Annotated in this window: 50 protein-coding genes and 1 riboswitch (2 of these 51 only partly in view); of the genes, 31 read left to right on the top strand and 19 right to left on the bottom strand. The window is 66.7% G+C overall.

The window, feature by feature from the left end; all coding sequences use genetic code 11:
- Together J2X67_RS20105 and J2X67_RS20100 are read right to left on the bottom strand one after the other, a co-directional pair.
- Positions 1-1644: the 5' portion of a hypothetical protein gene (locus tag J2X67_RS20105; protein ID WP_309955779.1), read on the bottom strand. Its footprint begins 54 nt before the window's first position; only the first 1644 of its 1698 coding nucleotides appear in the window; the start codon lies at positions 1642-1644; the stop codon falls past the left edge of the window.
- A gap of 56 nt (positions 1645-1700) precedes the next feature.
- A complete protein-coding gene (locus J2X67_RS20100) occupies positions 1701-1895 on the bottom strand; it encodes a DUF1127 domain-containing protein (protein ID WP_309955777.1) in 195 nt (64 codons plus the stop codon).
- Positions 1896-1985: 90 nt separating this feature from the next.
- Between J2X67_RS20100 and J2X67_RS20095 the strand changes: the two genes are divergently transcribed.
- Positions 1986-2876: a LysR family transcriptional regulator gene (locus J2X67_RS20095; RefSeq protein ID WP_309955775.1), complete on the top strand. Its 891-nt coding sequence runs from the start codon at positions 1986-1988 to the stop codon at positions 2874-2876.
- Positions 2877-2878: 2 nt separating this feature from the next.
- Here the strand turns inward: J2X67_RS20095 and J2X67_RS20090 are convergent, their stop codons facing one another.
- The 6 genes from J2X67_RS20090 to J2X67_RS20065 all read right to left on the bottom strand — a co-directional run bounded on the left by J2X67_RS20090 (position 2879) and on the right by J2X67_RS20065 (position 7485).
- Complete coding sequence (locus J2X67_RS20090) at positions 2879-3913, bottom strand: aliphatic amidase (RefSeq protein ID WP_309955773.1); 1035 nt, start codon at positions 3911-3913, stop codon at positions 2879-2881.
- A gap of 177 nt (positions 3914-4090) precedes the next feature.
- A complete protein-coding gene (locus J2X67_RS20085; RefSeq protein WP_309955771.1) occupies positions 4091-4594 on the bottom strand; it encodes a hypothetical protein in 504 nt (167 codons plus the stop codon).
- A 65-nt stretch (positions 4595-4659) separates the two neighbouring features.
- Positions 4660-5598 (bottom strand): glutaminase, encoded by a 939-nt coding sequence (locus tag J2X67_RS20080; RefSeq protein WP_309955769.1) that lies wholly within the window; start codon positions 5596-5598, stop codon positions 4660-4662.
- Positions 5595-6494, bottom strand: a complete 900-nt coding sequence (locus J2X67_RS20075; protein ID WP_309955767.1) for a DMT family transporter — start codon at positions 6492-6494, stop codon at positions 5595-5597. The genes J2X67_RS20080 and J2X67_RS20075 overlap by 4 nt, the downstream gene beginning before the upstream one ends.
- A gap of 50 nt (positions 6495-6544) precedes the next feature.
- On the bottom strand, positions 6545-7045 hold the full coding sequence (locus J2X67_RS20070; RefSeq protein ID WP_309955764.1) for a BON domain-containing protein: 501 nt from the start codon (positions 7043-7045) through the stop codon (positions 6545-6547).
- Positions 7042-7485, bottom strand: coding sequence for a flavin reductase family protein (locus tag J2X67_RS20065; RefSeq protein ID WP_409050527.1), 444 nt, complete (start codon positions 7483-7485; stop codon positions 7042-7044). Before J2X67_RS20065 ends, J2X67_RS20070 begins: the two co-directional genes overlap by 4 nt.
- Before the next feature lie 309 nt (positions 7486-7794).
- On the opposite strand from J2X67_RS20065, the gene J2X67_RS20060 reads away from it, so the two are divergent.
- Genes J2X67_RS20060 through J2X67_RS20045 form a run of 4 tightly spaced genes read left to right on the top strand, consistent with a single transcriptional unit; the run spans position 7795 to position 13856 of the window.
- Complete coding sequence (locus J2X67_RS20060; protein ID WP_309955760.1) at positions 7795-8787, top strand: tripartite tricarboxylate transporter substrate binding protein; 993 nt, start codon at positions 7795-7797, stop codon at positions 8785-8787.
- A gap of 20 nt (positions 8788-8807) precedes the next feature.
- Complete coding sequence (locus J2X67_RS20055) at positions 8808-9728, top strand: SDR family oxidoreductase (RefSeq protein WP_309955758.1); 921 nt, start codon at positions 8808-8810, stop codon at positions 9726-9728.
- Entirely contained in the window at positions 9725-12682 is a 2958-nt protein-coding gene (locus tag J2X67_RS20050) for an AMP-binding protein (RefSeq protein WP_309955756.1), read from the top strand. Before J2X67_RS20055 ends, J2X67_RS20050 begins: the two co-directional genes overlap by 4 nt.
- Positions 12675-13856, top strand: coding sequence for an acetyl-CoA C-acyltransferase (locus tag J2X67_RS20045; RefSeq protein WP_309955754.1), 1182 nt, complete (start codon positions 12675-12677; stop codon positions 13854-13856). Before J2X67_RS20050 ends, J2X67_RS20045 begins: the two co-directional genes overlap by 8 nt.
- On the opposite strand, the gene J2X67_RS20040 is transcribed toward J2X67_RS20045, so the two are convergent.
- On the bottom strand, positions 13853-14560 hold the full coding sequence (locus tag J2X67_RS20040; protein ID WP_309955753.1) for a TetR/AcrR family transcriptional regulator: 708 nt from the start codon (positions 14558-14560) through the stop codon (positions 13853-13855). The genes J2X67_RS20045 and J2X67_RS20040 overlap by 4 nt on opposite strands.
- 40 nt (positions 14561-14600) lie before the next feature.
- Positions 14601-15830, bottom strand: a complete 1230-nt coding sequence (locus J2X67_RS20035) for a nucleoside recognition domain-containing protein (RefSeq protein WP_309955752.1) — start codon at positions 15828-15830, stop codon at positions 14601-14603.
- A 91-nt stretch (positions 15831-15921) separates the two neighbouring features.
- Between J2X67_RS20035 and J2X67_RS20030 the strand changes: the two genes are divergently transcribed.
- A complete protein-coding gene (locus J2X67_RS20030) occupies positions 15922-17505 on the top strand; it encodes a phospholipase D family protein (protein ID WP_309955750.1) in 1584 nt (527 codons plus the stop codon).
- A 13-nt stretch (positions 17506-17518) separates the two neighbouring features.
- Here J2X67_RS20030 and J2X67_RS20025 read toward each other — a convergent pair whose 3' ends face one another.
- Positions 17519-18325 (bottom strand): metallophosphoesterase, encoded by an 807-nt coding sequence (locus J2X67_RS20025; RefSeq protein ID WP_309955748.1) that lies wholly within the window; start codon positions 18323-18325, stop codon positions 17519-17521.
- Positions 18326-18459: 134 nt separating this feature from the next.
- On the opposite strand from J2X67_RS20025, the gene J2X67_RS20020 reads away from it, so the two are divergent.
- Positions 18460-18633 (top strand): hypothetical protein, encoded by a 174-nt coding sequence (locus tag J2X67_RS20020; protein WP_281149057.1) that lies wholly within the window; start codon positions 18460-18462, stop codon positions 18631-18633.
- Positions 18634-18649: 16 nt separating this feature from the next.
- Here the strand turns inward: J2X67_RS20020 and J2X67_RS20015 are convergent, their stop codons facing one another.
- The gene (locus tag J2X67_RS20015; protein WP_309955746.1) at positions 18650-19630 is read right to left on the bottom strand and encodes a LysR family transcriptional regulator; all 981 of its coding nucleotides are present in this window, start codon (positions 19628-19630) and stop codon (positions 18650-18652) included.
- Between the two features lie 109 nt (positions 19631-19739).
- Here J2X67_RS20015 and J2X67_RS20010 point away from each other — a divergent pair, with 109 nt between their 5' ends.
- Complete coding sequence (locus J2X67_RS20010; protein WP_309955744.1) at positions 19740-20288, top strand: hypothetical protein; 549 nt, start codon at positions 19740-19742, stop codon at positions 20286-20288.
- Positions 20289-20384: 96 nt separating this feature from the next.
- Here J2X67_RS20010 and J2X67_RS20005 read toward each other — a convergent pair whose 3' ends face one another.
- From J2X67_RS20005 to J2X67_RS19995, 3 genes are all read right to left on the bottom strand, one after another.
- Positions 20385-22253, bottom strand: coding sequence for a phosphoenolpyruvate carboxykinase (GTP) (locus J2X67_RS20005; protein WP_281149060.1), 1869 nt, complete (start codon positions 22251-22253; stop codon positions 20385-20387).
- A 145-nt stretch (positions 22254-22398) separates the two neighbouring features.
- Entirely contained in the window at positions 22399-22551 is a 153-nt protein-coding gene (locus J2X67_RS20000) for a hypothetical protein (protein ID WP_165442056.1), read from the bottom strand.
- Between the two features lie 89 nt (positions 22552-22640).
- Complete coding sequence (locus J2X67_RS19995; protein WP_309955740.1) at positions 22641-23864, bottom strand: threonine ammonia-lyase; 1224 nt, start codon at positions 23862-23864, stop codon at positions 22641-22643.
- Between the two features lie 116 nt (positions 23865-23980).
- On the opposite strand from J2X67_RS19995, the gene J2X67_RS19990 reads away from it, so the two are divergent.
- The 3 genes from J2X67_RS19990 (at position 23981) to J2X67_RS19980 (ending at position 29317) form a co-directional block, all read left to right on the top strand.
- Positions 23981-26305: an AAA family ATPase gene (locus J2X67_RS19990; protein WP_309955739.1), complete on the top strand. Its 2325-nt coding sequence runs from the start codon at positions 23981-23983 to the stop codon at positions 26303-26305.
- Positions 26306-26381: 76 nt separating this feature from the next.
- Positions 26382-27977 (top strand): S41 family peptidase, encoded by a 1596-nt coding sequence (locus tag J2X67_RS19985; protein WP_309955737.1) that lies wholly within the window; start codon positions 26382-26384, stop codon positions 27975-27977.
- Between the two features lie 146 nt (positions 27978-28123).
- Complete coding sequence (locus J2X67_RS19980) at positions 28124-29317, top strand: nucleoside hydrolase (protein ID WP_309955735.1); 1194 nt, start codon at positions 28124-28126, stop codon at positions 29315-29317.
- 32 nt (positions 29318-29349) lie between these two features.
- On the opposite strand, the gene recQ is transcribed toward J2X67_RS19980, so the two are convergent.
- Positions 29350-31245, bottom strand: a complete 1896-nt coding sequence (recQ, locus tag J2X67_RS19975) for a DNA helicase RecQ (RefSeq protein WP_281149065.1) — start codon at positions 31243-31245, stop codon at positions 29350-29352.
- Between the two features lie 297 nt (positions 31246-31542).
- On the opposite strand from recQ, the gene J2X67_RS19970 reads away from it, so the two are divergent.
- The 15 genes from J2X67_RS19970 (at position 31543) to J2X67_RS19900 (ending at position 47052) form a co-directional block, all read left to right on the top strand.
- Entirely contained in the window at positions 31543-32511 is a 969-nt protein-coding gene (locus J2X67_RS19970) for an ABC transporter substrate-binding protein (RefSeq protein WP_309955733.1), read from the top strand.
- Entirely contained in the window at positions 32492-33388 is an 897-nt protein-coding gene (locus tag J2X67_RS19965; protein WP_309955732.1) for an ABC transporter permease, read from the top strand. Before J2X67_RS19970 ends, J2X67_RS19965 begins: the two co-directional genes overlap by 20 nt.
- Before the next feature lie 2 nt (positions 33389-33390).
- Complete coding sequence (locus J2X67_RS19960) at positions 33391-34182, top strand: ABC transporter ATP-binding protein (RefSeq protein ID WP_309955730.1); 792 nt, start codon at positions 33391-33393, stop codon at positions 34180-34182.
- 234 nt (positions 34183-34416) lie between these two features.
- The gene (gene hutC, locus J2X67_RS19955; RefSeq protein ID WP_309955728.1) at positions 34417-35154 is read left to right on the top strand and encodes a histidine utilization repressor; all 738 of its coding nucleotides are present in this window, start codon (positions 34417-34419) and stop codon (positions 35152-35154) included.
- Positions 35155-35215: 61 nt separating this feature from the next.
- The gene (gene hutH / locus J2X67_RS19950) at positions 35216-36769 is read left to right on the top strand and encodes a histidine ammonia-lyase (protein WP_309955726.1); all 1554 of its coding nucleotides are present in this window, start codon (positions 35216-35218) and stop codon (positions 36767-36769) included.
- 24 nt (positions 36770-36793) lie between these two features.
- Complete coding sequence (gene hutU / locus J2X67_RS19945; protein WP_309955724.1) at positions 36794-38512, top strand: urocanate hydratase; 1719 nt, start codon at positions 36794-36796, stop codon at positions 38510-38512.
- Between the two features lie 139 nt (positions 38513-38651).
- Positions 38652-39383, top strand: a complete 732-nt coding sequence (locus J2X67_RS19940) for an IclR family transcriptional regulator (RefSeq protein WP_309955722.1) — start codon at positions 38652-38654, stop codon at positions 39381-39383.
- 47 nt (positions 39384-39430) lie between these two features.
- On the top strand, positions 39431-40183 hold the full coding sequence (locus J2X67_RS19935) for a transporter substrate-binding domain-containing protein (RefSeq protein ID WP_309955720.1): 753 nt from the start codon (positions 39431-39433) through the stop codon (positions 40181-40183).
- A 12-nt stretch (positions 40184-40195) separates the two neighbouring features.
- Positions 40196-40864 (top strand): amino acid ABC transporter permease, encoded by a 669-nt coding sequence (locus tag J2X67_RS19930; protein WP_309955718.1) that lies wholly within the window; start codon positions 40196-40198, stop codon positions 40862-40864.
- 142 nt (positions 40865-41006) lie between these two features.
- Positions 41007-41579: a HutD family protein gene (locus J2X67_RS19925; RefSeq protein WP_309955716.1), complete on the top strand. Its 573-nt coding sequence runs from the start codon at positions 41007-41009 to the stop codon at positions 41577-41579.
- 24 nt (positions 41580-41603) lie between these two features.
- The gene (hutI, locus tag J2X67_RS19920) at positions 41604-42854 is read left to right on the top strand and encodes an imidazolonepropionase (protein ID WP_309955714.1); all 1251 of its coding nucleotides are present in this window, start codon (positions 41604-41606) and stop codon (positions 42852-42854) included.
- Positions 42851-44236 (top strand): formimidoylglutamate deiminase, encoded by a 1386-nt coding sequence (locus tag J2X67_RS19915; protein ID WP_309955712.1) that lies wholly within the window; start codon positions 42851-42853, stop codon positions 44234-44236. The genes hutI and J2X67_RS19915 overlap by 4 nt, the downstream gene beginning before the upstream one ends.
- A gap of 5 nt (positions 44237-44241) precedes the next feature.
- Positions 44242-45057 carry an N-formylglutamate deformylase gene (gene hutG, locus J2X67_RS19910; protein WP_309955710.1) on the top strand — a complete coding sequence of 272 codons (816 nt, stop codon included), beginning with the start codon at positions 44242-44244 and terminating at the stop codon, positions 45055-45057.
- A gap of 48 nt (positions 45058-45105) precedes the next feature.
- On the top strand, positions 45106-46155 hold the full coding sequence (locus J2X67_RS19905; protein ID WP_309955708.1) for a homocysteine S-methyltransferase family protein: 1050 nt from the start codon (positions 45106-45108) through the stop codon (positions 46153-46155).
- 75 nt (positions 46156-46230) lie between these two features.
- Complete coding sequence (locus J2X67_RS19900; protein WP_309955706.1) at positions 46231-47052, top strand: SH3 domain-containing protein; 822 nt, start codon at positions 46231-46233, stop codon at positions 47050-47052.
- Here J2X67_RS19900 and J2X67_RS19895 read toward each other — a convergent pair whose 3' ends face one another.
- Positions 47053-47970, bottom strand: coding sequence for a LysR family transcriptional regulator (locus J2X67_RS19895; RefSeq protein ID WP_309955704.1), 918 nt, complete (start codon positions 47968-47970; stop codon positions 47053-47055).
- Positions 47971-48076: 106 nt separating this feature from the next.
- Between J2X67_RS19895 and J2X67_RS19890 the strand changes: the two genes are divergently transcribed.
- From J2X67_RS19890 to J2X67_RS19870, 5 genes are all read left to right on the top strand, one after another.
- Positions 48077-48532 (top strand): PACE efflux transporter, encoded by a 456-nt coding sequence (locus J2X67_RS19890; RefSeq protein ID WP_309955702.1) that lies wholly within the window; start codon positions 48077-48079, stop codon positions 48530-48532.
- Positions 48533-48580: 48 nt separating this feature from the next.
- Positions 48581-48686: riboswitch (S-adenosyl-L-homocysteine riboswitch) on the top strand.
- Between the two features lie 61 nt (positions 48687-48747).
- The gene (metH, locus tag J2X67_RS19885; protein ID WP_409050526.1) at positions 48748-51462 is read left to right on the top strand and encodes a methionine synthase; all 2715 of its coding nucleotides are present in this window, start codon (positions 48748-48750) and stop codon (positions 51460-51462) included.
- Between the two features lie 52 nt (positions 51463-51514).
- Complete coding sequence (locus tag J2X67_RS19880; protein WP_409050525.1) at positions 51515-53344, top strand: ArnT family glycosyltransferase; 1830 nt, start codon at positions 51515-51517, stop codon at positions 53342-53344.
- Complete coding sequence (locus J2X67_RS19875) at positions 53341-54315, top strand: glycosyltransferase family 2 protein (RefSeq protein WP_309955697.1); 975 nt, start codon at positions 53341-53343, stop codon at positions 54313-54315. The genes J2X67_RS19880 and J2X67_RS19875 overlap by 4 nt, the downstream gene beginning before the upstream one ends.
- Entirely contained in the window at positions 54312-54701 is a 390-nt protein-coding gene (locus J2X67_RS19870) for a GtrA family protein (RefSeq protein ID WP_309955695.1), read from the top strand. Before J2X67_RS19875 ends, J2X67_RS19870 begins: the two co-directional genes overlap by 4 nt.
- A gap of 51 nt (positions 54702-54752) precedes the next feature.
- On the opposite strand, the gene J2X67_RS19865 is transcribed toward J2X67_RS19870, so the two are convergent.
- A complete protein-coding gene (locus J2X67_RS19865; RefSeq protein WP_309955693.1) occupies positions 54753-55952 on the bottom strand; it encodes an amidohydrolase family protein in 1200 nt (399 codons plus the stop codon).
- Positions 55907-56614: the 3' portion of a TetR family transcriptional regulator gene (locus tag J2X67_RS19860; protein ID WP_309955691.1), read on the bottom strand. 54 nt of this gene lie beyond the right edge of the window; 708 of the gene's 762 nt are visible here — the last part of the coding sequence; its start codon lies off the right edge, out of view — the gene reads right to left on this strand; the stop codon is at positions 55907-55909. The genes J2X67_RS19865 and J2X67_RS19860 overlap by 46 nt, the downstream gene beginning before the upstream one ends.

Here is a 56614-nt window from a genome sequence, read left to right as displayed (position 1 = left end):
CGGCGGCCTTGTCTCCAGCACCAACTCGGCTGGCAACGTGTCGTTCCATGACTCGGTGAAGTAGGCTCGATCGCTTGGCACAAGCTGGGGCAGTGCTTCGCGCAGCAGGCCCAGCGACTGCTCGGCTGCCCGCAGGTCGCCCGCATGCGCCGCATACCAGGCGTGCTCGAAGAGCAGGCTGCAATGCTGCAAGCCCGGATAACGGCGTCGTCCCGCAAGGTGATCGGCCAGCCGTGCCTGTGCCACGTCGACCCAGCGAGGCGGCCAGTGCGCCGCATCGAAAGCATCGGCAAGCGGGCCGGCAAGCCTGGATATGTCGGCCGGCTCCAGCGGCTTTTGCGCGCGAAATTGCGCGAGTGTGGGCTGCGGCTGGGGGCGGCAATGGCCGCGCGCAATGCGCATCAGGTAGATCGCATTCCACGCCGAGCGGCCTTGGCCGTCGGTGTGGCCGCAGAGCCATTCGCTGAACCCGATCCACTGCACGGCGCGGCGCGTGGTGTCGGCATTGCCGTCGTGCGCAAGGGCGGGCAGGTCGGAGAGGCCGACTCGGTCGAACAGCCATGCGGCCATGCCCATGTTGGCGGCCACGTGCTGCGCCGCGTCGAAGGAGTGCGATTCGAAGGCCGCGGCCAGCGCTTCGCCGAAGCGGCGCAATGCCTCTTCGGCAAGTGCCGCGGCGGCGGGCTTGTCGTCGGCGGCAAGCCCCAGCGCGCGCGAGCGGCACACCAGCGCCCACAGGTTGCACCATTCAAAGCGCACGTCGGGATGGTGGCGCAGCACCAGCCCGCGCGCGGCGTCACCCGCCATGCCGCGCAGCAGCGATTCGGCCAGCGGCAGGTCGCGCGCGGTGTAAGCGCACCACGCCGAGACGATGCATTCCATTGCACCCAGGTAGTCGTTGCCCGCCACATGATGGGCAAGGCGCTGCTTCTTGAGCGCCTGCAGCCGGCGGCGCGCCTGTTCGTTGTCGCCGAGCCGGCGCCACAGCATGGCCTCGTTGAGCGTGACCAGCGCGCGCTGAAAATCGGTGGCGGCCAGTGTGCCGGCAAGGCGAATCGATTCCAGCGCGCTGGCCGGCTGGGCGCCCGCGCCGCCGCCGCCCGCCACAGGCGCCATGAGCCTTCCTTGCCGTGCCGCCTGTTGCGAAGCGACCAGCTGCTTCCAGAAGGCGGCGTCTTGCAGGTGCACGGCGTCGGGTGGCGTCGGCGGCGAGCCCGGCTCGGCCGAAGTCTTCCTGCGCGAATGCAGTCCGAGGAAAGATGCCACTTCGGCCGGGGTGGCCGCGCGGCCGCCCACCAGCAACCGCACGCGCTTCGCTTCGGCCGCGGGCAACCAGAAGGGCCCTTGGCTGCGCCGCTCGTCGTTCAGGAAGCGCGGCTCACGCTGCGTGTCTTCGCCCCAGCCGACTTCCACATTCCATGCCCTGAAGTCGCGAAAGGCACGGCTCACGACCATGCGCAGCGTGCTCGCGTCCGTGACTTCGCCGCGAAGGTCCGACAACCGCACGAGGCCGCCTTCCGCGTCGTGCGCATGCTTCATGCGCGCAATCAGCCAGAGCGACTGGAAGGCCGCGCGCCGGCCGTCGACCGATTGCGGCGAAGTGAGTTCGATGGAAAGCGGGGCGGGTGTAGCGGGTTTGGGCACGCCCCGGATTGAACCTCAAATTTGCGGAGCCGACTGATAACGGCCCTTCGCTTTTTTCAGTACTTGTGCTGGTCCAGCAGCGCGTTGACCTGGCTGCGCCCGATGCCCAGGTCTCGCAGCTCGTGGTCGCTCATGCCGGCCAGGTGCTGCGAGGCGGCGCGGCTGCGGCGGTGCTCCGCGGCGCGGCGGCGCCAGCTGCGCAAGGCATGCATCAGGCGTTGATGAAAAGGCGAGTGCGTTGGCGCTGTCACGATGGGCTCCTTGTTGGGGAGCACTGATCTTGCGGCGATGCATGCTATTGTGGAAGTTGAGATTCCTGACACTTCCAATCAGCATTCCTGATGCGACACCTCAACCTCGACCAGCTTCGAACGCTCATTGCCATTGCCGATCTCGGCACCTTCTCGGCTGCGGCCAGCGCACTGCACCTCGCGCAGCCCACCGTAAGCCTGCACATCAGCGAACTCGAATCGCGGCTGGGCACCTCGCTGGTGGTGCGCGGCAACCGCCGCGTGACGCCCACCGCGGCGGGAGCGGCGCTGGTGGAGCGCGGGCGCAAGCTGTTGCGCGACACCGATGACGCCATCGAAGCCGTCAAGCGCCAGGCCGAAGGCCGGACCGGGCGCGTGCGGCTCGGCACCTCCACTGGCGTCGTGGTCGACCTGCTCCCGCAGGTGCTCGAGGCGCTGGGCGTGGGGCATTCGGGCATCGATGTCGAGGTGAGCATCCTCGGCTCTAACGATGCGATGTCCCGGCTGGCTGCGGGCACGCTCGACATTGGCCTGGTCGCTGTGCCGCAGCCGCCGCTGCGCGACCTGGTGGTGACGCCATGGCGCGACCAGCCCATGATGGCCTTTGTGCCGCAACGCTGGAAGGCGCCCAGGCGCGTGACGCCGGCCTGGCTGGCGGCGCAGCCGCTCATCTTCAACGAGGCCACCACGCACATGTACCGGCTCACGATGGAGTGGTTTGCGGCGGCGGGTTTCGCGCCCCGCGCACGCATCGAGCTCAACTACGACGCCGCGATCCGCAGCCTGGTGGCGGCCGGCTACGGCGCCGCGCTGCTGCCGCTGCAGCAATCGACCGACGCGGCGCTGAACGAGCGCATGCAGATCTTGCCGGTCACGCCCAGGCTTACGCGCCGCCTCGGCATTGCGCACCGCCAGCGCGCCACGCTCGACGGCGCCACGCTGAGCGTGTTGAAGGTACTGACGGAGTTTCGCCAGCTCTGATTTCAGCTGCGCGTGGCCTCGTTCGGCAGGCCTTCGATCGGGCACTCGGCAGTGCCGATGGTGCTGCGCGTGAACGACTCCACCTGCTTGCGCGCGGCTTCAGGGTTGTCGATCCACTGTTTGTAGAAGTCGAACGGGCATTCGGCCACGCCCTTGTCGCCATCGCCCGAATTGATGACGCCGGTGTAGCCGCGGTGCATGAGCTTGAAGAGGTGGTTCTGCGACTGGCCGTTCTTGCGCGCATCGCGGATCAGCCCCATCGAAAGCTCGGCGTAGTTGATGCCCATTTCTTCCTCGCCGCATTCGCCGAGCGTGCGGCCGTCGAAGCCGATGATGGCCGAGTGCCCGAAGTACGAGTACACGCCGTCGAAGCCCGCAGCGTTGGCCACCGCCACGTAGGTGTTGTTCATGAAGGCCATGGCCTTGGACACCAGGATCTGCTGCTCCTTGGCCGGATACATGTAGCCCTGGCAGCGAACGACGAGCTCGGCGCCGCGCATGGTGCAGTCGCGCCAGATCTCGGGGTAGTTGCCGTCGTCGCACACGATGAGGCTGATCTTCATGCCCTTGGGGCCGTCGCTCACGTAGGTGCGGTCGCCCGGGTACCAGCCCTCAATGGGCGCCCACGGCATGATCTTGCGGTACTTCTGGACGATCTCGCCCTGGTTGTTCATGAGGATGAGCGTGTTGTAGGGCGCCTTGTCCGGATGCTGCTCGTGCCGCTCGCCGGTCAGCGAGAACACGCCCCACACGTTCGCGCGGCGGCATGCGTCTGCAAAGATGGCCGTCTCATCGCCTGGCACGGTGGCGGCGGTGTCGTACATCTCTTTCTCGTCGTACATGATCCCGTGCGTGGAGTATTCGGGAAAGATCACCAGGTCCATGCCCGGCAGGCCCTTCTTCATGCCGACCAGCATCTCGCCGATCTTGCGGGCGTTTTCCAGCACCTCGGCCCTGGTGTGCAGGCGGGGCATCTTGTAGTTGACGACTGCGACGCCCACGCAATCGCTGCTGCTCGAGATATCACCATGTCGCATGACGCTGCTCCTGAAGGATGGTTGGAAAACAAGAAGAAAACAAAAAAGCCCGGACCGGCATTCATCCGGTTCGGGCTTGTCTGCGGTGCGGCGAGTGGGTGTCGTCGAAGCCGATTGTTCTCAACTCAATAGGGGCTGCCCATACGTCATTTCGCTGATTGCGGCGCTTCGCGGCCTTCAGCGAGGGCGTTCGTACCCGGATTCGATCCAGGCCGTGGCACTGGAGGCGGTGAGCCTGAAGGCGGGCGAGACGTTGACGCTGGCAAGTTCGGTGTCGTCCGCGTCGTCGTGCGCGGTGAGCGTGGCGGAGGGGCTGTCTTCGTCGGGCACGATGGCAAGCGACACGCGCACGCGCTGGTCGTTGCGCGCGGTGACGGTCACGCTCTTGTTGAGCGTGGCGTGCAGCTGCTGCTCATGGCGGCGAATGACTTCGGCGGCGGTTTTCACCAGCGTCGAAAACGCCGGTCCGTCGAGCGGCTTGGGGTTTTTCTTGTCGCGGCCCATGGTCCACGGGCCGACCAGCGCAGGCTCCGGATCGCCGTGGCGGGTCATCTCGACAGCCCAGCCGTCGTCTTCTTCGTTCTTGATGACGCGGGCGGTCCATTGGCCGTCGCGCCAGAGGCGGGGTTCCTGAAGGGGGAGGGTGTCGTCGGAGTCGGTGCAATCTGTGGCTTCGGTCATTCGGATGCTTGTGAGGGCGTGGGTTCGTGCGCAGCCCATTTTCGCCCGCGGCAGCGAAGGGGCGATCAGAAGACCGACAACCCGGTGCGCGCAACGAAGAGTTCCAGCGCCTTCATGCCAAGCAGCGAGTTGCCCGTGGCGTCCAGCGCGGGCGACCACACGCACAGCGTGAGTTGGTCGGGCACCACGGCCACGATGCCGCCGCCCACGCCGCTCTTGCACGGGAGGCCAATCGAAAACGCGACGTCGCCCGCGGCGTCGTAGGTTCCGCAGGTGAGCATCAGCGAGTTGATGCGCCGCGTTTGCCGCTCGCCGGTGACCTCGGCCTCGCCGTCGATCGGGTGCGCGCCATCGCGGCACAAAAAGGCGGCCGCCCGTGCAAGCTGGCGGCAGTTCATTCGCAGCGCGCACTGGTGAAAGTAGGTGTCGAGCACGTCGACCACGTCGTTGTCGATCTTGCCGAAGCTCTTCATGAAGTTGGCGAGCGCGATGTTGCGAAAGCCCGTGGCGGCTTCGGACCGTGCCACCTCGTCGTCGAACGAAATCGGCTCGCCGCACAGGCTGCCCATCAACGCAAGAATGTCGGCCTTGGCGCTGCCGCCCGCGGCAAGCGCCTGGCTCACGAGGCGGTCGGCCACGGCAATGGCGCCTGCATTGATGAAGGGGTTGCGCGGCTTGCCGTGCTCGTTTTCCAGCTGCACCAAAGAGTTGAACGGGTTGCCCGAAGGCTCGCGGCCGATGCGCTCCCACAGCGCGTCGCCCATGCGCTGCATGGCGAGCGTGAGCGTGAAGAGCTTGGACACGCTCTGGATCGAGAACGGCGTTTCGGCATCGCCGGCAAAAGCCTCGGCGCCCTGGCAGGTGCGCAGTGCAATGCCGAGTTGGCGCGGATCGATGCATGCCAGCGCCGGTATGTAGCTGGCCACCGTGCCGGCCGTGCCCAGCAATGGGCGCAGGGTGGCGACGATCTCGTCGAGCACCGGCTGAAAACCTGCGTCTTTCATGGGCGGCCCCTCCGCCGGTTGACCATCACGATGCCGAGGCCGACACCCACCAGCGCCACCATGAGCTGCAGCGTGAGCGGTTCGCTGAGCAGCACCACGCCAAACACCAGCGCAAACAGCGGCGTCAAGAAACTGAACGACGACATCTGCGTGGCGGGATAGTGCCGCAGCAGCCACATCCAGGTGAGATAGCTCGCAAAGGCACCGATCACGGTCTGCAGGCCGATCGATGTCCACGCCCATGCCGAATACGAGAAGCCCCACTTTTCGCCCAGCACCAGCGAGATCACCGGGCACACCGCCGCCGTTACTCCCACCTGATAGAACAAGGCCTTCTCGGCGCTCGCGGTGGCCAGCCGCGTGGTGCGCAGTGCCAGCGTGGTCAGGCCCCAGAGCATGCCGCCCAAGAGCCCCATGGCATCGCCGAGCAACTGGTTGGAACTCGAATGCCCGAAGCCCTCGCTGAACGCGAACACCACGGCAGCGAATGCGATGACCAGACCGACCCATTGCAGGCCCCGCAGGCGTTCGGCCGGCACCCAGCGCGGCAGCAGCAGCGACACCCAGAACGGCGCGGTGTACAGGAACACCGTGAGCCGGGAGGCCGAGGTGTGCTGCAGGCCCAGGTAGATGCACGCGAACTCCCCCGCGAACAGCAGCCCCACCAGCAGGCCGCCCGGCAATGTGCCGTCCCGCTCGAAAAGCGGTACGCGGCGCGATACGCACCACAGCCACAGCAGCACGACGGCGCCCGCCATGCGGATGGAAGCCTGCCAGAGCGGCGGCACCTCGGTGACTGTGGTCTTGATGAGAATCTGCTGCAGCCCCCAGAACGCGCAGCATGCGATGAGAAGGCCGATGGCGAGGGAGTCGAGGTGGGTCTTGCGCTGGATCATTCGTCTCGTTGCTGTCTTTGTTGTCGCTTGTATTGCCGCCAATGGTCTGCTCACTGGCCGGACGTCGGGTAGGGCGGTTTGCCCCGGGTGCCGATCATCAGGTCTGGCACCACGGTTTCAACATCGGCCACCGCGCGTGCGGCGTGTTCGAGCTTGCGGGCCAATGCATTCGAGGGCACGCAGCCCTGCAGGTAGACCCAGCGGCGCTGGATGACCACCCAAACGCTGCTCTTCTGCACGCCCGGCACGGCCAGCAGCGCGGCGCGCACCTTGGGCGCGAGCGGCTTGTCATAGCGGTAGGCGTTGCTGTCGGTGCACTTGCCGGCCAGCCAGCAGCTGGTGCCGCGCTCCAGCCGCGAATGGGTCTGGGCACGCCGTTCCTCCGCGGTATAGAAGGGGCCTTGTGGCATGGCGCAGGCGGCGAGGCCGGCGGAAACACGAAAGAACGGGTCGTCGAACCAGTTCTGCTTGAGCGGTGCCCCCGTATCCTGCGCTGCCGCGGCCTGGGTGGCCAGCAGCAGCACGGGCATGAGGGCGGCAGCACGGCTCACAAGGGATGTTCCGTGTAGAACCGCCCGCCGTGAAACAGCAGCGGCGAGGCGCCGGCGTTGTGCGTGCATCGCTCCACTTCGCCGACGAAGATCACATGGTCGCCTTCGTCGTAGCGGCTACGGTTGAAGCACTCGAAGCTCGCCGCCGCGCCCGCCAGCACCGGCGCACCGCCAAGGCCTTCGGTAAACGCAACATCGGCCCAGCGGTCGATGTTCTTGGTGGCAAAGCGCTCGGCCAATTGCTTCTGGTTGGCCGCCAGGATGTTGATGGCGTAGTGCGAGCCGGCGCTGAGCGCCGGCATCGAGCCAGCGGCGCGCGCCAGGCTCCACAGCACCAGCGGAGGCGCAAGCGATACCGAGTTGAACGAATTCGCCGTGAGGCCGACCAGCACGCCGTCGGCCGAACGCGCGGTGACGATGGTCACGCCCGTGGCGAACATGCCGAGCGCGCTGCGGAATTCGTCGGTCGAGAAGGAAGGCGGTTGCGCCTGGGCGGGAGCGTTCACGGAAAAGCCAGAGAGTGCGCAGGATGACGCCGCTCTATTCTGGCCGAAGGCCGCGAGGGCCGCCGACCGGCGCCTTTCGGATGCGCTTGATCTTATTGATGATCAGATTCGTCTTTTGATCACCAAGAGCCTTACTCTCTGAAACGCATAGGGAAAGCTCTTATGTTTTCTTGTTAACTTAACACTGATAAGATTAATTCGCGCCCCACCGCGGCCCGGGGCGAGCCAGAAAAAGGAGACGACATGCTCGGACGACAACTCTCTCGGTTCCTGCGGCAGTGGGCGCCGTTCGCCATGCTCGCGCTCTTCAGCGCCGCCGCTTCGGCAGCCGGCGCCTACCCGGACCGGCCGATCCGGCTGGTTGTGCCCTACACCCCGGGGGGCATCAGCGACGTGCTGGCGCGGGCGCTGGCCGAGCGCATGCGCAAGGACCTGGGCCAGCCCGTGATCGTGGACAACAAGCCGGGCGCCAACACCGCGCTGGGTGCGCGCCTGGTGGCTTCCGCCGAGCCCGACGGCTACACGGTGCTGTTTGCCACCGGAGCGACTGCGGTGCTCAATCCGCTGCTCTACCCCAAGCTGTCTTACAACCCCGAGAAGGAACTGCAGCCCGTAGCGCGCGTCGCGGTCACGCCGATGGTGATGCTGGTCGGCAACAGCTCGCCGCACCGCACGCTGCGCGACCTGGTTGCCGAAGCGAAGGCGAATCCGGGCAAGCTCAATTACGCATCCACCGGCACCGGCAGTTCGTTGCACCTGGCCGTCGAACTGCTGCAAAGCGCCACCGGTGTTTCGCTGGTGCATGTGCCCTACAACGGCAGCGCACCCGCCCAGGCCGCACTGATGGCCGGCGACATCCAGTTCTTTGCCGACTCCACGGGCAGCGCGATGGGCCTGGTGCGCGGCGGCAAGCTGCGCCCGCTGGCGGTTACCAGCCGCGAGCGGCTGCCGGCCTTGCCCGAGGTGCCGACGGTCGCGGAGAGCGGCTACCCCGACTACGAGGTCACGACGTGGTTCGGCCTCATGCTGCCCCGCAACGCGCCGCCCGACGTGGTGAGCCGGCTGAACGCCTCTGTGGGGCACGCGGTGGTGGACCGCAGCTTCCGCGACCAGTTCGAGGCGCTCGGGCTGGTGGTGCCGCCGGCGCTGACGGCGGCCGAGTTCAACACCTACATCGGCCGCGAGCGCGAGCGCTGGGCGCCGCTGATCCGTGCCAAGCACATCGTTCTCGAGTAAGTCTCACTGAAAGTCATTGCATGTTCGAAGCCAATCTTTTGCGCGGCAAGCGCATCCTCGTGACCGGCGGCGGCTCGGGCCTCGGCCGCGAGATTGCCGAGCGTTACCTGCAACTGGGTGCCGAGGTCCACATCTGCGGCCGCCGCCAGCAGATGCTCGACGCCACCGCCGCCGAGCTGACCGAGCGCCACGGCGGCGTGGTGCGCGCGCATGCGGTGGACATCCGCCATGCCGACGCGGTGGATGCGATGGTCGAGCGCATCTGGGCCGAGCACGGTCCGCTCGACGGGCTGGTCAACAACGCGGCCGGCAACTTCGTCAGCCGCACGCAGGACGTATCTCCGCGCGGCTTCGACGCAGTGGCCAACATCGTGCTGCACGGCACCTACTACGTCACCCACCATGTCGGGCGGCGCTGGATCGCCACCGGCCACAAGGGCTCGGTGATCTCCATCGTCGTGACCTGGGTGCGCACCGGCGCGCCTTTCGTGGTGCCCTCGGCCATGAGCAAGGCCGGCGTGGACGTGATGACCAAGTCGCTCGCCATCGAGTGGGGCCGCTACGGCATCCGGCTGAACGCCATCGCGCCGGGCATCTTTCCGACCGAAGGCGCGAACAGCCGGCTCAGCCCCAAGGCGGCCTGGGAAGACGGCGCGGTACGCAACCCGATGAACCGCCTGGGCCGCATGCCCGAGCTGCAGAACCTGGCGGTGTTCCTGATGGCGGACGGCGTCGAGTGGATCACCGGCGAGACCATTGCCATCGACGGCGCAGGGCATCGGCAGAACGGCGCCTCGTTCACCGAACTGGCCGATCTGGACGACGAGGCCTGGCGCGGCATGCGCGAGGCGATACGGGGGCAGGACGCACGCGACCGGGCGCTGCGCGAAGTGGTTTCGGAACCCGGCGGGCCGGTTGCCGCACCGCGAGACGATTCATGAGGATCGACCGGATCGTCGACGAAGTGGCCGCAGCAGGCCGCGGTGGCCACGCCGCGCTGGTGCTGGAGGAAGGGCGCGCGCTGTCGTATGGGCAACTGGCTGCGCGCATCGAAGAAGCGGCGGCCGTGCTTGCCGAGGCCGGCCTCGCGCCGGGCCAGCGCATGGTGCTGGTGGGCGAGAACAGCGAGGACATGGTGGTGCTGCTGCTCGGCGCCATCCGCGCCGGCGGCTGGGCGGTGCCGCTCAATGCCCGCATGTCGGGCGGCGAGATCGATGCGATCTGCGCGCACTGCGAACCCCGGCTCGTGTACTTCGCGGCCGGCGCCTCGGGCGAGGCGCTGGCCCACGCCGAACGCCGTAGTGCCGGCGGCGTGCTCGCCTGCACGCCGGGCGGGCGCCTGCAGCGCTGCGAAGGACCGGGCACGGAGCCCGAAGATGAGTCCGGCGAGGTCGCGCTGATGATCTACACATCGGGCAGCACCGGCCTGCCCAAGGGCGTGATGCTGACCCACGCCAATCTCGACTTCGTCACCCGCGCCTCGATGGTGCAGCAGGTGCTGCTGCCGGAGGACGTGATCTTTCACGCGCTGCCGATCTCGCATTCGTTCGGGCTGATCTCCGCGCTGCTCTGCGGGCTGCGCGCCGGCGCCACGCTGCACCTGGTGGGCCGTTTTTCGGCGGGGCTGCTGGCCGAGGCCATCACCAGCGGACAGGTGACGGTGTTCCAGGGCGTGCCCGCGATGTACGCGCGGCTCCATGAATGGTCGCAGCAGCAGGGCCGCCCGCTGACCCCCAACCGGCTGCGCATGGCCTACATCGGCGGTTCGCTGGTCGACGCCACGCGCAAGGCGCAGACCGAGGCATTGCTCGGCCTGCCGCTGCACCACGGCTACGGCCTGACCGAGTCGGCGCCCGCGGCAACCCGCACCTTCGGCCATCCGCCGCCTGCGGACGTGACCGCAGGCTGGCCGATTCCGGGCCTGGAGGTGATGCTCGCAGATGCAGACGGACGGCCGGTTGCGCGCGGCGAGCGGGGCGAGGTCCTGATCCGCGGACCCAACGTGATGAAGGGCTACTTTCGCGACCCGGTGCAAACGCGCGCGGCCGTCGATGACGAGGGATGGCTGCACACGGGCGACATCGGCATCTTCGGCCCGGCGGGCGATCTTTCCATCGTCGGCCGCAGCAAGGAGATGATCATCCGCGGCGGCTTCAACGTGTACCCGGCAGAGGTGGAGAAGGCGATTGCCGCCTTCGCGGAAGTGGCGCAATGTGCGGTAGTCGGGCGCAGCGTGTCGGACGACGAGGAGATCGTCGCCTTCGTCGAGCCGCTGCAGGGCCGCAGCATCGACACCGCGCGGCTCAGCGACTTTCTGCGCGAACGCCTGGCGCCGTACAAGGTGCCGGCTGAGGTGCATGTAATGGCCCAACTGCCCGCCAGCCCCACCGGCAAGCTGCTCAAGGCGCAGCTGAAGGCGATGGCGCAAGCCGCGCCGGCACGGGTGCGGCCGTCGCTCGACCGGCTGCTCGCGCCGCGCTCGGTGGCGGTGGTCGGCGCGTCCGACAACCCGCACAAGGTCGGCGGCCGGCCGATCCGCTATCTGCTGGAGCAGGGTTTCGGCGGCCGCATCTATCCGGTTCATCCGCGCGCCGGCGAGGTGCAGGGCCTGCAGGCCTATGCGGCGCTCGACCAGTTGCCCGAGGTGCCCGATGCGGTGGTGCTGTGCATCGGCGCCGATCAGGCGGAGCAACAGCTTGCGGAGTGCGCGCGGCTGGGTGTGGGGCATGCGCTGCTGTTCGCATCGGGCTATGCGGAGGTCGGTGCCGAGGGCCGTGCCCGGCAGGAAGCCCTGGCCGGCATCGCCCGGGCCGGCGGTGTGCGCCTGGTGGGGCCCAACAGCATCGGTGTCGCCAGCTTCGACGGCGGCGCGGTGCTCTCCTTCGCCTCGATCTACAGCGACCATGCGCCGCTCGACGGGCCGGTGGCCATCGTCTCGCAAAGCGGCGCCTTCGGTGTCTCCGCCTACGCGCTGCTGCGCGAAGCGGGCTGGGGCGTGCGCTGCGTGGCCGCCACCGGCAACGAGGCCGATGTGGACACGGCGGACCTGGTCGATGCACTGGCGCGGCGCCCGGGTGTTCGGCTGGTGCTGCTCTATGTCGAGCACGTGCCCGATCCGGCGCGCATGGCCGCGGCGCTCGAAACGGCGCGCCAGCGCGGCGTGGCGGTGCTGGCGGTGCGCTCCGGGCGTTCGGCGCACGGCAGGCGTTCGGCCGATCTGCATACAGGCTCGGCGGGGGCGGCAGGCGACGGGCTCGACGACCTCTTCGAGTCGCACGGCTGCCGTACCGTGGGCGGGCTGGTCGAGCTTGTCGGCGCCGTGCCGCTGTACCTAGGGCCGGCGGCCGATGCCGGCGGCGCGGGCGGGGTGCCGCGGCTCGCGGTTGTCAGCAACTCCGGTGCGTCGTGCGTGCTGGCGGCCGACGAGGCGCAGGCGCGCGGGCTGCCGCTGGCGCGGCTGTCGGCGGACGCGGAGCAGCGCCTGGCCGAACTGCTGCCCAATTTTTCGCTCAACCGCAATCCGGTCGACCTGACGGCGATGCTCTTGGCCGAACCGGCATTGCTCGGCGCGGTGATGCAGGTGGTGCTGCAGGACGCGGCCGTGGACGCCGCTGTGCTGGGCTTGCTGGCGGTGGGCGGACCAAGCTACGACCTCGCGCGCTTCGTGCGCGAAAGCCGGGCGGTGGTGGACAGCGCGGGCAAGCCGCTCGCCGTCTACAGCCCCCATGCGCACGTACGGGCGGCCTTCGCCCAGGCCGGCTTCGCAGTGTTTGCGGGCGAGGCCGAGGCCATGCAGGCGTTGCAGGCCTTTGCGCTGCACCGCGGCGCTTCGGCCACGAGCCCAACGGCGCCCGCTGTTTTCCCCTTCGATCTTCCGGAACCCCAGCATGCGTGATGCCGCCATCGTTTCCTACGCCCGCACGCCGATCGGCAAAGCCTTTCGAGGCACGCTCAACCTGACGCATGGCGCCACGCTCGGCGCGCACGTGGTGCGGCATGCAGTGGCGCGTGCCGGCATTCCCGCCGACGAGGTGGAAGACGTGATCCTCGGCTGCGCCTTTCCCGAAGGCGCCAACGGCTTCAACGTCGGGCGCATCTCGGCCCTTGCGGCGGGACTGCCCGAGAGCGTGCCGGGCATGACGGTCAACCGCTACTGCTCGTCGGGCCTGCAGAGCATCGCGATCGCAGCGCACGCGGTGCGGGCGGGCAGCCTGCAGGTGGCGGTGGCCGGCGGCACCGAATCGGTCAGCTGCGTGCGCGAGCACACCAACCAGTTCATGCGAGAGGAGCCCTGGCTGGCCGCGCACGCGCCGCAGGTCTACATGCCGATGCTAGAGACCGCCGAGGTGGTGCAGCGGCGCTACGGCATCTCGCGCGAGCGGCAGGATGCGTATGCGGCGCTGAGCCAGCAGCGCCAGGCAGAGGCAGAAGCGGCGGGCCGCTTCGACGCCGAGATCGTGCCGATCCACACTACTGTGCGCCGCCACGAGCGCGATGGCACCACGCGCGACGAGGCCGCCACGCTGGCGCGCGACGAAGGCCCGCGCGCCGGCACCAGCGCCGCAACGCTGGCGGGGTTGAAGTCGGTGCTTGAAAACGGCACCGTGACGGCGGGCAACGCCAGCCAGCTGTCGGACGGCGCAGCCGCCTGCGTGGTGATGGACGCGGACCTGGCAGCGCGGCGCGGGCTTGCGGTGCTGGGCTGGTTCCGCGGCTTTGCGGTGGCCGGCTGCGCACCCGACGAAATGGGCATCGGTCCGGTCTTTGCGGTGCCCAGGCTGCTGCGGCAGGCGGGTCTCTCGGTGGACGACATCGGCCTCTGGGAGCTCAACGAAGCCTTCGCGGTGCAGGTGCTCCATTGCGCCGACCGGCTCGGCATTCCGATGGAACGCATGAATGTGAACGGTGGCGCCATCGCCATCGGCCATCCCTTCGGCATGTCGGGTGCCCGCATGGCCGGCCATGCGCTGCACGAGGGGCGCCGTCGCGGCGTGAAGTACGTGGTGGCGACGATGTGCGTCGGGGGCGGCATGGGTGCCGCCGGCCTGTTCGAGGTGGCTCCGGCCTAGGCTGCCGCTGGCTGGTAGTCCAGCCCCGCGATGAAGATCGAGAACACGTCGTGGCCGATCTTCATCGGGTCCTTGCCGACGATGTCCCAGGCGTTCTGGCGGTCGACCATCACAGTGGCCAGGCCATGGCAGGCGGTCCAGGCCGCAAGCGCCGCCGGCCGCACGCGGGCGAGCGGCACGTTGCGGTGGCTCAGGTAGTCGCCCACGCAGGTTTCCAGGATGCCGTAGGAGCGCGTGGCGGCCTGCTCCAGGTCTGGGAACTGCAGCTTCTGCGGAATGGCCGGGCCGTACATCACCTGGAACAGCGCAGGCCGCTCGAGCGAGAACTGCAGGTGCGCGAGCATCACGCTGAGCAGCCGTTCACGCGGATCGTGCAGGCTGCGCAGGGCGCGGATGCGCTGGTCGAACATCATGCGAAAACCCTGCGCTGCAATGGCCGCGAGGTAGCCCGACTTGCCCTCGAAGTGGTGCAGCGGCGCGGTCTGCGACACGCCGACGTCGCGCGCCGCCTGGCGCAGGCTCAGCGCGGCAAGGCCCTGCGCATCGAGGATCTCGATGCCGCGCATCACCAGTGCATCGCGCAGGTTGCCGTGGTGATAGGTCGAACGCTTGGCCTCGGTGCCCTCTACCGGCGCACCTGCGCCGGATGCCGCCGGGTCGGCGGACGATTCGGCGGGCGACCTTGACGCGGAGGTTTTCTTCATAGGCCTGCGAGCTTAAACCGGCAGCATCGCGCGCCGCCGCTCAGCCGAAGAACCAGTAGCAGACCGAGACGGCCGCCACCACGCCCGCGAGCTCGGCCAGAAGCGCACAGGCCACGGCATGGCGCGCCCGCTGGATGCCCACGGCGCCGAAGTACACGGCCAATACGTAGAAGGTGGTCTCGGTGCTGCCCTGGATGGTGGCGGCCACGAGCGCGGGAAAGCTGTCCACGCCTTGTGTCTTCATGGTTTCGATGAGCATTGCGCGCGCCGCGCTGCCGGAGAATGGCTTGACCAGCGCAGTGGGCATGGCGTCGACAAAGCGCGAATCCCAGCCGCCCATATCGACCAGCCAGCGCAGCCCGCCAAGCACGAAGTCGAGTGCGCCCGAGGCGCGCAGCACACCCACCGCGCACAGCATGGCCACCAGGTAGGGCAGCAGGTTCTTCGCAATGTCGAAGCCTTCCTTTGCGCCTTCCACAAAGCATTCGTATACCTTGATGCGGCGGATGGCCCCGGCCAGCAAGAAGAAGATGATCACGCTGAACAGCGCAAGGTTGCCCATGAGCGACGAGAGCGACGCAATGGCCGCCGCCGACAGGGTGCCCAAGAGCGCCATGAAGCCGCCGAGCAGCAGCGCGCCCGGCACCAGGTAGGCCAGCACCACAGGGTCCCACAGCCGCAGGCGCTGCGCCACGGCCACCGAGAGCAGGCCCACCAGCGTCGATGCGCTGGTGGCCAGCAGGATGGGCAGGAACACCATCGTCGGATCGCTCGCGCCCTGCTGCGCGCGGTACATGAAGATGGTCACCGGCAACAGCGTGAGCGACGACGCGTTGAGCACCAGGAAAAGGATCTGTGCGTTGGTGGCCGTGACCGGGTCGGGGTTCAGGCGCTGCAGTTCGCGCATGGCCTTGAGGCCGATGGGCGTGGCTGCGTTGTCCAGGCCGAGCGCGTTGGCCGCAAAGTTCATCGTGATGAGCCCCAGTGCCGGATGGCCCGCGGGCACGCCCGGCATCAGCCGCCGGAACAGCGGCCCCAGCAGGCGCGCGAGCCAGCCCACCAGCCCCGCCGCCTCGGCAATGCGCAAGAAGCCGAGCCACAGCGTGAGCGTGCCGAACAGCAGCACCATCACCTCGACTGCGAGCCGCGCCATGGCGAACAGGCTTTCGACGATGGCCGCAAAGACGGCCGGGTCGCCGCCCACGAGCCAGCGCCCGAGCGCCGCCAGCATCGCCAATCCGAAGAAACCCAGCCACAAGCCGTTGAGCACGCGTGTTCTTTCCCTTTTTTGTGGCGCCGATCATAGGCCTCGCCTGCGTGCGGTCGGGGCCACACGGGCCACACGGGCTACAGTGCGGGCCATGACGGCCACTTCGCTGATCCGCAAGCTCGCGGCCCTGGTGTGGGTTGCCATGGCCTCGGCATGGCTGGCGGGCTGTGCGGGCTTGCCGCCGCCGCAGCCGCGCACGCCGAGTGCGGCGGTTACCGACGTGGCCGGCACCGCACTCGGCCAGCTGGTGCCGCCGGCCCCGCCCGGTGGGGCGGCATCGGTGTCGGGCTTTCGGCTGCTGCCGGAAGCGGCCTTTGCCTTCGACGCCCGCATTTCGCTCGCGCGGCACGCCGAGAAGTCGCTCGACGTGCAGTACTACCTGATCCAGAACGACGACGTTGGCCTTCTGCTGCTGCGCGAACTGCGCGATGCGGCGTCGCGCGGCGTTCGGGTGCGGCTTTTGATGGACGACCTCTACACGACCGGCGAGGACGAGGTGTTCGCTACGCTCTCGGCGTTTCCGAATGTCGAGGTGCGGCTTTTCAACCCGCTGCCTTCGCGGGCCGGCTCGCTTGCGCTGCGGCTCCTGTTCTCGGCCTCGGATTTCGGCCGCATCAACCACCGCATGCACAACAAGCTGCTGGTGGCCGACAACAGCTTTGCCGTTTCGGGCGGGCGCAACATTGCCAACGAATACTTCATGCGCGGCACGGCGGCAAACTTCATCGACATGGACGTGCTCTCCAGCGGGCCGGTGGTGCGCCAGATGTCCGAAGGCTTCGACCGCTACTGGAACAGCGACCATGCGTGGCCCATCGAACGCATCGCGCCGCTGCGCATGACGGTGGACGAGGCGCAGAAGCGCTTCGATGCCATTGCCAGCAAGGCGCAGCCCGATGTGCCGATTCGCCAGCGCGACGTGATGGACAGGTCGCCGGTGGGCGAGCAGCTCACCACCGGCAAGATCGACCTGCGCTGGGCGCCGTTCACGCTCTTTGTGGACGACCCCGCCAAGATCACGCGCGCGGCCGTGGCGGCCTACGCGGGCAGCGTGAACGAGGGTGCGCTGGGCGTCATCAATTCGGCCACGCATGAGGTCAAGATTGCATCGCCGTACTTCATTCCAGGGCCGCGCGGCATGGCCATGATGAAGGCGGCCATCGCGCGGGGAGGGCAGATCACCGTGGTGACCAACTCGCTGGGCGCTACCGACGAGCCGCTGGCCTACGCCGGCTACGAACGCTATCGCGCCGACATGCTGAAGATCGGCGTCAACATCTACGAGATTGCGCCGATGCTCACCGCGCGTTCGACGCACTTCGGCAATTTTGGCCAGTCGATCAGCCGCCTGCACGCCAAGATCGCGGTGATCGACGACCAGCGTTTTTTCATCGGTTCGATGAACCTCGATCACCGCTCCGCAGCGGTCAATACCGAGATGGGGCTCGTGATCGACAGCCCGGAACTGGTGGCCGACTACGAAAAGCTCTTGAGTGGCGGGCGCGTGAGCCTGGGCTACCGGCTGCGGATCGGGCCCAATGGCCGCCGCGTGCAATGGCTGGAATACGACGACGCCGGCGGCGACATCGTCCACGAGGACGAGCCCGGCGAGTTTCTCTGGCTGCGTTTCAAGAACTGGCTGCTGCTGCCGGTCGTCGGTGAAGAGCTGCTGTAGCCCTGGGCCCGGTTCAGGCGACTTCGATCAGCAGGTTTGGCCGAAAGCCTTCCTGTTCGCCCTTGCCCTTGTAGCCGAGCGGATTGGCGACCACGCGGCAGCCGTCCTTCGCGTAGTCGAACGGGCAGTGAAGGTGGCCGTGCAGCCACAGCTGGGCGCGGGGAAGCAGCGCATCGAGTGAATTGCAGAAACCGGCGGTGCCCGGCGTAAGGCCGTAGCGCGGATCGGCGCTCGCAAGGCTGGGAGCGAAATGCGTGATGGCGACCGTGGTGCCGTCGAAGGGCTCGGCCAGCGCCTGCTCGAGCCAGGCTTGGCACAGCAGCGCCTGTTCCCGCATGGCGCCAGCCATGAACGGCTGGCCGCGACGCACCGTGGCGGCCTTCTCCAGGTAGAAGTCGGCCGCCCGCATTGCCTTGCCGCGCTTCTTGAGTGCGTCCGCAAGGCCGTCGGTGGGCTCCACCAGCGCGTCGAAGTCGGCCCAGAGGGTGGTGCCGACAAAGCGGATGCCGCCGAGGACGGCCGTCTCGCGCTCGAGCCACAGGATGTCGAGCTCCTTGCACAGCGCGCGCAGGCGCTCGTGGGTTGCGTCGAAATCGGTGTTGTCGTACTCGTGGTTGCCCGGCACGTAGATCACCGGCACCGGCCAGCCGTTGCGGGGGGAAAAGCGGCCAAGGCCGAAGTCGGGGTCCGTCAGGCGGGAGCCTTCCTGGTAGGAGCCGATGTCGCCCGCCAGCACCAGCATGTCTGCGCCAGGCACCGGCTCGGCGTGAAAGCGGGGGTGGGACTCCAGGTGCAGGTCGGAGAGCAGTTGCAGCTTCATCCTGCCCAGTCTAGGGCAGGCCCTCGGGAATCAACCCATGCATAAAGCGCATGAAGTGGGGCTTTCAATATTAGGGATAACCCCTATTCTTGGAACATCAACCACTCCAGCGCAGCCAAGAGCAGCGCACTGTCATGTTCAGCCTCATTGCCCAAGTGGCCCGTTTCTTCAGTTCTTCCAATGCCAACGCTTCGGTCAGCCACGCCGCTGCGCTGATGGAAAGCGCCGACGCCCGTGCCGGCCTCGACGCCCACCAGGCACAAGAGCTGCGTGTTGCAGCCAGCGCCTGGCTCTCCGTCGTTCGCTAAGAAGATCCGCGGAGGGTCACCCGGGCACTTTCTGCCCGAGGACCGAATCCGCAAAAGCCGCCGCCGCGGAGCGCAACAGCGCGGTACGCAGCCATTCGTGCGAATGCAGGTGCTGTGCGCGCCGATGCCAGATGGCGTCGACGTGCACCATCGGCTGGTCGAAGGGCAGGTCGCGCAGCACCAGCTGGTCGTCGATGCCGGTCACGGTCACAAAATGCCGCGGCAGCACCGTGAGCAGGTCTGAATTGGCGACCACGCGCCCTGCCGTGAAAAACTGGTTCACGGTCACCACGATGCGCCGCTCGCGGCCCATGGCGCCCAGCGTCTGGTCGATAAAGCCGTACGGGCGGCCTGAAAAGCTCACCAGCAGATGCCGCGCGGCGCAGTAGTCGTCCAGCGTGAGCGGTGCATTCGCCAGCGGATGGCCGCGCCGCATCACGCAAACGTACTGGCCCAGGTAGAGCCGCTGGGTCTCGAACGCCACCCCCACGCCCGATTGTCCGCGTGCCGCCAGGCTGGCGATCACGGCCGGAAAGTAGCCGATCGCCATGTCGACTTCTTCCTGCTCGAGCATGCGCCGCGGATCGCGGGTTGTAAGTGGCAGAACGCGTAGCGAGATAGCGGGCGCTTCCTTCTCCACGATCTGCACCAGCCCTGGAATGAGCTCGGCGGCCGTGGCGTCGGCCATGGCCAGCAGAAAAGTGGTGTCCGCAATCCCGGCGTCGAACTCGCCCGGCGCCAGGGTGTGCTGCAGCTGCCGCAGCGCCTCCCGCACGGTGGGCCAAAGCGCCAGCGCGCGCGGCGTGGGCTCCACGCCCGCGCCGGCCCGCATGACCAGCTCGTCGCCCAGCACATCGCGCAGGCGGCGCAGCGCGTTGCTCACCGCCGGCTGTGTGATCGAGAGGTTGCGCGCCGCCCGGGTCAGGTTGCGCTCCGCCATGACCTCGTCGAAAACGCGCAGGAGGTTGAGGTCGAGTGTGCGAAAGTTGACGTCCATCAGTGTTGTGAATGATAAGCATCAGAAAGATAAAGTGGCGTAACACTAGGGCAAACCCTAATATCTACCCCATCGGCACTCAGCCACTTATCCCTGGAGGGATTCCATCATGACCAGCTTTGTCCACGTTGACCAACCCACTTCCCATCCCGGCGTTGAACGCGCCGAGATTCTCTTCGGCCAGATCAAGGCCGCCCGCGCCGGCGCAAACGGTTCGCGCCCGCTGATCGCCCTGCTCGTCGTCGCCGTGATCGCGGCGGTGCTGGTGGTGGGCGACAAGCTCGTTTCCACCTGGGACGAAGGCGCTCTGCTCGCCGCCTGGGCCGTGCTCTGCGGCGCTGTTTTTGCCGGCATCGCTCTCTTTGCCAGCTCGCTGCGCGCACCGGCCAGCAAGGTTGCAGGCCTTTGGAACGCAGCCGCCCAGCGCCGTGCGGCCAATCGCGCCGACGCCCGCTTTCTTGCCACCGCGCACAGCGACCCGCGCGTGATGCAAGAACTGCAAGCCGCCGTGTGGCGCCAGCAGTCGGAAGGCAAGGCTTCCACCGCCGCCGTTGCCAAGGTAGACGCAGCGGCCCGCAAGGCTGCACGTACCAACGACGCCCGCATGCCGACGCTCTATGAAGCAATGCGCCGCATGAACAGCTCGCGCTACTACTGATCCTTCGATCGCTTCGCTGGCCGAGTCATGAAAAAGCCGCCCTTGGGCGGCTTTTTTTCGTTGGTGCGGCTTGTTCGCGCCGCACGGTGGCAAGCGTCAGGCCGCGAGGCGCTGCTCGATGGCTGCCTTGGTTTCAGGCAGTTCCTTCGGCAGGTGGTGCGCCAGCTGCTCGAACAGCTCGGCGTGCAGCTTCAGCTCGGCCTGCCAGGCAGCCTTGTCGATGTTGGTAACGGTGGCGTACTGCTCGGCGCTGAAATCAAGGCCGGTCCAGTTGAGGTCTTCGTAGCGCGGGCTCACGCCGAAGACATGGTCCACGCCCTCGGCCTTGCCTTCGATGCGGTCGATGATCCACTTGAGCACGCGCATGTTCTCGCCGTAGCCCGGCCACACGAACTTGCCGTCCGGGCCCTTGCGGAACCAGTTGGTCGTGTAGATCTTCGGCTGCTTGGCGCCCGATGCTTCCAGCTTCTTGCCCAGGTCGAGCCAGTGCTGGAAGTAGTCGCTCATGTTGTAGCCCATGAAGGCCAGCATTGCGAACGGATCGCGGCGCACCACGCCCACCTGGCCGACGATGGCGGCGGTGGTTTCCGAACCCATGGTGGCGGCCATGTAGACGCCTTCGGTCCAGTTGCGGCCCTCGGTCACCAGCGGCACCGTGGTCGAGCGGCGGCCGCCGAAGATGAAAGCGTCGATCGGTACGCCGGCGGGGTCGTCCCAGGCCGGGTCGAGCGCCGGGTTGTTGGTGGCGGCCACGGTAAAGCGGGAGTTCGGGTGCGCGGCCTTGGCGCCGGTTTCCTTGGCGATCTGCGGCGTCCAGTCCTTGCCCTGCCAGTCGATCAGGTGCTCTGGCAGCTTCTTGCCGGGCACGTCGTCTTCCAGGCCTTCCCACCACACATCGCCGTCATCGGTGAGGGCCACGTTGGTGAAGATCACGTCGCGGTCCAGGCTCTTCAGGCAGTTGGGGTTGGTCTTGAGGTTGGTGCCGGGGGCCACGCCAAAGTAGCCGGCTTCGGGGTTGATGGCGTACATGCGGCCATCCTTGCCAGGCTTGATCCAGGCAATGTCGTCGCCGATGGTCGTCACTTGCCAGCCGTCGAAGCCGGCCGGGGGCACCAGCATCGAGAAGTTGGTCTTGCCGCAGGCCGAGGGGAAAGCGGCCGCCACGTGGTACTTCTTGCCCTGGGGCGAGGTCACGCCGAGGATGAGCATGTGCTCGGCGAGCCAGCCCTCGTCGCGGCCCATGGTGGACGCGATGCGCAGCGCAAAGCACTTCTTGCCCAGCAGCGCGTTGCCGCCGTAGCCCGAGCCGTAGCTCCAGATCTCGCGGGTTTCGGGGTAATGAACGATGTACTTCGTCTTGTTGCAGGGCCAGGTCACGTCCTTCTGGCCCGGCTCGAGCGGTGCGCCCACGGTATGCACGCAGGGCACGAACTCGCCATCGGCGCCGAGCACTTCGTACACGGCCTTGCCCATGCGCGTCATGATCTTCATGTTGACCGCCACGTAAGGCGAGTCGGAAAGCTCGATGCCGATGTGCGCAATGGGCGAGCCGAGCGGGCCCATGCTGAACGGCACCACATACATCGTGCGGCCCTTCATGCAGCCGTCGAACAGCGGCTGCAGCGTGGCGCGCATCTCGGCCGGGGCCATCCAGTTGTTGGTGGGGCCGGCGTCTTCCTTCTTTTCGGAGCAGATGAAGGTGCGGTCTTCAACGCGCGCCACGTCGCTCGGGTCGGAAGCCGCGAGGAAGGAGTTGGGGCGCTTGGCCGGGTTGAGCTTCTTGAAGGTACCCGCGTCGACCAGTTTCTGGCACAGGCGGTCGTACTCTTCCTTGCTGCCGTCGCACCAGTAGATGGCCTCGGGTTTGCAGAGCGCGGCCATATCGGCCACCCAGGCAATCAGTTTTGCGTTCTTGACGTATGAGGGTGCCTGAATGGCGAGGCCCTGCATCGTGGGTGCGTTCATCGGAAATCTCCTAAGTTGAAAAATCGTCTTTCCGAACGGGACGCCGCGCCATGGAGGCACGGAGGTCCGTTTGAGAAAACGTTTCGCGTTGGGAGACTGCGTCAACGCGGGCCGCAAAGCCCGCGGACGGAGACGCTAATGCCTGTCAGGCCAAATAGACAGCAATGGATGCAAGCAAAAGCATCAACACGCCGCCGGCCAGCGGCAGGACGAGCGGCATCAGGTGAACGACCGATTCGACGGCGTCTTTTTCAACGGCGGCCGCGTGGTGCGGCTCGACGGGCGTAGGGTTGGACATTGAAAGTACCTCGAATACACAAATACAAAACTGCGGGCATTTTACCGATGGGCCCCGGCCCGGCGGTCTAGGGGGTTGCCAGGGGCCCCTCAGTGCTGCTCTTCGGCCTCGAAGCCTGCGTCGTGAAGCGCACCCAGCACACTGGCCAGGTGGGCCCGTCCGCGGGTCTGCAGCACCAGCTCGATATCGACATTCTGCGCTGCCAGCATGGTAAAGGCGCGTTGATGATGAACCTCATCGACGTTAGCGCCCGCTTCCGCCACAGTGGCCGTAATCTGGGCCAATGAGCCCGGCACATCGCGTGCGCTCACCCGCACGCGCGCCAGCCGGCCGGCCCGCACCATGCCGCGCTCGATGATGGCTGCGAGCAGCAGCGGATCGATGTTTCCGCCCGAAAGCACCAGCCCCACGCGCTTGCCCCTGAAGCGCTCCGGATGGCGGATCAGCGCCGCAAGGCCCGCGGCGCCGGCGCCCTCGACCAGCGTTTTCTCGATTTCGAGCAGCATCAGCACGCCCTGCTCGATGTCGCCCTCGTCGACCAGCAGCAGGTCGTCCACATGTTTGGCGATGATCTCGCGCGTGAGTACGCCCGGCGTGCCAACCGCGATGCCCTCGGCGATGGTGCTCTTGCCCTGCAGGTGCTGCGTGCCCTTGACGGCATTGACCATGCCCGGAAAGCGCGTGGTCTGCACGCCGACAATTTCGATGCCTGGCTTGCGGTCGCGTGCCGCAATGGCCATGCCGGCAATCAGCCCGCCGCCGCCAACCGACACCACCAGCGCGTCGAGATCGGGCACCACGTCGAGCATTTCGAGCGCCACGGTGCCCTGGCCCGCGATGATGGCCTCGTCGTCATAGGGATGGACGAAGGTCAGCCCTTCGCGCTCGGCCAGTTCCAGCGCATGCGCGCGGGCCGCGTCCAGCGTGTCGCCGTGCAGCACCACCTCGGCGCCAAAGCCGCGCGTGCGCTCTATCTTTACGCCGGGCGTGAAGCGCGGCATCACGATCAGCGCGCGAAGGCCGAGCCGCTGCGCGTGATAGGCCACACCCTGGGCATGGTTGCCGGCCGACATGGCGATCACGCCGCGCGCGGTTTCCTTGCCGTCGCCTGCGGGGCCGTTCTCCGAAAGATCGACCAGCTTGTTGCACGCACCGCGTTCCTTGAACGAGGATGTGAACTGCAGGTTCTCGAACTTCAGGTAGACCTGCGCACCCACGATCTCCGAGAGCGTGCGCGACTCGACGCAAGGCGTATTGAGCACCTGACCCTGCAGACGCGCCGCGGCGCGCCGGATTTCTTCGATTCCGACCATGGCGGGCATTGTGGCTGGAATCGCACCATCAGGGTTTTTACCGTTCCTGCGTCTTCCCCAAGCTAAAAGTCTGCGTTATGGTCGCTCCAGGAAATTCCTCGTCTGGAGGTTGTTTGATGGTCAAGCGTGCGGGTGTCGATGTGGTGGCTGCTGCGGTACGCGGGCAGGCCTTGCCGTCGCCCGGGCTCAAGGGGGCGCCGGTGCTCGAGCTCATGTGCTCGCACTTCGTGCTCACGCTCGCCGCCAAGCAGGGGCCTCGCTTCAACGTGCGCCGCGACATCAACGGCCTGCTGTCGCTCACCGGCCGCCACCTGGTGTGGCCCGTTGCGGTGCTGCAGCGGCTGCGCGAATTTCTCGGCCGCCGCTGCGCCGGCAACGAGGCCTGGAAGGGTGTCGAGAACTTCGACGGCCGCACCCTGCTCGAGCGGCACGGCGTATGGCGCGGCCCCTATGAAGAAGGCACGCTTTTTTTCTACCTGGACGAATACGCCAAGGACTACCCCAAGGACCTGCTCTCGGTGCTGGCCGTTACGCGCGACTGGCTCACGCATGCGCTGCGAAAGCAATCGACGCTCGTCGAAAAGAACATCGATGCGCTCGCAGGCCTGCTGCAGCTGAACAAGGCCGAGCGTGCGCTGCTGCTCTACGGCACGCTCGCGCGCTACCAGCGCGACCTGCGTTCGCTGCTGGTGGAGTTCAAGGTCAACAACGCGCCCGAAGCCTATGCGGCCATTGCCGACATTGCGGGCGTCAATGCGAGCGAGGTGGGCGAGGCATTGCGCGCGGGCTCGCGGCTCGAGCGCATCGGCCTGGTCGAAAACCTGATTTCCGAGCACAACATCACCGACCTGGCCGACCTCATGAAAGTGAGCGAAAAGCTGCCGCCGGTGCTGATGCGCGAATACCGCGACCACAACGAACTCATGGCCGTGTTCACGCGGCCCTCCGCCAAGAGCACGCTCACCACGCACGACTTTTCCTTCGTGCAGGAAGACGCGCAAATGCTCGTCACGCTGCTGCGCGCCGCGGTGGCACGCAAGGAGCCCGGCGTCAACGTGCTGCTCTACGGACCGCCCGGCACCGGCAAGACCGAACTTGCCAAGGTGGTGGCGCAGGCCGCGGGGCTTGAGCTCTTCGAAGTTGAATACGCCGACCGCGACGGCAACTCGCTGAGTGGCCGCGACCGCTACCGTTCGCTGCAGATTGCGCAGGTGTTCCTCAAGGGCAGCGCCCAGGCCGCGCTGCTGTTCGACGAGGTGGAAGACGTGTTTCCGCCCATCAGCACCGAAGCCGCGCAGTTCATGGCGCGTGCCGAGCAGATTCCGGCGCCCACCAGCGGCAGCGTGAGCGGCAAGGCCTGGGTCAACCAGATCCTCGAAGCCAACCCCGTGCCCACGCTGTGGGTCACCAACCGCATCGAGCAGATCGACCCCGCGTTCCGGCGCCGCTTTGCGTATCACCTCGAACTCAAGTCGCCCCCGCCCGGTGCGCGCGAGCAGCTGATCAAGAAAACGCTTGAAGGCATCGTGGTGTCGGAGGCCTTTACCGCCAAGCTCGCCGAACGCAAGGGCCTCACGCCCGCGCAGATCCGCACCGCGGTGCGCTTTGCGGGGCTCGCGCAAACCGAAGGCGCATCGATGGAAGCGCTGATCGAGCGGCAGCTCAAGAACGCCGACCTCGCGTTGGGTACGCTCGATACGGGCCTGGGTGAACGGCGCAGCGTGACCACCTACGACTTGGACATGCTCAATGTCGAGACCCGCTTCGAAATTCCGCGCATCGTGGCGGCCATCAAGGCGCGCGGGCACGGCACGCTGTGCTTCTACGGCGCGCCCGGCACCGGCAAGACGGCGTTGGCCGAGCACATTGCCAAGGCCATCGGCCGGCCGCTCATCATCAAGCAGGCCAGCGACCTCATGAGCAAGTACGTCGGCGAAACCGAGCAGAACATGGCCGCCATGTTCAAAGAGGCGGAGGCCGAAAAAGCCGTGCTGCTGCTCGACGAGGCCGACAGCTTTCTGCAGGACCGTCGCGGCGCGCAGCGCACGTACGAAGTGACGGAGGTCAACGAGATGCTGCAGGGCATGGAGCGCTTCAACGGCGTCTTCATCTGCACCACCAACCTGCTCGACCGGCTCGACCAGGCCGCGCTCAGGCGCTTCACGTTCAAGATCAAGTTCATGCCGCTCACTGCGGCCCAGCGCGAGCGCATGTTCATCACCGAGGCGCTGGCCGGCGATGCCGCATTGCTCACAGGCGAAGCCAAGGCACGCCTGGCGCAAATGCGGCAGCTGTGCCCGGGCGATTTTGCGGCCGTGAAACGGCAGACGGACATTCTTGCGGTCGATTTCTCGGCTGCCGAGTTTCTTGACCAGCTCGAGGCCGAGCACCGCATCAAACCCGAAGTGCGCGAATCCCGCGGCATGGGTTTCGTGCAGTAGACGGCGCAGTGCACGGCCGCGGGAAAGCGGCAAAAAGAAAATATCGTCCGCCGCAGCGGACACGAGGAGGGGCTCGATGAATCCACTCGAAGTGAACGCGCTAAAGAAGCCGCGCTCCATTGCCCGCATGCAAGCGGCATTTGCCATTGCCTGTGCATCGGTCGTACTGGCCGGTTGTGGCGGTGGTGGTGGAGGAGGGGGCGGCGCCGCGCTGCCAATCATCCTGCCACCCACCGCCGCGCCTCCCGCGAGCGGCAGCAATGACGACACCATCGTCGCCTCGGCCACCGTGGCCGGCCTTTGCGCTGCGCCGCGCACGGGCACCAACCCCGAGACCGGCACCGCGTACCCCGACAAGGCCGGCTCGCTGACCGACGAGAAGCGCTGGGTGCGCGGCTGGATCAACGAAACCTATCTTTGGTACGGCGAAGTGCCGACCACTCTCAAGGCCGCCGACTACGCCACGCCGGTGGCCTATTTCAGCGTGCTCAAGAGCCCGGCCATTGCCGCATCGGGCCGTGCGAAGGACCGCTTTCACTACGTGTACGACACCGAACGGTACCGGCAGCTTTCGCAGAACGGCGTGGCGCCGGGCTACGGCATGGAGTTCGCGTTCGTTCGCAACTCGCGGCCGCGCGATCTGCGCATTGCCTTCACTGAACCTGGCTCGCCCGCGGCATCGGCCGGCATTGCACGCGGCGCAAAGGTGCTCGAAGTCGATGGCGTCGATGTAATAGAGGGCACCAACACCACTGTCATCAACCGCGGCATTTCGCCCACCACCATCGGCGAATCGCACACCTTCAAGCTGCAGGAAGGCAGTGCGACCCGCACGGTGACGCTGGCAGCCGCGAGCATCACGCGCACACCGGTGCAGAACGTGAAGACCATCGACACCGGCAGCGGCCGCGTGGGCTACCTGCTCTTCAACGACCACATCACCACCTCCGAAGCGCAGCTCATCAATGCGGTCAACCAGCTGAAGGCCGGCAGCGGCATCCAGGACCTGGTGCTCGACATGCGCTACAACGGCGGCGGCCAACTCAACATTGCAAGCCGGCTGGCCACCATGGTGGCTTCGCCCGCCGCAACGTCGGGCAAGACCTTCGAGCGCCTTGTCTTCAACGACAAGAACCCGTTCAACCTCACGCCGGCGCAGGCGGTCATACCGTTCTACGGCACCAGCCGCAGCGGCACGCCCCTGCCAACGCTCGGCCTCTCGCGGGTCACGGTGCTGGTTGGCCCCGACACCTGCTCGGCGAGCGAGTCGGTCATCAACAGCCTGCGCGGCGTCGACGTGCAGGTCAACCTTGTGGGCGGCGCCACCTGCGGCAAGCCCTACGGTTTTTCTCCGCAGGACAACTGCGGCACCAGCTACTTCGCCATTCAGTTCCAGGGCGTCAATGCCAAGGACTTTGGCGACTATGGCGACGGCTTCGCACCCAGCTGCACCGTGGCCGATGATTTCGACCATGCGCTCGGCGACCCGGCCGAGGCCCGCCTGGCGGCCGCGCTGGCAATACGCAATGGCGGTGCATGCCCCGCATCCGCTTCGGCCAAGACGCTTCCGGGGCTTGAAAAGCCCGACGCTGCCGCAGAGCAGCCCTACCTGCTTCATCGCACGCCGCTGCGCGAGATCCGCCTGCTCGAAGCCACGCCTTCGCCAAGCTGATTTGCGTCCGCGCAGTGTCGCGGTTACCGCTTGAAACCTTGCCCTTCGCCACTCCTGTGGCCTGCCCATTAGAGTTGTAGCAAACGTTTGCGCAATCGTTTGGCATTTAGTTCTACATGGCAGAACCACTCAAAAAGGAGCCCGGAATGAAGATTCGGATTCAGCGCCGCAAATGGATGGCCGCAGCCTTGCTGGCCACGGTGCTCTCGGCCTGCGGCGGAGGCGGCGGCAGCAACAACGGTGGCATCGGGGTCACGCCTGGGTACGGCTCGGCCCCGCCTCCGGCGCAAAAGATCATCATCGACAGCGACTACAACACCATGAGCGACGACGGCCAGCTTGGCGTCATGGCCGCGCAGCTGCAGGCTTCGGGCAAGGTGCAGGTCATGGGCATCAGCGTGGTCTCGGGCAACCAGTGGCTCAAGCAGGGCGTGGCCGATGCGCTGAAGTCGGTCGAGCGGCTTGGCGTGGGCGACCGCATCGGCATTTATGCCGGCGCCAACTACGCCTTCAACCACAACTACGCCACCATCGAGGCCGAGATGGCCGCCGGCTCCGGAGGCGACGGCTACCTCGGTGCCTGGAGCTCGCCCGAGCCCAAGACCGACGCCGACCTGAAGCCCTCGCCCGACGGTTTTGCCACCCACACGGTGCTGCAGCGCAAGAGCGCGGTCGACTTCATCGTCGACACCGTGAAAGCAAACCCCAACGAGATCACCATTCTTGCCATTGGCCCGCTTACCAACATTGCGCTTGCGGTCAGGCAGAACCCCGAGATCGTGCCGCTCATCAAGAAGATCATCTACATGGGCGGCGCCATCGACGTGGCGGGCAACACCACCAAGTTTGCCGAGTTCAACTGGTGGTTCGACCCCGAGGCGGCGCAGTTCGTCGTGCGCCTGCCAATCCCGCAAGTGGTGGTGCCGCTCGACGTGACGGACACCGTGTTCCTGACCAAGCCCATCTACGACCGTATTGCGCACCCGGCCAAGCCGACCGCCGTGACCGAGGTGTTCAGGCAGCTCAACGGCTACGGCTTCAGCGGCACCAACGGCTTCGAGAACAACCCGGCGTACACGCAGAACATCTGGGACACGCTAACGCTCGCCTACCTCATCGATCCGAGCTATGCCACGCAAACAGTCGAGCGCTATGTCGATGTGGTCGCGCAGCCCGGCGCCGCCGAAAACGGCCGTTCCATTGGCTACAGCGCGCAGCCCGCGGGGCCCACGCTGCAGAAGATGACGGTGGTGAAGAAGTTCGACAACGCGCGCTTCTTCGAACTCTACGTCGACCTGCTCACGCGGCCGGTGCCCATTACGCTGCCGCCGGCGAGCTGAACAGAACGAAACAAGCGCGAAGGCGCAGGGCCCTAGAAAGCCGAGGCGACCCGCAGCACCTCGGCGCCGTAGGCCTCGAGCTTCTTGGTGCCGATGCCGCTGATGCCCTGCAGGTCTTCGAGCGTGGCTGGCGCGCGCTCGGCAATGGCTGCCAGCGTTGCGTCATGAAAGATCACGTAGGCCGGCAGGTTGTGCTCGCGCGCCACTTCCGCGCGCCAGGCCTTCAGGGCCTCGAAGCGCTTCTTGCCTGAATCGTCGAGCTTGGCGGCGGCCGGTGAAGGCGCGCCCTTGGCCACCTTTTCGCGCCGGGGCTTGCGCTCTGCCGGCGACGAAATCGATTCGCGCAATGTGACGTTCGCTTCGCCCTTGAGCACCGGGCGCGATCCTTCGGTGAGCTTCAGCGTGTTGAAGGCCTCGGCATCCACCGCCAGCGCGCCTGTGGCAATGAGCTGCCGCAGCACGCCGCGCAGCTGCACTTCGCTGAACTCCGCGCCCAGCCCGAAGGTGCTGATGCGCTCATGCCCGAACTGCTTGACCTTCTCGGTCTCCTTGCCGCGCAGGATGTCCATGATGTGGCCCGCGCCAAAACTGATGCCGCTCAGTTGCTGCACGCGATAGATGGTGGAGAGCAGCTTGCGCGCGGCGTCGGTGCCGTCCCAAACCTGCGGCGGGTTGAGGCAGTTGTCGCAATTTCCGCAGGGCGTGCTCTTTTCGCCGAAGTAGCCCAGGAGCCGCACGCGCCGGCAGTCGCTCGCCTCGGCCAGCGAGAGCAGCGCATCGAGTTTGCCGCGCATCACCTGCTTGAACTCTTCGCCCGCGGGGCTCTCGTCGATCATGCGGCGCTGGTTCACCACATCTTGCAGGCCGTAGGCCATCCATGCGTCGGCGGGTGCGCCGTCGCGGCCCGCGCGGCCGGTTTCCTGGTAGTAGCCTTCGATGTTCTTGGGCATGTCGAGGTGGCCGACAAAGCGCACGTCGGGCTTGTCGATGCCCATGCCGAAGGCGATGGTTGCCACCATCACGATGCCTTCCTCGCGCAGGAACCGGTCCTGGTGCTTCTGCCGCACCGCGGCGTCCAGCCCCGCGTGGTAGGGCAGGGCGTTGATGCCCGCGCCCTGCAGCGTCACGGCCACGTCTTCCACGCGCTTGCGCGACTGGCAATAGACCACGCCCGCATCGCCTTCGTGTTCGCGCTCGATAAAGCGCAGCAGCTGCGTGGTCGCGTCTTTCTTCTCGACGATGGTGTAGCGGATGTTCGGCCGGTCGAAGCTGGAGACGAACTGCCGCGCTTCTTCGAGCTGCAGCCGCTCGACGATGTCGGCGCGCGTGAGCGCATCGGCCGTGGCGGTGAGTGCAATACGCGGCACGCCCGGATAGCGCTCGTGCAGCACCGTGAGTGCGCGGTATTCGGGCCGGAAGTCGTGGCCCCACTGGCTCACGCAATGCGCCTCGTCGATTGCGAACAGCGAGAGCTTGCCGCGCTCTTTCAGCGAATCGAGCTGCGACAGAAAACGCGGCGTGTTCACGCGCTCGGGCGCCGCATACAGCAGCGTGATTTCGCCGCGCAGCATGCGGCGCTCCACGTCCTGCGTCTGTTCCCAGTCGAGCGTCGAATTGAGAAACGCCGCATTGACGCCGGCTTCGTGCAGCGCGCCGACCTGGTCGTGCATCAGCGCAATGAGCGGCGACACCACCACCGACACGCCACGCCCCGCCCGCTGCCGCGCAATGGCCGGTATCTGGTAGCAGAGCGACTTGCCGCCGCCCGTGGGCATCAGCACCAGGGCGTCGCCGCCGCCCACCACATGGTCGACGATCTCCTGCTGCGGCCCGCGGAACTGCGAATAGCCGAAGACTTCGTGAAGGATGTCGGCGGGTGCGCTGCTGCTGCCGGGAGCGTCGAGGGGGAGGGGAGCGAGCGAGGACACAGGGCGGGAGCGGGCAGTGCGAGGGCGAGAAGGAGAAAAAGGGAGCGAAGCCGGATTGTCCCCCAGCAGCATCGGCATGACTGTGGCACGAGGTTTGCAATCGCAAAACCTGTCCCGCCACCCTTCCTGTATAGACAGCAATCTGGTGCATTTTCCTGACGGCATGCACCGAAACGGCCCTCCCGGGTTATCCTGTATATACAAGTTGGAGCGCTCGGCAACAATGCGAGGCGCGCGCAGCCCGTGATCGGCAGCGCATCGCCTAGCCATCATCAAGAAACGGAACCAGGAGTACCCATGGTCAAGACGGTAGTTGTGAAAGTCGCTTCCCTGCTGGCAGCAGGCGCATGTGCAGCGGGCATGGCCGGAACGGCCGCCGCGCAAGAAACCAAGATCGCGCTCGGCATGTCCGGCTGGACCGGCTTTGCGCCGCTTTCGCTGGCTGACAAGGCCGGCATCTTCAAGAAGAACGGCCTGGACGTCGAACTGAAGATGATCCCGCAGAAGGACCGCCACTTGGCCCTGGCCGCGGGCGCCATCCAGTGCGCAGCCACCACGGTCGAAACGCATGTGGCCTGGAACGCCAACGGCGTGCCCATCGTGCAGATCTTCCAGATGGACAAGTCCTACGGCGCCGACGGCCTGGCAGTGCGCAACGACGTGAAGAGCTTTGCCGACCTCAAGGGCAAGACCATCGGCGTGAGCGCGCCCGGCACCGCGCCGTACTTCGGCCTGGCCTGGATGCTCAACAAGAACGGCATGACGCTGAAGGATGTGAAGGTGGTTTCGCTCGAGCCGCAGCCCGCTGCCCAGGCGTTCGTGGCCGGCCAGAACGACGCCGCCATGACCTATGAGCCCTATCTTTCGACCGTGCGCGCCAATCCCACCGCCGGCAAGATCCTGGCCACCACGCTCGACTACCCGATGGTGATGGACACCGTCGGCTGCGCGCCCACCTGGCTCAAGGCCAACGCCAAGGCGGCGCAGGCGCTCACGCAGTCGTACTTCGAGGCGCTCGACATGATCAAGGCCGACCCGGCCAAGGCCAACGAACTGATGGGATCGGCCGTCAAGCAGACCGGCGAGCAGTTTGCCAAGTCGTCGGCCTTCTTGCGCTGGCAGGACAAGGCCGCCAACCAGAAGTTCTTTGCGGGCGAACTCACCAGCTTCATGAAGGAAGCCACGCCCATCCTGTTGGAAGCCGGCGTGATCCGCAAGGCTCCTGAAGACTACGCAGCCACCTTCGATGCAAGCTTCGTCAAGTAAGGCCCTGCCGCAGGTGCCGCCGCGCGCGGCGGCACCTGGGTCGGCCACCTCTCTCGCTTCCGCCGGTTCCGCCAAGCCTGCCGTGCCCTCGCGGCGCCGCACGCTCGCACCGCTCGAGCCCATCAGCGGCCGCGCGCGTGTGCTGCTCGGCCTGGGCTTCTTCGTGGCCTTCGTGCTCGTGTGGTCCATTGCCACGCTCGGCGGCTTCGTGCCGCCGACCTTCCTTGCCAGCCCGGTCACCATGCTCAAGGAAGGCTGGATGCTCTTCGCCGAGTTCGGCTTCATCGGCGACGTGGGCATGACCGTGTGGCGCGTGTTCGGCGGCTTTCTGCTGGCAGCCGTGCTCGCGGTGCCGCTGGGCATTGCCATGGGCACGTGGAAGGCTGTGGAAGCCTTCTTCGAGCCGTTCGTCTCGTTCTGCCGCTACCTGCCGGCCTCGGCGTTCATTCCGCTGCTCATCCTGTGGGCGGGCCTGGGCGAAATGCAGAAGCTGCTGGTGATCTTCATCGGCTCGTTCTTCCAGATCGTGCTGATGGTGGCGGTAACGGTGGGCGGCGCGCGGCGCGACCTCGTCGAAGCGGCCTACACGCTCGGCGCCAGGAGCCGCGGCATTGTTGCGCGCGTGCTCATTCCGGGTGCTGCGCCCGGCATTGCCGAAACCTTGCGCCTTGTGCTGGGCTGGGCCTGGACCTACGTGATCGTGGCCGAACTCATCGGCTCGTCTTCAGGCATCGGCCACATGATCACCGACAGCCAGGCCTTGCTGAACACCGGCCAGATCATCTTCGGGATCATCGTGATCGGCGTCATCGGGCTCGTGTCCGACTTTGCCTTCAAGGCACTCAACCGCCGCATGTTCGCCTGGGCAGCACTGTGATGATGACGAACAACAACAACCAGCTTTCCATCCAGGGCGTGTCGCGCATCTTCACCGGCACCAAGGGCCAGAGCACGCAGGCGCTGCTGCCCATCGACTTCGAGGTGAAGGAGAACGACTTCGTCACCATCCTCGGCCCCTCGGGCTGCGGCAAGTCGACGCTGCTGCGCATTGTGGCGGGGCTCGACTTTCCGACCACCGGCCAGGTGTTGCTCGACGGCGAGCGCATCGAGGGCCCCGGCGCCGACCGCGGCGTGGTGTTCCAGAGCTACACGCTCTTTCCGTGGCTCACGGTGGCGCAGAACATCCGCTTCGGCCTGCGCGAACGCGGCATGAGCGAGGCCGACCAGAAGGACCGCAGCGAATTCTTCATCGCCAAGGTGGGGCTGCGCGGTTTCGAGAACCACTACCCCAAGCAGCTCTCGGGCGGCATGCAGCAGCGCACGGCCATTGCGCGCGCGCTCGCCAACGACCCCAAGATGCTGCTGCTGGACGAGCCCTTTGGCGCACTCGACAACCAGACGCGCGTGCTGATGCAGGAGCTGTTGCTCGGCATCTGGGAGTCGGCGCAGAAGACGGTGCTCTTCGTCACGCACGACATCGACGAAGCCATCTTCATGGCCAACCGGGTGGCGGTGTTCAGCGCCCGGCCCGGCCGCATCAAGACCGAGATTGCGGTCGACTTTCCGCATCCGCGCAGCTACACGATCAAGACCTCACCCGAGTTCATGGAAATCAAGGCACGGTTGACGGAAGAGATTCGTGCGGAGTCGATGGCGGCTGCGGAGCACTAGGATGAAGCGGTGCGCTCTTGTTCGTCGTGCTGAGGATCGTTCGGGGCGCGCACCCGCCGACGGGGTACCTTTCTCCGCGAATGTCCCCCGGCCTGCGGCCTCCTCCTTTATTTCGCTGCGCAAGGCACCCCATCGACGGGTGCGTTGCACAGAGCAGTCGTTGAACAGCGGAACACCGGCAGCGTGCACACGCCCTGAACAGCAGCGCCAAGAACAACAAGGCAAAAAGCCGGCATGAAGCGCGACCTCCCCTCCCTCGCGCTCTACGCGCAAGTCAAGGATCACATCTCCCGCAAGATCCAGGACGGCACCTGGCCTGCCGGCCACCGCCTGCCTTCCGAAAGCGAACTGGTCGCCCAGTTCGGCATCTCGCGCATGACCGTGAACCGTGCGCTGCGCGAGCTCATGGAGCAGGGCCGCATTGTCCGCATGGCCGGCGTCGGCAGCTTCGTCGCCGAGAACAAGCCCCAGTCCACGTTGCTGCAGATTGCCAACATTGCCAGCGAAATCCGTCAGCGCGGCCATGACTACCGGTGCGAGATGCTTGCGGTGGAACGCATTGCCGCCTCGCCCGACGTGGCTGCCTGGCTCGACATGCGCGCGGGCACCTCGGTGTTCCACAGCGTGTGCCTGCACCTGGAGAACGACACGCCGGTGCAGCTCGAAGAACGGTATGTCAATCCGCAGGTCGTGCCCGACTTTCTCGAGCAAGACTTTGCCGCCGTTGCACCCAGCGAATACCTGGTGCGCAACGTGCCCTTCGACCAGATCGAGCACGTCGTCGATGCCGTGCTGCCCACCCCCGAGCAGGCCGGACGGCTTGCCATGGAACCCACCGACCCCTGCCTGCTGCTCACGCGCCGCACGTGGACGCGCAACACGCCCGTCACCTGGGTGCGCTGCCTCCATCCCGCCTCGCGCTACAGCCTGGGCAGCCGTTTCAAGGCCGACGGCAACCCCTCGTTCGGCTGATTTTTTTTTGTCGCGGAAACCGTAGGTCTTCTCTCGCAACCACTTGTATAGACAGGTTCATATGCCAACAAGCAATCACACCCCCGCCACCCTGACCCTCACGCCGGGCAAGGTGGACCTCGCCATGCTGCGCCGCATCCAGGCCGGTGGCGTGCGGCTGGCGCTCGACCCGTCGGTGCAGAGCGGCATGGCCAGTGCTGAGGCGGCGGTGCGCCACATCGTCGAAAACGACCAGGTGGTCTACGGCATCAACACCGGCTTCGGCAAGCTTGCGAGCACCCGCATCGGCAACGACCACCTGGCCGAGCTGCAGCGCAACCTCGTGCTCTCGCACAGCGTGGGCACGGGCGAGCCGCTGGCTGCACCGGTGGTGCGCATGGTGCTGGCCACCAAGGCCGTCAGCCTGGCGCGCGGCCACTCGGGCGTCCGGCCTGCGCTGGTCGATGCCTTGCTGGCCCTGTTCAATGCGGGCGTCATGCCGCGCATTCCTTGCAAGGGCTCGGTGGGCGCATCGGGCGACCTCGCACCGCTCGCGCACATGGCGTGCGTGTTGATTGGCGAGGGCGAGGCGACCACTGCTGAAGGTACCGTGGTCAGCGGTGCCGAGGCCATGCGCCTCGTCGGCCTCGAGCCCTTCGTGCTCGGCCCCAAGGAAGGCCTGGCGCTGCTCAACGGCACGCAGGTGTCGACCGCGCTCGCGCTTGCCGGCCTGTTCGGCGCCGAAGACGTGTTCGCCTCGGCGTTGATGTCGGGCGCGCTCTCGCTCGAGGCCATCCAGGGTTCGATCAAGCCTTTCGATGCACGCATTCACGCCGCACGCGGCCAGCCAGGGCAAATTGCCGTGGCGGGCGCGGTGCGCACGCTGCTCGAAGGCAGCGAGATCGTGCCGTCGCATGCAGCGTGCGGCCGCGTGCAAGACCCGTATTCGGTGCGCTGCATTCCGCAGGTCATGGGCGCCTGCCTCGACAACCTCGCGCATGCTGCGCGCGTGTTGGTGATCGAGGCCAATGCCGCGTCGGACAACCCGCTGGTCTTTACCGACACAGGCGAAGTGATTTCGGGCGGCAACTTCCACGCCGAGCCGGTCGCTTTTGCGGCCGACATCATCGCGCTCGCCGTGAGCGAGGTCGGCGCCATTGCCGAGCGCCGCATTGCGCTGTTGCTCGACACCGGCCTTTCGGGCCTGCCGCCGTTCCTGGTGCGAGACGGCGGCCTGAACTCGGGCTTCATGATTGCGCAGGTCACGGCGGCCGCCCTGGCTTCGGAGAACAAGTCGCTCGCGCATCCCGCCAGCGTTGACAGCCTGCCCACTTCGGCCAACCAGGAAGACCATGTGTCGATGGCCACCTTCGCGGCGCGGCGCCTCGGCGACATGGTCAACAACACTGCGGTGGTCGTCGGCATCGAAGCCATGGCGGCCGCGCAAGGCATCGAACTCAACCGAAACCTCAAGAGCTCGCCCCTGGTCGAAGCCGAGTTCGCCAACATCCGCCAGAAGGTCGCCTTTCTTGAAACCGACCGCTACCTCGCGCCAGACATCGAAGCCATGCGCCAGTGGGCGCTGAAGGCCGAGTTGCCCGCCGCGCTTCTGAAAATTTTGCCCAGCCACGCCTGAACACAGATCAAGGAGAACCTCGCCATGAACGCACCCGAAAAGCTCCCGCTGCAAAACACCGACCCGCGCCATGACCCCACGCGCGTGATCCGCGCGCCGCGGGGCAGCGAACTGAACTGCAAGAGCTGGCTCACCGAAGCCCCGTTTCGCATGCTGCAGAACAACCTCGACGCCGAGGTGGCCGAACGTCCGCAAGACCTCGTCGTGTATGGCGGCATTGGCCGTGCCGCGCGCAACTGGGCCTGCTACGACCAGATCCTTGCTTCGCTCAAGGAGCTCAACGACGACGAGACGCTGCTCATCCAGTCGGGCAAGCCCGTCGGCGTGTTCAAGACGCACGAGAACGCGCCGCGCGTGCTGCTCGCCAATTCGAACCTCGTGCCCAAGTGGGCCAACTGGGAGCACTTCAACGAGCTCGATCGCCAGGGCCTCTTCATGTACGGCCAGATGACCGCGGGCAGCTGGATCTACATCGGCAGCCAGGGCATCGTGCAGGGCACCTTCGAGACTTTTGTCGAAGCAGGCCGCCAGCACTACAACAACAGCCTTGCGGGCAAGTGGATTCTGACGGCCGGCCTTGGCGGCATGGGCGGCGCGCAGCCGCTCGCGGCCACGCTGGCGGGCGCGGTGTCGCTCAACATCGAGTGCCAGCAGACCAGCATCGACTTTCGCCTGCGCACGCGCTATGTCGACAAGCAGGCGCGTGACATCGACCATGCGCTGGAGCTCATCAAGCAGCACTGCGACGCGAAGGAAGCCGTGTCCATCGCACTGCTCGGCAACGCGGCCGACGTGTTGCCCGAACTCGTAAAGCGGGCGAAGGCCGGCGGCATCAAGCCCGACCTCGTGACCGACCAGACCTCGGCGCACGACCTTATCAACGGCTACCTGCCTTCGGGCTGGAGCGTGCCGCAATGGCAAGCCGCGATGAAGGACGCCTCGCAGCACGACGCGCTCAAGAAGGCCGCCGCCAAGTCTTGCGCCGTGCACGTGCGGGCCATGCTCGACTTCCAGGCCATGGGCATTCCCACAGTCGACTACGGCAACAACATCCGCCAGGTCGCTTTCGACGAGGGCGTGAAGAACGCCTTCGACTTTCCGGGCTTCGTGCCGGCCTACATCCGCCCGCTGTTCTGCGAAGGCAAGGGCCCGTTCCGCTGGGTGGCGCTGTCGGGCGACCCCGAAGACATCTACAAGACCGATGCCAAGATCAAGGAGCTGTTCCCCGAGAACACCCACACGCACCGCTGGCTCGACATGGCGCGTGAGCGCATCGCCTTCCAGGGCCTGCCCGCGCGCATCTGCTGGCTGGGGCTTGGCGAGCGCCACATCGCGGGCCTGGCCTTCAACGAGATGGTGAAGAACGGCGAACTCAAGGCGCCCATCGTCATCGGCCGCGACCACCTGGACACGGGTTCCGTGGCCAGCCCCAACCGCGAGACCGAAGCAATGAAGGACGGCACCGATGCCGTGAGCGACTGGCCGCTGCTCAATGCGCTGCTCAACACCGCCGGCGGTGCCACCTGGGTCAGCCTGCACCATGGCGGCGGCGTGGGCATGGGGTATTCGCAGCACTCGGGCGTGGTCATCGTGTGCGACGGCACCGATGCAGCCGCCAAGCGCATCGAGCGCGTGCTGTGGAACGATCCGGCCACCGGCGTCATGCGCCATGCCGATGCAGGCTACGACATTGCAGTGGCCACCGCAAAGAAGCAGGGCCTCAAGTTGCCGATGGTGCGCTGAGCGGAGCTGGCAGTAAGACGAAGGTAAAAAGAAAAAACGCGCCGATTCCCACTCAGTGGGAATCAAGGCTTGGACGTGGGAACGGCGGACAAGATACTGCACGCCGAACCCACTTTTCGACCTCTCGCAACAGCTCCCGATGACGCCGCCCGAAGCTCCTGCCCACAACGACCGAGCCCTGCTGGTGCTGTCGGTGCTGGCGCAAAGCAAGGCGGCCATGTCGGCGGCGGAACTGATGCAGGCCACAGGCCTTTCGCAGAGCACGCTGTACCGGCAGATCGCCACGCTGCGGCGCTGGGGCTTCGTCATGGAGGCCGAAGGGCGCTATTCGCCGGGCCCCGTGAGCGTGCAGCTTGCGACAGGCTTCGACGGCAACTCCGACCTTGTTATGGCTGCGCGCGCCGACATGCGCGCGCTTGCGCAGCAGAGCCGCGAAAGCGTGGCGCTGGTCACGGCCGTGAACGACCGTGTGGTGTGCCTCGAGATGATCGACAGCGAGCAGTCGCTGCGCTGTTCGTTCGACCGGGGCCGCAGCGTTCCGGCCCGAGACGGCGCAAGCGCCAAGTGCCTGCTGGCCCATTTGCCGACCGACCAGCGCGATGCATTGCTCGACGCATTCGGCGAAAGCCCCGAGCGCCGCGCACAGCGCGTCGCCGAGCTCGACGCCATTTGCGAGGCCGGCCATGCAGTAACGCATGGCGAGGTCGACGCCGGCGTGTGGGGCGCAAGCGCACCCGTGCTTGCATCGGGCCGGCGCCTGCGCGGCGCGATCACGCTCATGGCGCCGCTCACGCGTGTCGAGGGCATGGAAGCTGCATTGCTCCACATGACCGTTGTCACGGCGGCGCGCATTTCGCGCGCGCTGCAGTAGCGGCCACCAACGCATTTTTTCTTTCTTCAACCCACGGAAGCCTTCACATGAACACCCGCCGCACCCTCATTGCCGCCGCACTCTCCAGCCTTGCCTTCTTCGGTTTTGCCGCCACCGCGCAAGCCCAGGGCGAGCCACTGCGCGTGGCCACCGATGCCACATTTCCGCCGATGGAGTTCGTCGAGAACGGCAAGCGCACCGGCTTCGACGTGGAGCTGGTCGAGGCCATTGGCAAGACGCTCGGCCGCAAGATCGAATGGATCGACATCGACTTCAAGGGCCTCGTGCCGGGCCTCGTCTCCAAGCGCTTCGACATGGCTGTTTCGGGCATCTACATCACTGAAGAGCGCAAGAAGGTCGTCGACTTCACGGTGCCGTATTACGCGGGCGGACTGGTCGTGATGGTGAAGGACGGCAACACAGCCATCAAGACGCCGGCCGACATCAACGGCAAGAAGGTCAGCGTGCAGGTGGGCACCAAGTCGGTTTCGTACACCAAGGAAAAGTTTCCGCAGGTACAGCTGATGGAAGTCGAGAAGAACCAGGAGATGTTCAACCTGGTGGACATCGGCCGCGCCGATGCGGCCGTCACCGGCAAGCCCGCCGCCTACCAGTACGTGCGCACGCGCGGCGGCCTCAAGGTGCTGCCCGAGCAGATCACCACCGAGGAATACGGCATGGCCATCCGCAAGGACACGCCCGAACTCACCAAGGCCGTGAACGGCGCCATCGAAAAGCTCAAGGCCGACGGCACCTATGCGCAAATCGTCGCGAAGTGGTTCAGCGCGAGCGCCAAGTAATTCGGGCGACTCATGGATTTCGATTTTTCGCCGGTCTGGCAAGGCTGGCCCGACCTGCTGCGCGGCGCGCTGGTCACGGTAGAAATTACCGCCTGCGCGCTCGCCCTCGGCTGCGTGCTGGGCCTTGTGGTCGGCATTGGGCGGCTCAACCCGAAGCGGCGCTGGCTCTACGGCATCTGCACGGCCTATGTGGCGGCGATTCGCGGCACGCCGCTCCTGGTGCAGCTGTTCATCCTGTTCTTCGGCCTGCCGCACTTCGGCATCCTGCTGCCGGCCTTCCTGTGCGGCGTGCTCGGGCTGGGCGTGTACTCGGGCGCGTATGTGTCGGAGATCGTGCGCGGCGCCATCCAGTCGATCGACAAGGGCCAGACCATGGCGGCCCAGTCGCTGGGCATGACCCCCGGCACGGCCATGCGCGAGATCGTGCTGCCGCAGGCGGTGGTGCGCATGATTCCGCCGCTGGGCAACGAGTTCATCGCGCTCATCAAGAACTCGGCGCTGGTGTCGCTGCTCACCATCCATGACGTGATGCACGAAGGGCAGAAGATCATCAGCGTGTCTTACCGCTCGCTGGAGGTGTACCTTGCCATTGCGCTCGTGTACTTCGTGCTCACGGGCACGTTGACACTGGTGCTCAGGCACTTCGAGCAGAAGCTGCGGCAAGGCGGGCTGATGCGATGAACCTGCGTTTCGTCTTTCTCCCTCCCCTTCCGGGGGAGGGCTGGGGTGGGGGCACGATGGCCTCGACCGATGCCCGGCGCTCGTTGGGCACTGCTCCCATCCCGGCCTTCCCCCGGAAGGGGAAGGAGCAAGAGGGCCGGCCATGAACCGCGTGCAGCGCTTCTCCCGCGCATCGCTCCCGGCCAGGCCCTGGAAGAACGGCGGCGGCACCACGCAGGAAATCGTCAGCTGGCCCGAGGGCGCGGGGCTCGACGACTTCAGCTGGCGCGCGAGCATCGCCACCATTGCAGCGCCGGGGCCGTTCTCGGTGTTCGAAGGGGTCGACCGCAGCATCATGCTGCTCGAAGGCGACGGCGTGCGGCTGTTCACACCCGACGGGCGAACGGACCACCGGCTCGACGCGCCGCACAGGCCTTTCACTTTCAGCGGCGACGAGGCGATCGATTGCGCGCTGCTCGGCGGCGCATCGAACGACTTCAACATCATGGCGCGGCGCGGCCGGTGGCGCGCCGAAGTGCAGGTGCTCGCCGAGCCCTCGGTGGTAGAGCCCGCGCCGCACGGCGTGCTGCTTGCGCTGCGCGGCACCTGGCGCCTGAACGGCGAGCCGCGCGCGGAGGGAGAGGGCGTGTACTGGGCCGAAGACGCACAAGCGTGGCAAGCCGTGCCGGAGGACGAAGGCGCGCGGCTGGCGGCGGTTCGCATCGTGCCGGCGTAAGCTCTGGAATACCGAAAGAGATTCATGACACCCGCAACCTCTTACCCATCAGCCGATGGCCTCTGGACTGGCCTTCGCCTCGCTCCCGATGCGGCGCCGGGCACCGCGCCCGAAGCCGCTGCCGATGCAGCCATCGTGGTGTCAGGGGGCATGGTCCGCTGGGTAGGCGCGCGCCAGGCGCTGCCCGCCGAGTTCGCCGGCCTTGCGTCGCATGACGCTGGCGGCGCGCTTGTCACGCCGGGCCTGGTCGATTGCCACACCCACCTGGTCTACGGCGGCCAGCGTGCCAACGAGTTCGCAATGCGGCTCGCGGGCGCGAGCTACGAAGAAGTGGCAAAGGCAGGCGGCGGCATCGTCTCGTCGGTGCGCGCCACCCGCGAAGCCGATGAAGACACGCTCTTTGCGCAAGCCGCACAACGGCTCGAGCAGCTGCTGGCCGACGGCGTTTGCGCCATCGAAATCAAGTCGGGGTACGGCCTCTCGCTCGAGCACGAGCGCAAGCAGCTGCGCGTGGCGCGGCGCCTTGGCGAGGCCTACGGCGTGACCGTGCGCACCACCTTTCTCGGCGCGCATGCGCTGCCGACCGAATACGCAGGCCGCAGCGGCGACTACATCGACCTCGTCTGCAGCCAGATGCTGCCTGCGCTCGCGGCCGAGGGGCTGGTCGACGCGGTGGATGTGTTCTGCGAGCGCATCGCTTTTTCCCTTGCTGAAACCGAGCAGGTCTTCAAGGCTGCGAGAGCATTGGGCCTTCCGGTCAAGCTGCATGCAGAGCAGCTCTCCGACATGGGCGGTGCGGCGCTGGCCGCGCGCTACGGCGCGCTGTCGTGCGACCACATCGAGCACCTGTCGGCCGAGGGCATCGAGGCCATGCGCCGGTCGGGCACCGTGGCCGTGCTGCTGCCCGGCGCCTACTACACGCTGCGCGACACGCACCTGCCGCCCATCGAGGCGTTGCGCGCCGCCGGTGTGCCGATGGCCGTGTCGACCGACCACAACCCGGGCACATCGCCGGCATTGAGCCTGCTGTTGATGATGAACATGGCATGCACGCTGTTCCGCCTGACGGTGCCCGAGGCGCTGGCCGGCGTGACGGTGCACGCGGCGCGCGCGCTCGGCCTGCAAGAAACGCACGGCGCCATTGCGGTGGGCATGCCTGCGAACTTCGTGCTGTGGAACGTGCGCGAAGCGGCCGAGTTGGCCTACTGGTTTGGCCAGCGCCCGGTGCGCACCGTCGTGCGGCAAGGCCGCATCGCCAAGGGAGCCGCCGCATGACACGCACGCTGTTCGCGGCCGATGCATTGCTGCCCGCCGGATGGGCGAAGAACGTCCTGCTGTCGTGGAACGATGCCGGCCAGCTCACCCAGGCGCAGTCCGCTGCCCAGCCTGCCGCCGGTTCGCAGATGGCAAACGGCCCCGTCATCCCCGGCATGCCCAATCTGCATTCGCACGCCTTCCAGCGCGCCTTCGCGGGCCTTACCGAACATCGCGCCGAGCAGCAAGACAGCTTCTGGAGTTGGCGCACCCTGATGTACCGCTTTGCCGCGCGCCTTGGGCCGCAGCACATGGAAGCCATTGCCACCTGGCTCTATGCCGAGATGCTCGAAGCGGGCTACACCAGCGTGTGCGAGTTTCAGTACGTGCACCACGACACCGACGGCCGCCCGTATGCAGATGACGCGACGCTCAGCCTCGCGCTGCTGCGCGCTGCGCAAAAGGTGGGCATCGGTTTCACGCTGCTGCCCGTGCTCTATCAGACCAGCGGCTTCGGCGGCCTGCCGCCCAACGAAGGGCAGCGCCGCTTCATCCGCTCTACCGATTCGATGCTGCGCCTGCTCGACGCGCTCAAGCCCGTGTGCGACGCACAGGGCGCACAGTTGGGTCTTGCACCGCACTCGCTGCGTGCCGTGCCGCCCGATGCATTGCGCGAAGCCGTGGCGGGCCTCGAGGCTATCGACCCCGGCGCGCCGATCCACATCCACATTGCCGAGCAGACCAAGGAAGTCGACGACTGCGTGGCCTGGAGCGGCCAGCGCCCGGTGGCATGGCTGCTCGACCATGCGCCGGTCGATGCGCGCTGGTGCCTCGTGCATGCCACGCACATGGACATGGCCGAATACGAGCGCGGCGCCAAGAGCGGCGCGGTGGCCGGCCTGTGCCCCACCACCGAAGCCAACCTTGGCGACGGCATATTCGACTTTTCGGCATGGCGCCACCATGGCGGGACCTGGGGCGTGGGCTCCGACAGCCATGCCACCGTCAATGCGGCCGAAGAGCTGCTGATGCTCGAATACAGCCAGCGCCTCGGCAAGCGGCAGCGCAACGTCGGCGCGAGCACGGCGCAACCGCATGTGGCCACCGCGCTCACGCTCGAAGCGGTGGCCGGTGGAGCGCAGGCCTCGGGCCGGCCCATCGGCGGGCTGGCGGTGGGGCAGCAAGCCGACTTCGTCGTGCTCGATGCCGCGCGGCTTGCGCTGCAGGGCCTTGCCGCGCCCGACATGCTGTCGTCGCACGTCTTTGCCAGCCACCGCACCTCGGCCATCGATGCCGTGTGGGTGGCAGGCCGGCCGCGCGTGCAGGCCGGCCGCCATGCTTTGCACAACGAGGCTGCCGCCGCATTCGTCGCAGCGCGCGGCCAGCTTCTTCTGGAAAATTGAGCCCCATGAGTTTCAGCACCACCGAACCCGCATTCCGCTTTCGCCAGGGCACGCGTCCCTTGCTCATTTCCATGCCGCACGTCGGCACCCATGTGCCGCCCGCGCTGGCCGCCCGCTTTACCGAAGAGGCACGCCACGTGCCCGACACCGACTGGCACCTGGAGCGGCTGTACGACTTTGCCGACGAGCTCGGCGCCTCGGTGCTCGTTGCCACGCACTCGCGCTACGTGATCGACCTGAACCGTCCGCCGGACGGCGCCAGCCTGTACCCGGGCCAGAGCGTCACCGGCCTGTGCCCTGTCGACACCTTCGACGACACGCCCGTCTACGCGTCCGGCGACGATCTGCCGGACGACGAAGAAATCGCGGCTCGGCGCGAAGCGGTCTGGCGCCCGTATCACCAGCAGCTGCAAGCCGAACTCGACCGCCTGAAGGCCGCGCACGGCACCATTGCGCTGTGGGACGCGCATTCGATCCGCTCGGTGCTGCCGCGCTTCTTCGAAGGCAAGCTGCCCGACCTGAACCTGGGCACCGGCAACGGCACGAGCTGCGACCCGGCGCTGGCAGCCACGCTGCTCAGCATCGCCGAATCGGCCGCGGGCTACACCGGCGTGCTCAACGGCCGCTTCAAGGGCGGCCACATCACGCGCCAGTACGGCAACCCGGCCGCGGGCGTGCATGCGGTGCAGCTGGAAATGACGCAGTCGAGCTACATGCAGGAGCAGCTGCCCTTCGACTACCTGCCCGAGCTAGCGGCCGGCGTGCAGCCGCATGTGCGGCGAATGATCGAGGCGGTGCTGGCTTTCGTCGAAAGCCGCTAAAGCACTGACGGCCGCGAGGGGCAGCCCCGCTTCCTACAATCGGGGGCTATGAAGCCCCTTGTTTACACCCGCGGCCAGGCACTCGCCGGCATCCTCGAAAAGCGCATCGCCATCCTCGATGGCGCCATGGGCACGATGATCCAGCGCTTCAAGCTCACCGAAGAGCAGTACCGCGGCGAGCGCTTCAAGGACTTCAAGCGCGACGTGAAGGGCAACAACGAACTGCTCTCGCTGACGCGGCCCGACGTGATCCGCGACATCCACGAGGGATACCTTGCGGCGGGCGCCGACCTCATCGAGACCAACACCTTCGGCGCGACCACCATCGCGCAGGAGGACTACAAGATGGCGCACCTGGCGCGCGAGATGAACCTCGAGTCGGCCAAGCTCGCGCGCGCGGCTTGCGACAAGTTCAGCACGCCCGACAAGCCCCGCTTCGTGGCCGGCGCCCTTGGCCCGACGCCCAAGACGGCGAGCATCAGCCCCGACGTGAACGACCCGGGCGCGCGCAATGTCGATTTCGAGCAATTGCGCGCGGCCTACTACGAGCAGACCGAGGCGCTGGTCGAAGGCGGCGCAGACGTGATCCTGGTCGAGACGATTTTCGACACGCTCAATGCCAAGGCCGCGCTGTTCGCGGTGGACGAGTATTTCGACAACAGCGGCCAGCGCCTGCCGCTCATCATCAGCGGCACTGTGACAGACGCCTCGGGCCGCATCCTGAGCGGCCAGACCGTGACCGCCTTCTGGCACAGCGTGCGCCATGCGCAGCCGCTGGCCGTGGGGCTGAACTGCGCACTGGGCGCGGCGCTGATGCGCCCCTACATCCAGGAACTGGCAAAGGTGGCGGGCGACACCTTCATCAGCTGCTACCCGAACGCGGGCCTGCCCAACCCCATGAGCGAAACCGGCTTCGACGAGACGCCCGACGTGACCTCGCGGCTGCTGCACGAGTTTGCGGCCGAAGGGCTGGTGAACATCGTCGGCGGCTGCTGCGGCACCACGCCGGACCACATCGCCGCCATCGGCCAGGCCGTGGCGCCTGTGCCCGGAAGGCTGTTGAACAACAACGCCGGCTTCTACCGGGAAGCGGCCTGACCAGGGGTTTGCGCCCCCGGCTGATTGACGGCATCCGGGCCGCCGCCTAGGCTGGCGGCGCAAAGGAAGCCATTGATGAACAACAAATTTTCCATGCGCTGGGTCGGCATCGGTGCGCTTGCACTGGCGCTGCCTCTTGCGGCAACGGCGCAGCAGGCCTTCACGCGCGGCACCGTCAACATGCGCGCCGGCCCCTCGGGCGACTATCCGCTGGTGGCCCGCCTCGCGCCGGGCCAGCCGCTCGACGTGATGGGCTGTACCGGCGGCTACAGCTGGTGCGACGTGGTGCTGCCCGACGGCGGGCGCGGCTGGGTCTGGGCCCGCAGCCTCGACTACGCCTACCAGGAGCAGCGCGTGCCGCTCTCGACCTACGCGGCGGTGATCGGCGTGCCGGTCGTGACCTTCGTGATCGGCAACTACTGGTCCAACTACTACCGCGACCGGCCCTGGTACGGCGAGCGGCGCTGGTGGGGCAGCCGGCCGCCGCCTCCGCCAGTGCCGGGCTGGCGCCCGCCGCCGCCCGTGCGGCCGGCCTGGCAACCCAGGCCGTGGCCGGGCCCGGGTTTCAAGCCCGCGCCGGGGCCGGGCGTTCGTCCGCAGCACGCACAGGGCCACCGGCCACCACAGCCCAGGCCGGACTTTCGCCCGCCATCGGACCCCGGCTTCAGGCCGCCCCGGCCGCAGCCGGCCTTCAGGCCCGGACCGCCGCCCGGCCAGCCGCAGATGCATCCGGGCGGCGGCGGAGGCGGACGTCACGGCCGTGGTGATGGTGGCGGTGGCGGTGGCGGCGGAGGGGGCGGTCGCCACGGCGGTGGAGGCGACGGCGGCGGCAAGGGTGGAGGCCACGGCGGAGGCGGTGGCAAGGGCGGCGGACACGGCCATGGCCACCGGGACTAGCTAGCCCGCCGACGCAATCCCCGCCGCGGCCTGCCGGTCGCGCGCAATCAGCGCCACGAAGCGCTGCGCGCCCAGCCCCAGCGGCCGCTCGCGCGACCACACCACGTCGACCCACAGGTCGAGCCCGTTGCTGAGGTTTTCGAACGGGATTTCGACCAGCGCACCCGCGGCTACGTGGGGCTTGGCAAAGTTGCGCGGCAGCCATCCCCAGCCGAGCCCGGCCGTGATCAGGCTGAGCGCGGCCAGCGCGTTGTCGGTGCGCCAGACGTGGCGCGCGAATACGAAACGTGGGTCGCTGGTTGCCAGATCGCGCCCGGCCACCACGATCTGCCGCGTGTTCGTGAGGTGTTCTTCGCGCAGCCGCTCGCCGGCCGCCGCAAGCAGCACCGGGTGGTGTGGCGCCATCACGGCCACCATGGTGTCGCTGCCCACTTCCTGGAAACCTTCGCGGCCATCGAGGCTGGGGCGCTCGAACACCAGCGCCAGCTGGGCACGTCCGCTGTGCAGCAGCGCCAGCGCGTCGGCCTGCGGGGCGGCCAGCACCTCCACCTGCAGCAGCGGATATTCATCGGCCAGCGCAGCCAGCGGCCCGCTCCACGGCGCGGCCAGGAGCTCCGGCGCAATGGCCAGCGTCAGACGGTCTTCGAGCCCCTGCGTGAGCGCCAGGGCCTGCACCTGCAACTGCTTCAACTGGGCCGCCAGGAGCCGCGCCTGCGGCTCGAGCGATCGCGCTGCCGGGGTGGGCTGCGGCTCGCGGCCGCTGCGGTCGAAGAGGAGCAGCGCCAACTCGGCCTCCAGGTTGGCAATGGCCATGCTGACGGCGGAGGGCACCTTGTGCAGCGCGCGCGCCGCCGCCGAGAAGGAGCCGTGGTCGATCACTGCCAGGAAGACTTCAACGGTGTCGCTGGAAAAGGCCATTCAGCCGCCCTCGATCTATCAATTGAATTGAAATAACTTAACTTTTTATATCAGCTTCAGGCAAATAAAGTCCAGCCATCGTTTTCGTTTGCCAAGAGGAATTTTCATGCAGGGGTTTCAGCGCCGCGTCGTCTACATCACCCTTTACGAAGGGATTGCCATCGTGGCCGCCAGTGCCGGCCTGGCGCTGATGACGGATGCCGGGCTGGGCCATTCCGGTGTGCTGGCGGTGGCCGCATCGGTTATTGCCGTCCTCTGGAACCTGGCTTTCAACGCGCTGTTCGAGCGCTGGGAATCGCGCCAGGCGGTGCGGGGGCGCAGTGTGCGCCGGCGCATTGCGCATGCCATCGGCTTCGAAGGCGGGCTGATCGCCTTCCTGGTGCCGCTCTTTGCCTGGGGCCTGGGGGTGTCGCTCTGGCAGGCACTGGTCATGGATCTGGGGCTGGTCGTGTTCTTCCTGGTCTACACCTTCGTCTTCAACTGGGTTTTCGACCGGGTGTTCGGCTTGCCGGCCTCGGCGGCGCCGGTCAGCCCGGCTGCCGCGGCCGGGCAGGGGGCCTGAACATCCACCAAGGCCGCGGCCATTGCCGCAGCCGGTAAAATTGCGCTCCCTTCCAAGGAGCGTTGCAGCGGCGGCCCAAGTCCACAGGCCCGCCGTCAGGCTTGGAAGGCGCCCCGTTGGCCGGGGCGCAAGCCGCAAACGACGCTCACCTGACGTTTTTTCCTGCACAGGTGAGCCCCCCCATGAGCGATGTTCCCGCGCCTTCCGTTCCCCCGATGAAGCTGTCCGGCCTTGAACCGGTGGCCATCGATTCCGGGTCGCTGTTCGTCAACATCGGCGAGCGCACCAACGTCACCGGCTCCAAGGCTTTCGCGCGGATGATCCTGAACGGCCAGTTCGAAGATGCCTTGGCCGTTGCGCGCCAGCAGGTCGAAAACGGCGCCCAGGTGATCGACATCAACATGGACGAGGCCATGCTCGACAGCAAGGCCGCGATGGTCCGCTTCTTGAACCTGATTGCCAGCGAGCCCGACATCGCGCGCGTGCCGGTGATGGTCGACAGCTCCAAGTGGGAAGTGATCGAGGCGGGCCTGCGCTGCATCCAGGGCAAGGGCATCGTCAATTCCATCTCCATGAAGGAGGGGGTCGAGAAGTTCAAGCACGAGGCCAAGCTGGTGAAGCGCTACGGCGCCGCCGCGGTGGTGATGGCCTTCGACGAGAAGGGCCAGGCCGACACCTACGAGCGCAAGATCGAAATTTGCGAGCGGGCCTACCGCATCCTCGTGGACGAGGTGGGCTTTCCGCCCGAAGACATCATCTTCGACCCGAACATCTTCGCGATTGCTACCGGCATCGAGGAGCACGACAACTACGCGGTCGACTTCATCAACGCGGTGCGCTGGATCAAAGAGAACCTGCCGGGCGCCAAGGTGTCGGGCGGCGTGAGCAACGTGAGCTTCAGCTTTCGCGGCAACGACCCGGTGCGCGAAGCCATCCACACGGTGTTTCTGTACCACGCTATCAAGGCGGGCATGGACATGGGTATCGTCAACGCCGGCATGGTGGGCGTGTACGACGACCTGGAGCCCACGCTGCGCGAGCGCGTGGAAGACGTGGTGCTCAATCGGCGACCCGATGCGGGAGAGCGCCTCGTCGAAGTGGCCGAAACCGCCAAGAGCGGCGCCAAGGACGACAGCAAGAAGCTCGAATGGCGCGGCACGCCCGAGAGCCCCGTGCACGTGAACCAGCGGCTCTCGCATGCCATGGTGCACGGCATTACCGACTTCATCGTCGAAGACACCGAGGAGGCCTACCAGCAGATCCTCGCCAAGGGCGGACGCCCGCTGCACGTGATCGAAGGCCCGCTCATGGACGGCATGAACATCGTGGGCGACCTGTTCGGCCAAGGCAAGATGTTCTTGCCGCAGGTGGTCAAGTCGGCGCGCGTGATGAAGTCGGCCGTGGCCCACCTCATTCCCTACATCGAGGAAGAAAAGCGCCAGGACGAGGCCGCGGGCCGCGACGTGCGCACCAAGGGCAAGATCATCATTGCCACGGTGAAGGGCGACGTGCACGACATCGGCAAGAACATCGTGACCGTGGTGCTCCAGTGCAACAACTTCGAGGTGGTGAACATGGGCGTGATGGTCCCGTGCCACGAAATTCTGGCCAAGGCCAAGGTGGAGGGCGCGGACATCGTCGGCCTCTCGGGCCTCATCACGCCAAGCCTCGAAGAAATGCAGTACGTGGCCGGCGAGATGCAGAAGGACGACCACTTCCGCATCAAGAAGATTCCGCTGCTCATCGGCGGCGCCACCACCAGCCGCGTGCACACGGCCGTAAAAATTGCGCCGCACTACGAAGGCCCGGTGGTCTACGTGCCCGACGCCTCGCGCAGCGTGAGCGTGGCGCAAAGCCTGCTGAGCGACCAGGCCACTGCGTACATCGACGAGATCAACGCCGACTACGAGAAGGTGCGCACGCAGCACGCCAACAAGAAGCAGGTGCCGATGTGGCCGCTGGCCAAGGCGCGCGCCAACAAGACGCCCGTCGACTGGACCCACTACACGCCGCCCGTGCCCAAGTTCATCGGACGGCGCGTGTTCAAGAACTTCGACCTCACCGAGCTTGCCAAGTACATCGACTGGGGTCCCTTCTTCCAGACCTGGGATTTGGCCGGCCCGTTCCCCGCCATCCTGAAAGACGAGGTCGTGGGCACCGAGGCCGTGCGCGTGTATGCCGACGGCCAGCGCATGCTCAAGCGCCTGATCGAAGGGCGCTGGCTCAGCGCAAGCGGCGTGGTCGGCTTCTGGCCCGCCAACACGGTGAACGACGACGACATCGAGCTCTACACCGACGAGACGCGCAGCGAGGTTGCCATGACCTGGTACGGTATGCGCCAGCAGACCGAAAAGCAGGTGATCGACGGCGTCACCCGGCCGAGCCGCTGCCTGGCCGATTTTGTCGCGCCCAAGGAGAGCGGCCTGAAGGACTACGTGGGCGTGTTTGCGGTAACGGCGGGCCTGGGTGTCGAGAAGAAGGAAAAGTATTTCATCGACGACCTCGACGACTACTCCGCCATCATGCTGAAGGCGCTGGCCGACCGGCTGGCCGAGGCCTTTGCAGAGGCGCTGCACCACCGCGTGCGCACCGACCTCTGGGGCTATGCGGCCGACGAAGGCCTGAGCAACGAAGACATGATTGCCGAGAAATACCGCGGCATCCGCCCCGCGCCCGGCTATCCGGCCTGTCCGGACCACAGCGTGAAGCGCCCGATGTTCGACCTTCTGAACTGCGCGGACATTGGCATGACCTTGACGGAAAGCCTCGCTATGATGCCCGCCGCCAGCGTCAGTGGTTTCTACCTGAGCCACCCCGACTCGACGTACTTCAACGTCGGCAAGATCGGACACGACCAGTTGCAGGACCAGGCCGCACGGCGCAAGGAAAGCGAATCCGATCTCGAGCGCCTGCTGGCGCCGAACCTTTGAACCTGCCGGCCGGCGTGGCCGACCGGCGCCGGGAGTTGTTATTCAGAAGTTGATATTTGCTGCCGCGCACTACGCGGCACTGGCGGTCTTTGTCGTCGGTTGCTGGGGTTTCGGGCGTGCATTGCTGGCGCGCCTTGCGCCGCCTCCTCGCCGGGACGCCTGGCTCGAAGCCTCGATGGCTGCTGCGCTGGGCGTGGGCATCTTCATCTGCGGCTTCCAGGCACTGGCCATCTTTGGCGTGTTCAAGGTGGGCGCCACCGTCGCGCTGATTGCCGCCGGCGTGGTTGCTGCCGCGTTGCAGCTGCGGCCGTGGCTGCACGAAGTGCGCACGCTTCGGGCTGCCGGCACTGCGCCCGCGGTGCCTTGGAGCCGCGCCGAGAAGATCGCCGCGATCGTATTGGCCCTGGTGGCGCTTCCGGCGCTGGTCGCTCCGCTTGCGCCGCCCGCCGCCTTCGACGAGTTGATGTACCACCTGCCCTATGCGCGGCAGGTGGCGGAGCAGGGCTTCCTGGGCATTCACGACTGGTTGCGCTACCCCTGGTTTCCGTACAACTACAACCTGCTCTATGCGGCTGCGCTGCAGGTGGGCGACGACGTGCTGCCGCACTTTCTCAATGCGCTGGCCGGTGCGCTGTCGGTCGTGATGGTCTACCGCCTTGGCATGCAGCACGCCAGCCGGCTCACTGCCTGCATCGGCGCGGCCATCTGGCTCGGCATTGGCGACTACTCGAATGCGCTCATCGACATGGGCGTGGCGCTCTTCGTGCTCGGCGCGTGCGTGGCGCTGTGGTGGTGGCGCGAATCGCAGCCGGTGCAAAGCGGCATGCGATGGCTCGGCGTGGCGGCGTTCTGCCTTGGCGTGGCCGCGGGCTCCAAGTACCAGGCGCTCACGTTCCTGCCGCTGGTGGCGCTGTTCGTGCTGTGGCACGAGCGGCGGCCCAAGGCCTGGGCGCTGATGCTGCTTTGCTTTTTGCTGCCGTGCGTGTACTGGTATGCGCGCAACGCCATCATGACGGGCGACCCGTTCAACCCCATCGGTGCGCGCGTGTTCGGCTTTACCGACTGGATTCCGGCCGACTACGTGCAGCAGGTGGCCGATGTGCGCGACCACGCCGCGCGCCCCAACGTGCTGATCTGGTCGGTGGTGCTGCTGCCCTTCAGCGTCATGTGGAAGCGCTCCGCCGCGGTGCGCGCCGCGGGCTGGTTCTGCTTCTATTCAGTGGCGGTGTGGCTGGTGACCTCGCGCTATCCGCGCTATCTCACGGCCTCGTTTCCACTGCTCGCATTCGCGGCGGCGCTCGGCTGGCAGGTGCTGTTCGGGTGGATGGCCCAGGGCGCTCGCCGCCTGTTCGGTGCCAAGTCCGGCCAGGTCGGTAGCCCGGTCGCCGATTCCGCCCACGCCGCACCTTCCGCCCACGCCGGCTTTATCGGCCTTGCCGGCGATTGGGTGGCCGTACTGCTGCTGGCCGTGCTGGCCGCAGTGTCGGTGAGCCAGACCGCGCGCAAGGTCGCGATGATCTCGCCCACACAGGAGCAGCGCGAAGCGTTCCTGCGCCAGAACGTGCCGGGCTATGCGGTCATGGACTACCTGCGCCGCACGGCCACCGGCCGGGTCTACCAGATCAACCTGAACGAGGCGATCTACTACGGCCCCAATCCGATCTGGGGCGACACCCTCGGGCCGTGGCGCTATACCGACTTCGGCCGCCTGTCGGGCAAGGACCTGGCAAGCAAGCTCGGCGGGCTGGGCTTCGTGGCTGTCGTTCTTCCGAATTCGGTGGTGCCGGTGTTCAGCGGCAGAACCGATTTCGACAAATATTTCACCCTGCAGTACGAGAAAGACGGCAGCCGGGTCTACCGTATTCTTCCCCCCGCACCATGACCGATATCGACCAACACGCGGCAGCCCGCACGCCGATGCGCATTGCGGCGGTGATCCCCTGCTACAACGAGGCGCTGTCCATTGCGCAGGTGGTCGCGCAATTCAAGGCGGCACTGCCCGAGGCCGAAGTCCACGTCTTCGACAACAACTCGACCGACGACACCGCGGCCATCGCGCGCGCAAGCGGCGCATTCGTGACGCACGTGGCCGCGCCGGGCAAGGGCAACGTGGTGCGGCGCATGTTTGCCGATGTCGAGGCCGACGTGTACGTTACCGTCGACGGAGACGCCACCTACGACGTGGCCAGCGCACGCCGGCTGGTGGACGCGCTGGTGGCGGGTAACCTCGACATGGTGGTGGGCTGCCGCGTCGACGACGGGCAGAACGCGCTCACCTACCGCGCCGGCCACCGCTTCGGCAACCGGCTTCTCACGGGCGCCGTGGCGCAGCTGTTCGGCGGCGGCCTCACCGACATGCTCTCGGGCTACCGCGTGTTCTCGCGCCGCTATGCCAAGTCGTTTCCGGCGCTTTCGCACGGCTTCGAGATCGAGACCGAACTTACCGTGCATGCGCTGGAGCTGCGCATGCCCTACGCCGAGCTCGACACCGCCTACAGCACGCGGCCCGAAGGCTCGCACAGCAAGCTCTCGACCTACCGCGACGGCTGGCGCATCCTGAAGACCATCTGCAAGCTGTTCATCAGCGAACGGCCTCTGCAGTTCTTCTCGATCATTGCGGCGCTGCTGGCGGCGGGGGCCATTGCATTGGCCTTTCCGCTGCTGCTCACCTACATGCACACCGGCCTGGTGCCGCGGCTCCCCACGGCGGTGCTGGCCACCGGCGCCATGCTGGCCGCCATGCTGTCGATGGTTTGCGGCGTGGTGATGCACGCCATACGCCTCGGCCGCCGCGAGGCCAAGCGCCTGCGCTACCTTGCAACACCGGGCGTGCGCCACAGCGCACCCAGATGAAGCTCGGCCGCGAGTTCCTGTCGTTTGCCGTGGTGGGCGCGATCGGCTTCGTGGTCGACGTGACCGTGCTGTACCTTGCGGCGCCGCTGCTGGGTTGGTACGGAGCGCGGGTGGTGTCGTTTCTTGCGGCAGCCACCGCCACGTGGGTGCTGAACCGCCGCTATACCTTCAGCGGGCGGAACGCCGGCAACTCAGTGCTGCGCGAGTATCTGGGCTACATGGTGACGATGCTGGGCGGCGCGGTCGTCAACTATGGCGCGTATGTGCTTGTGCTGCATTGGTTCAGCGGGCCTTGGGCGCCGGCGGCTGGTGTGGCGCTGGGTAGCTGCGCGGGGCTGGTGGTGAACTTTCTGTCTGCGCGGTACCTGGTGTTTCGCGCGAAGTAGCGGTGTTGCTTCCTCCCCCGGAGGGGGAAGGAGAAAGAGAAGCGCTGGCCCTCAGTGCGCGCCCGACACCACCACCGGGATCTCGGTTGCGGGCGGCGTGTTGCGGCTGCGGCCGCAGCGCACGATGCCGTCGATCATCACCATGCCCACACCTGGAATGTCGCCGAGCTGCACGCTCTCCAGCAGGCCCGGTGCGGGCGAATGCTGCGCGCGGTCCATGAAGACGAAGTCGGCATCGCGGCCCACTTCGATGAGCCCGCAGTTCAGCTTGCGGATGCGCGCCGTGTTGCCGGTGGCAAAGCAGAACACCAGCTCGGCCGGAATATTGGCAATGGACGAAAGCATGGCCACCATCCGCAGAATGCCCAGCGGCTGAACGCCCGAACCGGCCGGCCCGTCGGTGCCGAGGATCACGCGGTGCGGGCACTTGAGTTCGAGCGCGGCCCTGGCCGCTGCAATGGCCACCTTCTCGTTGCCGTTGTGCACGATCTCGATGGCGCGCGAGCTCTTCTCGCACAGCTCGCACACATGCGCCTCGGGCAATGAGGTGTGGCCGCCGTTGATGTGGCCGATGATGTCGGCGTCGGCCTCAAGCACCACGTCCTTGTCGATCAGGCCCGAGCCCGGAATGGACGGCCCGCCCGTGTGAATGGTGCTCTGGATGCCGTACTTGCGCGCCCAGGCGACCATTTCCTTGGCCTCGTAGCCGGCCTTTACCGAGCCCAGGCCCACTTCGCCGAGCAGGCCCACGCCGGCTTCGGCAAGCTCCTTGAAGTCGCTCTCGACCATGCCTTTTTCGATGACCGGCGCGCCGGCCAGCACCTTCACGCCGCCCGGGCGGAAGTTGTCGAACGCGCGCTGCGCCGTAATGGCCAGCGCCTTCAGGCCCACGATGTCCTTCGGGCGGCCGGGCAGGTGCACCTCGCCGGCAGAAATCATGGTGGTCACGCCGCCGTTCATGGTGGAGTCGATCCAGCCGATCTGCCCCTGGCGCGGCGTCCAGTCGCCGAACACCGGGTGCACGTGGCTGTCGATCAGGCCGGGCGCCACGCAGGTCTTCTTCGCGTCGATGACGGTCTTCGCGCCTTCGAGGTCGCAGTCTTTTTCCTTGCCCACCGCAACGATCAGGCCGTCGTTCACCACGATGGTGTCGGCGTCGAGAATGGGCTTGTCGATGTCGCCCGAGAGCAAGAGCCCGATGTTCTTTATGACGACTTTGCCCGACTTGCCGCCGGCTGCGATTTCTGCCATTTCGTTTGGTCCTGGTCGTGGGGTGGGGTGTTGTCTTGTTCCTGGATGTCGTCCGCGCGCACGGTGCGCAGCACGGTCTCGATCACAAAGTTTTCCCAGTGCGTGATCGCCTCGGCCGACTCCAGCGGCTCGCCCAAGAACGCGGTGAGCGTGTGCCGGTTGGAGGTGTAGAAGTAGCCCGTGGATGCAATCAGCAGGTAGATGTCGCGCGCAATCAGGTCTTTGCGGAACAGGCCCTGCGCCGCGCCGCTGGCGAGTATTTCGGCAATGATCGCCACCGCCCGCGACGAGTATTCGCGCGCCCTGAGCGACTTGGAAATGTGCCGGCCCTTGTGCAGGTTCTCGGTGTTCAGGAGCGTCACGAACTCGGGGTTCTTGCGGTAGTAGCCCAGCACGAAGCGAATGACTTCGGTAAGCGCCTCCACCGGCCGCGAGGCGTCGAGCGCAATCGCTGCCTCGGCGTCGTCCATGCGCTGGTAGATGCCTTCGAGCACTGCAATGAAGAGGCCTTCCTTGCTGCCGAAGTAGTAGTAGATCATCCGGTCGTACGACTTGGCGGCTTTCGAGATCTTCTCGACGCTGCCGCCGTCGTAGCCGTATTTGGCGAACACCTTGGTCGCTGCCTTCAGGATGCTGTCGCGCGTGGCCTGCGCCGCCGCCTC

The organism is Variovorax sp. 3319 (assembly GCF_031456585.1).
In the GTDB taxonomy this organism is placed as follows: domain Bacteria; phylum Pseudomonadota; class Gammaproteobacteria; order Burkholderiales; family Burkholderiaceae_C; genus Variovorax; species Variovorax paradoxus_P.
The sequence above is the reverse complement of the archived record's forward strand: the minus strand, read 5'-3'. Positions and strand labels throughout refer to the sequence as shown.

Excerpts from the sequence above, each read along its gene's own strand:
- J2X67_RS20095 (WP_309955775.1), top strand. The coding sequence starts at position 1,986 with ATGCGACACCTCAACCTCGACCAGCTTCGAACGCTCATTGCCATTGCC.
- J2X67_RS20090 (WP_309955773.1), bottom strand. The coding sequence starts at position 3,913 with ATGCGACATGGTGATATCTCGAGCAGCAGCGATTGCGTGGGCGTCGCA.
- J2X67_RS20085 (WP_309955771.1), bottom strand. The coding sequence starts at position 4,594 with ATGACCGAAGCCACAGATTGCACCGACTCCGACGACACCCTCCCCCTT.
- J2X67_RS20080 (WP_309955769.1), bottom strand. The coding sequence starts at position 5,598 with ATGAAAGACGCAGGTTTTCAGCCGGTGCTCGACGAGATCGTCGCCACC.
- J2X67_RS20075 (WP_309955767.1), bottom strand. The coding sequence starts at position 6,494 with ATGATCCAGCGCAAGACCCACCTCGACTCCCTCGCCATCGGCCTTCTC.
- J2X67_RS20065 (WP_409050527.1), bottom strand. The coding sequence starts at position 7,485 with ATGTTCGCCACGGGCGTGACCATCGTCACCGCGCGTTCGGCCGACGGC.
- J2X67_RS20060 (WP_309955760.1), top strand. The coding sequence starts at position 7,795 with ATGCTCGGACGACAACTCTCTCGGTTCCTGCGGCAGTGGGCGCCGTTC.
- J2X67_RS20055 (WP_309955758.1), top strand. The coding sequence starts at position 8,808 with ATGTTCGAAGCCAATCTTTTGCGCGGCAAGCGCATCCTCGTGACCGGC.
- J2X67_RS20050 (WP_309955756.1), top strand. The coding sequence starts at position 9,725 with ATGAGGATCGACCGGATCGTCGACGAAGTGGCCGCAGCAGGCCGCGGT.
- J2X67_RS20045 (WP_309955754.1), top strand. The coding sequence starts at position 12,675 with ATGCGTGATGCCGCCATCGTTTCCTACGCCCGCACGCCGATCGGCAAA.
- J2X67_RS20040 (WP_309955753.1), bottom strand. The coding sequence starts at position 14,560 with ATGAAGAAAACCTCCGCGTCAAGGTCGCCCGCCGAATCGTCCGCCGAC.
- J2X67_RS20030 (WP_309955750.1), top strand. The coding sequence starts at position 15,922 with ATGACGGCCACTTCGCTGATCCGCAAGCTCGCGGCCCTGGTGTGGGTT.
- J2X67_RS20025 (WP_309955748.1), bottom strand. The coding sequence starts at position 18,325 with ATGAAGCTGCAACTGCTCTCCGACCTGCACCTGGAGTCCCACCCCCGC.
- J2X67_RS20020 (WP_281149057.1), top strand. The coding sequence starts at position 18,460 with ATGTTCAGCCTCATTGCCCAAGTGGCCCGTTTCTTCAGTTCTTCCAAT.
- J2X67_RS20015 (WP_309955746.1), bottom strand. The coding sequence starts at position 19,630 with ATGGACGTCAACTTTCGCACACTCGACCTCAACCTCCTGCGCGTTTTC.
- J2X67_RS20010 (WP_309955744.1), top strand. The coding sequence starts at position 19,740 with ATGACCAGCTTTGTCCACGTTGACCAACCCACTTCCCATCCCGGCGTT.
- J2X67_RS20005 (WP_281149060.1), bottom strand. The coding sequence starts at position 22,253 with ATGAACGCACCCACGATGCAGGGCCTCGCCATTCAGGCACCCTCATAC.
- J2X67_RS20000 (WP_165442056.1), bottom strand. The coding sequence starts at position 22,551 with ATGTCCAACCCTACGCCCGTCGAGCCGCACCACGCGGCCGCCGTTGAA.
- J2X67_RS19995 (WP_309955740.1), bottom strand. The coding sequence starts at position 23,864 with ATGGTCGGAATCGAAGAAATCCGGCGCGCCGCGGCGCGTCTGCAGGGT.
- J2X67_RS19990 (WP_309955739.1), top strand. The coding sequence starts at position 23,981 with ATGGTCAAGCGTGCGGGTGTCGATGTGGTGGCTGCTGCGGTACGCGGG.
- J2X67_RS19985 (WP_309955737.1), top strand. The coding sequence starts at position 26,382 with ATGAATCCACTCGAAGTGAACGCGCTAAAGAAGCCGCGCTCCATTGCC.
- J2X67_RS19980 (WP_309955735.1), top strand. The coding sequence starts at position 28,124 with ATGAAGATTCGGATTCAGCGCCGCAAATGGATGGCCGCAGCCTTGCTG.
- J2X67_RS19970 (WP_309955733.1), top strand. The coding sequence starts at position 31,543 with ATGGTCAAGACGGTAGTTGTGAAAGTCGCTTCCCTGCTGGCAGCAGGC.
- J2X67_RS19965 (WP_309955732.1), top strand. The coding sequence starts at position 32,492 with ATGCAAGCTTCGTCAAGTAAGGCCCTGCCGCAGGTGCCGCCGCGCGCG.
- J2X67_RS19960 (WP_309955730.1), top strand. The coding sequence starts at position 33,391 with ATGACGAACAACAACAACCAGCTTTCCATCCAGGGCGTGTCGCGCATC.
- hutC (WP_309955728.1), top strand. The coding sequence starts at position 34,417 with ATGAAGCGCGACCTCCCCTCCCTCGCGCTCTACGCGCAAGTCAAGGAT.
- hutH (WP_309955726.1), top strand. The coding sequence starts at position 35,216 with ATGCCAACAAGCAATCACACCCCCGCCACCCTGACCCTCACGCCGGGC.
- hutU (WP_309955724.1), top strand. The coding sequence starts at position 36,794 with ATGAACGCACCCGAAAAGCTCCCGCTGCAAAACACCGACCCGCGCCAT.
- J2X67_RS19940 (WP_309955722.1), top strand. The coding sequence starts at position 38,652 with ATGACGCCGCCCGAAGCTCCTGCCCACAACGACCGAGCCCTGCTGGTG.
- J2X67_RS19935 (WP_309955720.1), top strand. The coding sequence starts at position 39,431 with ATGAACACCCGCCGCACCCTCATTGCCGCCGCACTCTCCAGCCTTGCC.
- J2X67_RS19930 (WP_309955718.1), top strand. The coding sequence starts at position 40,196 with ATGGATTTCGATTTTTCGCCGGTCTGGCAAGGCTGGCCCGACCTGCTG.
- J2X67_RS19925 (WP_309955716.1), top strand. The coding sequence starts at position 41,007 with ATGAACCGCGTGCAGCGCTTCTCCCGCGCATCGCTCCCGGCCAGGCCC.
- hutI (WP_309955714.1), top strand. The coding sequence starts at position 41,604 with ATGACACCCGCAACCTCTTACCCATCAGCCGATGGCCTCTGGACTGGC.
- J2X67_RS19915 (WP_309955712.1), top strand. The coding sequence starts at position 42,851 with ATGACACGCACGCTGTTCGCGGCCGATGCATTGCTGCCCGCCGGATGG.
- hutG (WP_309955710.1), top strand. The coding sequence starts at position 44,242 with ATGAGTTTCAGCACCACCGAACCCGCATTCCGCTTTCGCCAGGGCACG.
- J2X67_RS19905 (WP_309955708.1), top strand. The coding sequence starts at position 45,106 with ATGAAGCCCCTTGTTTACACCCGCGGCCAGGCACTCGCCGGCATCCTC.
- J2X67_RS19900 (WP_309955706.1), top strand. The coding sequence starts at position 46,231 with ATGAACAACAAATTTTCCATGCGCTGGGTCGGCATCGGTGCGCTTGCA.
- J2X67_RS19895 (WP_309955704.1), bottom strand. The coding sequence starts at position 47,970 with ATGGCCTTTTCCAGCGACACCGTTGAAGTCTTCCTGGCAGTGATCGAC.
- J2X67_RS19890 (WP_309955702.1), top strand. The coding sequence starts at position 48,077 with ATGCAGGGGTTTCAGCGCCGCGTCGTCTACATCACCCTTTACGAAGGG.
- metH (WP_409050526.1), top strand. The coding sequence starts at position 48,748 with ATGAAGCTGTCCGGCCTTGAACCGGTGGCCATCGATTCCGGGTCGCTG.
- J2X67_RS19875 (WP_309955697.1), top strand. The coding sequence starts at position 53,341 with ATGACCGATATCGACCAACACGCGGCAGCCCGCACGCCGATGCGCATT.
- J2X67_RS19870 (WP_309955695.1), top strand. The coding sequence starts at position 54,312 with ATGAAGCTCGGCCGCGAGTTCCTGTCGTTTGCCGTGGTGGGCGCGATC.
- J2X67_RS19865 (WP_309955693.1), bottom strand. The coding sequence starts at position 55,952 with ATGGCAGAAATCGCAGCCGGCGGCAAGTCGGGCAAAGTCGTCATAAAG.